The sequence below is a fragment of the Streptomyces sp. NPDC047042 genome, from assembly GCF_040644035.1.
GTDB lineage: Bacteria > Actinomycetota > Actinomycetes > Streptomycetales > Streptomycetaceae > Streptomyces.
Window position 1 is genome coordinate 1 of record NZ_JBEYVP010000049.1, and the last position, 53,141, is coordinate 53,141.

Below are 53,141 nucleotides of genomic sequence, written 5' to 3' on the forward strand. Positions count from 1 at the left end.
CATCACGAGCGCACTACCGGGAACCGACGAGCGGCCCGCGGGAACATTCCGTGAGCGGATCACACCCCGACGGGAACATTCCGTGAGCGCTGACACTACTGAGCTGTTCCGCGGTCGAGGCCAGGTGGGAGCACCGCAGCACGAGCCGAGACTGTCGACAACGAAGGCCCAGGTCCGAGAATTTTCTCTGTGACCTGGGCCTTCACCGATCTACCCTGTGCCCTCGGCAGGATTCGAACCTGCGACACCGGCTTTAGGAGAGAGCGTAAGACGATCATGAGCCTGAGTGAGGTTCAGTGAACGTCCGTGAGTCTCCAACTACGAGGGCGTGACCTGCGCTTTGCGGTTTCAGTGAGTCTCGATGCGTCTCAGTGAGGGGGTGTTGTGGCATCCATGTGGCATCTGCGTGGCATCCGGCCTCACACCGCCTTCAGGATTCGAACACCCTCCGCCTCAGGCGCCATCCGGGCACGGACCTGCGCGGCCACATCCTCGGGGGAGTGCTGATAGATCCACGTGACCTTGGACCCTCGCTCATGGCCCATGATCGTCTGCGTGTCCTTCTCATCGATCCCCAGATCCTTCAGCCACGTCGCGAACACATGGCGAAGATCGTGCACCCGAGGCCACCACTCCTTCCGACCCGTCTCCTTGTTCTTCACCTCCCTCGCCAAGCCCGCGGCCTGAATGGCCGGCACCCACACCCTCCTGAAGTTGTGCCGCGACAGGGCGCCGCCCTGCGGCCCGCGGAACACCAGCTCGTCCACGACGAGGTCGTACGGGTCATCACCGATAGGCGTCGCACCCTCCGGGGGACGCCACCGAGCAACCTGCTTCCGCACCGCCTCAGCAGCCTGCGGAGTCACCGGCACCGTACGGAACCCCGCGACGGACTTCGGCGCGTCCTTCCGGAACAGGCGCCCATGGTCCTCACTGAGCACCTCTTTCACCTTGAGGTGGTTAGCGTCCAGGTCCACGTTTTCCCACCGCAGACCAGTCGCCTCACCCCACCGCATCCCGGTGTGCTCCAAGAACACGACCAACGGCTTGTAGTACATGGGCAGGTGCTCAACGATGAGCGCGACCTGCTCCCGCGTCGGCGGCCGGACGTCGTCCGGATGCTTGGCCGGGGCCTCACCGATGTCGAGGTCCGCAGCCGGGTTGAAAGGGATCCGCCGGCCGTCCTTCACCGCAGCCCGGAGCATCGTGTTGAGGACCTCGTGCACCTTCTTCCGCGAGTGGTAGCCCTTCACCTCCTTCGTGATCCACGCCTGGAGTTCGATGTACTCCAGGTCGCAGATCCGCCAATCACCCCACTTGGGTTTGATGTGGACTTTCCAGCACGACTCTTTCCGGTTCTTCGTTGCGATCGCCCGCTCCGGCTGCGCCGCCCACCACTTGTCCCACCACTGGTCAAGGGTGATCTGGCCGCGCTTGGGGTCGGAGTACGTGCGGCTGCGGACGCGGTCGCGCATCGCATCGAGGTGTGCCTCGGCTGCCTTGAACCCGCCGTCCTCGATCGGAAAGCACTTCTGCTGCTGCTTTCCCTGCGGGTCGCGCCACCGGGCCTGCCACGATCCGGTGCAGTCGCGGCGCCGGTTGCGCTCGCCGTGTTCCTCGGGTGGGTACTTCTCCATGCACTTCGGGCAGCCGCACGACTTGGCTCGTAGTTGCCGTGGGTTGTTCGAGGCCCTACGCCCCATGCTTCACCACCTGCTCGCTCCTTCGCTGTTGGGGGATGCGGGGTGTCATGTCGACGGGTTCCCCGCACCAACAGCGTGCACCCAACTGGGGCTGTGGGACGACGAGTTCGCGAAGGATGGCGCGGACGAGGGTTACCCTCTGTGCCGGTTCGAGGTGCCCAGGGACGTTGATCGTGCGGGCTTCAGCATCGAAGGCTGGAGCGACTTCTCGTGGAGTGAATTGGATACGGACACACATGGATACCCCCGGAGCCGCAGGTGAACGGGACCTGTCGCCGAAGGGGGAGGGCATCGGCCGTGCCGTCGACCGTACCCCCAACCGGTGGAATTTGCGACCACTGTTGAACGTGTTGTTGATCGAAGCTCACCGCTAGTGAGCGGGCCGAGGGGCTGGGACTCGTGAGCCAGATGGAGGGTTGCGCTACTGGCCGGTTCGGTTCAGCTCGTCGACCGCACGCATCTGTGCTTCGAAGCTCTTCTGCTGCTCAGCGGTCAGTCGTTCGTAAATCTCGACGACCCGTTTCGTTGAGTCAGCGGAGAGGGGACCGGGCGAGACACGGTTAGCCGCGCGGAAGATTTCTTCCTCGGTGAACTTCGGGAAGGCTCCGGCGAGGGCGCGGATGCTACTGGGTCGTACGCCCCGTTTTCCGCCGCGAGTTCTGTTGGTCCAGCTGTTCACGGTGGCGGGGGCAACGCCGATCCTGCGCGCGATCTCGGACTCGTTGACGCCGTAGGTGGCCTTGAGTCGGGCGAGAAGCTGCGCGAAATCCTCGGAGCGCTCCTGGTCTTCCACGCGCTAAGGGTGCCCTTTGATCTTCTACTTTTGCAAGCCAAAGTAGAAGCATGGCGCGATGTGTGCGCGCCGCGCGACCTCCCCGTCACGCGCCGTTGGCGCTGGCATGTGCCCCCAGCATAGAACGCACATTCGAATAGCGCCACGCTCACCGAAACTCATTGCAACTCACTTGACCTCACTGACACTGACACAGTAGAAATGTGTCAACGGCGCCGCAAGGCGTCACGCAGTCCCCAACAGGCACGAGGCACTCATGACCGACCTCATCCGCAAGGGCAAAGGCCAGCCGCTCAGAGCCGCAATGCAGCGCTCAGGGCTGACCCAAACCCAGCTCGCCGCCCGCACCCGGGAGGTGGACGTACGTGGAAGGGGAGTCAGTGTCGCGACCGTCATCAAGGTGACCGGACGCGGCAAGACGGCCGCCGAGAAGTGCCGGCTGCGGACGGCGTGGCTCATCGCCACGGCGCTCGATGAACCCCTCCAGCAGCACTTCGACATGCCCTCAGTTTCTACTGACACAGTGGAAAGGTGTAACCCCCATGGCGACTCAGACCCTCGCTGAGCGCATCGAGACGCTCCGCCCCACCGGACTCTCCCCCCTGCTCACCACCGCCCAGCTCATGGCTCGCTACGGCGTGAGCAACTGGACGGTCAACGAGTGGGTCAAGCGCGGATGCCCGGTGGAGCCGACCGCTTTCCGTGGCCGGCGCTTTGACCCGGACGTGGTCCGCAAGTGGATGGCCGTTGAGGCGCAGGTGGAGTCCGCGGACCGTGCGTCGGCCCCGCCCGCCCCGGAGTTCGTCGCCCCGCGACAGCGCTCCGCTTGATCCACCACCCCTGAACGCGCCGAAGGGCCGCCCGCTTGCAGGCCCGGCGACCCCACGACTCGGCGCCTCCACCACAGAGAAAGAAGAGGTCACCGTGACCGCACAGATTACCGAACCCGTCGTACAGGAAGGTGAGCCCGGACCGTCGGCTCAGCTCCGCAGCTACATGGCCGCCGTGTCCGCGCTGGAGCACATGCTCAGCACGTCGCCCGCGATGCCGGACACCGTAGACGTCAGGGTCTACTCCTTCGCCCCGGCCTCGCCGAGTCTGCACCTGCACTGCGACTCCGTCGCCGATGTCGAGGCCTTCGGCCAGCACTTCGGCGCGAACGTCACCTCACGCCCGCACCGCAACGACCCCGACAGCCGGATCTACACGTCGGCTGTGGGCGAGTTCCTCGGTGTCCCCTTCACGGCGTGGATCCTGACGGCCCCGGCGGTGGCGGCGTGAACACGAAGTTGGTGAACAGCGTTGCGGGCGTGATCAACGCGGCGTTGACGCAGAACCGTACCGCGGCCGGGATCGCCATGGCGCTGGAGTCGGCGCGCCTGCTCCAGTCGCCGGAGGCCGCCCGTCGGCTGGCTGAGCTGGAGGACCTCGAGCAGCGGCTGTTGGCGATGCTGCCGACCGGGCCGCGCCAGGAGTACGGCCTGCCGAACGACCTCGCAGCGTCCGCCGCTGAGTGGGGGGCATGGCAGCAGGTCGCCGAGGCGCTTGGCGCGGGGCTGCCGTACGAGGGTCAGACCGCCCGGGGTCTGCGGGCGCAGACCCTGCACGAGCACGTGATCGCGCGGGACGCCGAGATCGAGCGGCTCAAGGGCCTGATCGAGGCGGCGCGGGCCCTGCACGTGAAGTGCGACGACTCCGAGCACTGCGAACACGACTACGAGCGGTGGCCGTGCCCGACGCTGACCGCGCTCGGGGATCCCGGTGGTGCGTCGTGATCGCCCTCCTCTTCTTCGCCGCCTTCATGGCCCTCTACGTCCTCGGCTCCATCGCCGTGGTGAAGGGAGCCGAACGATGAGCGCCCGCCGCCTGATCATCAGCGCCCTCTCCGAGAACCGTCTCGGCGGGATCGCCACCCTGCACGACGTCACCACCGCCGGGCAGTTGGTCGACGCGCACCGCCGCGAGGTGCTCGCCGCTGACGGGCAGGCGTACGACGGCGAGTTGGCGATGCTCCGCAGCCTGGTCCGCACGCTCCGCACAGTCGTCCGCGAGAACGACACCTTGGCCGAGGTGCGGCGACTGCTGTGGGAGCACGCCTCCGACGAGACCGCCGCACACAAGGAGACACGGGAGAACGGCAGGTCCAAGGCCGACGCCACCCCCGACACCTCCCGTGAGGCCCGCCTCGCGCAGCTCCTCGACACCATCCGCACCCGCCCCGGGAAGTGGACGACCGGCCTCGTGCAGGGGGTCCGCCGGACCACCGGCGGCCCGGTGCAGCGAGGGACCGCACGCCGCGACTTGGACGAGTTGCACCGTCGCGGGCACCTCGCGAAGCACGGCGCGGGGGACGGCCGTTACTACACGCTCCGCAGGAAGGACAGCCGCTCATGACCGGACCCGAGCACTACCTCAGGGCACAGCACCTCCTCACCACGGTCACCTCGGAGAGCGGGCGTGTCCGGGGCGAGAGCGGTGACGACGTTGTGATCGCGGTCGCGCAGGTCCACGCGACGCTCGCCCTCGCTGCCGCGTCCGCCGAGCAGGCCAGCGTGACCGCCTTTGCCCACGACATCAACAGCACCGCCATCGATGAGTGGGCCGAGGCTCTCGGATCGACAGGCGGCCGTTGATGACGACCACCGTGCAGGCCGGGGCCGAAGCCCCGGCCGCCGGCCCGGCCCCTGGCTGGCCGCCGGACTGGGACCGCGTCCTCGACACCGCGATCCGCACGTGGGGCGGCAAGTGGGACACCGCCCGCGTCCAGCAGCTGTACCTCGTCCGCTATGGCCGCCGCCTGTACCGCGACGACGCCCGCGCCTTCCTCTCCCGCCGCGCCCGCCAGGGCGTGATGCGCCTGCACGACAAGCCCAACGCCCGCTACTACACGCTCCGCACCACCAAGGGGAACCCGTCGTGACCGAACTGACCAGCAGGCTCACCGACCAGCAACTGAAGGTGCTGTACTCCGGGCTGCACAACGACCGGGTCGGCTTCAACCAGAAGGGGTTCGCCCACGTCCAGCAGTGGGATGTACGCCGCTTCCTGATCCGTGTCTTCGGGTTCGGCGGCTACGACACCGAGCTGGTGTCGATCGACCTGATCCGCGAGATCGAGCACCCGGCGAGCAACCAGGGCGGAAAGCCCCGTTGGACCGTCGCCTACCGCGTGCACCAGCGGCTGACCGTGAAGGACGTCGCGGGCCGACCGATCGCCACCTTCGACGGGGTGGCTACGGGCGATGCGCAGAATCAGCCGAGCCTCGGCGACGCCCACGACGGCGCCGTGAAGGAAGCCGACTCGCAGTCACTTAAGCGGGCTGCCGTCAACCTCGGCGACGCGTTCGGGCTGTCCCTTTACAACGGTGGCAAGACGAACCCCGTCGTCCTGTGGTCGGCAGCGCATCCGCACCTCACGATCAGGGGTCCGGTCGTGGGGCAGAACGAGGCCGCCCCGGAGGACCCGCCTGTCGAGCCGGAGCCGGACGCGAAGCCAAGCACTCCGGACCCGGAGCCGAGCCCGCCCGCCCCTGCGCCTGCCCCGGCCGCGCCGTCGGCGCCCACCGCCGTGCCGGACCCGCCGCAGCAGCGCCCCGGCGCCATGCCGGCCGCCGTCGCCGACGCCGAGCGGCAGTCCGCCCTCGAATCGATGTGGGCCGCCGCCCGCGCCGTCGCCTTCGAGGCCGGACTCGCCGAGCAGTTCGTCACCGCGTTCGGCCACCCCATCGACCAGGGCACCGCCGCCGAGTTCCGGCAGGCCCGCGACCTCATGACCGGGAGCGCCGCCGCATGAGCAACCTCCGTGAACTGGCTCGCGAAGAGGCCACGCTGAAGGCCCTGGCCGATGCCGTCACCGAGCGGCTGAAGGCCGTCCGCGCTGAGACACAGGGCGCCCTCGACTCGGCCGAGCAGGAGACCGGTACCCGCCAGGTAGCCGCCACCCTGCCCGACGGCACCCCGATCGCCACGATCTCCCTGACCGACCCGAAGCCCGAAGCCAAGGTGACCGACACCGACGCCTTCCAGGCGTGGGTCATGGCCGCCTTTCCCGGCGAGATCGAGCGACGCTTCGTCGCCGAGGTGCGGCCCGCGTTCCTGGACAAGGTGCTCGGCGAGATGACCGCCGCCGGTGTCGCACGCGTCGTCGACAAGGAGACGGGCGAGCTGCACGACGTGCCGGGCGTGGAGGTGAAGGCGACTCGATCGAGGAACCACTCGCTGCGTTTCAAGCCGACGGGCCGCGACGACGTGGCGAAGGCTTGGCAGGCGGGCGTGCTGTCTGTGCCTGGATTGATCGGCCCGGCCGCCATCGAGTCGGAGTCGGGGGCGGAGTCGTGAGCCCGCTCGCCTACCTGCGGCGCATGGTCGCGCAGGGCAACGGCCACCACCGCATCACCAAGCCCACCCTGGACGCGCCGACCAAGTCGGCCGACCCGACCGACGACCTGCTGCGGCCCACCGAAGCCATGGTGAGCGACTGGGCCTGGTGCCCGGTCGAGGCCACGGACCGGCTGCACGCCTTCCTCACAACGGGCGGTCGGGTCTGCTGGACCTGCCGCACCGTCACCACCGATCCGACTCCGCCGGGTGGTGCCGCGTGAGGACGCCGACCCTGTTCGACCCCGAGGTTCCGGCCACCCCCGTGGTGGCCGGGCCCCGGCCCTACGTCATCACCCTGCCCGCCGGGCTGCACCTGCTGAACGCCAACCGGCAACTCCACTACAAGCGCCGCATGGAGTACACGGCCAAGCTGCGCGCCGCCGCAATGTCGGCCGTCAGCGAGTGCCCTGCGCTCATGGACGCGCTGGCCGCTGCCGGGCCAGGCCCGCTGTTCCAGCGCGCGCACATCCTCGGCGTCCTCCACCCGCACGACAAGGGCCGCCGCGACCCCGCGAACTGGTACCCGTCGTTCAAGGCGGCCGTGGACGGGCTCGTCGATGCGGGTCTGTTCGAGGACGACGACCACACGCGCGTCGTCGGTCCAGACATGCGCCTCGGCCGCGTCGTGAAGCGCGGGCAACTCGTCCTCGTGGTGCGCGGGTTGGAGCCCGACGAGGACCCGCTCGGCTACCAGGCGGTGGGCTCATGAGAGGCACGTTCCAACACGACTGGGACTTGGACTTCACGGACCTCTTCTGCGGCCTCGGCGGTTCCACCCGCGGCCTGGTCGAAGCGGGCATGCGGGCGCGCCTGGTGATGAACCACAACCGCATTCAGGTCGACGCGCACCAGGCCAACCACCCGGACGTGGAGCACCTGTGCGAGGACATCCACGCCTACGACAAGCGGAGCCTGCCCAAGACACGCGTTCTGTGGGCGTCCCCGATCTGCACCGAGATCTCCCCGGCCGGCGGTCGGAAGAGGACGTACGGCCAGACCTACCTCTTGGGAGCGGACGGCAAGGAAGTCCGTGTCGACGAGTACGGCAACCCAATCCAGCCCGGATTCGAGCGGACCCGGGCGACCGCGCTCGACATCATCGCTGCCACGGAGGTCCACAGGTACGACGCGGTCCTCTGCGAGAACGTCATCGAGTTCTTCACCGACTGGGAACTCTTCGACTGGTGGCTCGGGGGCTTCAAGATCCTCGGCTACAACCACCAGATCGTGTGCGCGTCCAGCGCGCACCTCGGCGATGACGACAACGAGACCGCACCTCAGCACCGCAACCGGGGCTACGTCGTCTTCACCCGCGAGGGCATCCCGCTGCCTGACCTGGAGGTGCGGCCCCGGGCCTTCTGCCCGGAGTGTGGTCCGGTCGAGGCGCGGCAGGTGTGGCGCAACCCGCGCCGCCGGAAGGTCGGCAGCTGGGGTGTGCAGTACGACTATCGCTGTCCCAACCGGCAGTGCGGTCACCTCATCCTCGATCCGACCGTGCGGCCCATCGGCGACGTCATCGACTGGTCTATGCCGGGCACGCGGATCGGGGATGGGCGCCCGGACCGGAAGAAGTTCACGCCGTACGCCGCTTCTACCCGGGAGCGCGTCGCTGCTGGCTTGGCGAAGTACGGGCATGAGCCGCACGTCGCGATGCTCCGGCAGAACAGCACCGCGGTCGCCACGACTGGCCCCATCCCGACTGTCTCGGCGAAGGGCCGGCATCACGCGCTGATCGTGCCCAACGGCCGCAAGGGCGCCGTTCGTACGACCGCCGAGCCGCTCACCACGGTGGCGTGCAAGCCGCACCACAGCTTGGTGCGCCCGGCTCCAGAGGTCGATGAGTGCACGCTGCGGATGCTCAGCCCGCGAGAACTGGCGCAGGCACAGCGGTTCCCGGCGGACTACATCCTCCCCGACGCCAGCCAGGAGCAGCAGATCCTCGGCATCGGCAACGCGGTGTCGGTGAACGCGGCCCGCTGGCTCGGCGAGCGCGTGAAGGCGGTGCTGTCGTGACCGGCCGCAAGCGGCGCCGCGCTCCGCCTGCCGAGCCGGACTACGTGCCCGGGACGCTCCTCAACTGGAACGACTCCCGCCACTGGGACTACACGGGCCCGCAGCCCTGCCGGTACTGCACCGTCCCCACCCAGCTCCGGGACTCCCACGGCAGTCACGCGCACAAGGTCTGCGCCGAGCAAGCCCTCGCTGAACAGGTCGCTGATGCGGCCGCCGCCTACCACCAGAACGGACAGACCACATGACGCCGCCGCCCCTCTACACCGACCATGACCTTCGGACCGAGGCCGCCATCTGCCTGCTTGCCCTGAGCAAGTCGCCCAGCGTGGCCGACATCCGCCGTTGGCTGCCCGGCGCTTACATCGACTCGCACCGGGAGGACGACGGCAGCGGCCACACGTGGGGCGACCTGCTGAACGAGACCGGGCTCGGCAAGGTGGCCGCCAAGGTCCACGCGCTGATCGAGAACGCCGCACACGTCACGCGGTGGGCCGTCGACATCGGCGCCGAGGAGCTGGAGCCCCTCGACTCCGTCCTCTCCATGCAGACCGACACCGGGCCGCTCGTCCGCGTCCACTTCGCCGTGCGCCCCGACATGCCCGAGCCGATGCGCAACGCCCTCGTCGAAGGCATCGCCATGGAGATCGCGAAGCACCTCCCGAGCGACTGACCACCTGGCCGACGGCCGGACCCCCGGCGCCCCAACGCTGCGGCCGTCACCCCGGGGCCCGCCCACACCCCCCAAAGCGGGCCCCGGGACCCCCAACCCACGCACCACCCACACGAAAGGAACCCAGCACATGCCCAAGCTCACCCCCGCCGACGTCCCCGAGATCAAACTCGACTCGGCCGCCGTCGCCATCGAGGCCTCCATGTCCCGCGAGCAGCGACGCGGCCTCTTCGAGAAGCCCGGCACCGTCGTCTACGCCATCGTCGAACTCTCCTCGAAGAGCTACACGGGGCACGCAGAGGGCGAGGACAAGGCACCCAACGTGAAGCTCCGCGTCACCGGCTGCGAGGTCGCCCGCAGCGACGAGGACGCCAAGGCGTTGATCGAGGCCCGCCGCGCCATGTACCGGGGCCGCCAGATCGACGGCACGTTCGACGAGGTCGGCAAGGGCCCGATCCACCCGGACGCGCAGCTCGGCGACCTCACCGCGTCGAAGCCGTCCGAGGCCGAGCTGAAGGCGCACAAGGCCCGTCTGGAGCAGGCGCGCCGCGACGAGTTCGCCCGCTGACCCGGCCGCCCGGGGCCCACCACCGGCGCCCCGGGCGGATCTTGCAGCAACGGTTCCGCAACACCACGAGAAAGACACCGAGTTGAGCATCGACGAGCAGGGCCCCGCGAGCGGGAGCGTCCCCCACGCATACGGGAACGCCCTCGCCTGGAAGTGGGTGCCCGGTATGCCGGCCGCGCTGAAGCGCGCGCACGTGCACACGCTGCTCTACGCGCTCCGCTCGATGGCCAACGCGTCCGGTGAACTGCGCTTCCACGGCGACCACAAGCCCATGCGGATCAAGGACTTGGCGCGTGCTGCGGGATGCGACGAGAAGGACGCACGGGACCGTCTGGACGCTGCAATCCGGGCCGGTGTCGTGGTGGTCAAGGGCGAGCGTCGCAGGGGCATCCGTGCCCTGTACGCGATCGTCTTGGCGCCCCGCCCTGACTGGTCTGCTGCGGTCGCTCATCTCGAGACGGTGAAGGCGATGCGGGAGGAAGCGAAGCAGGGCCGGATGGTCCGGAAGGCGGCTCCGTGGGCGGGGGACGGAGCCGGAGAGAACGGGGGGCGGCCCCCTGAACTTGACGGTCCAGAGAACGGGGGACCGCCCCCCGAACTTACCGACGGTACGGCTGAGAAAGAACGGGGGACCGCCCCCCGACCGAGAACGGGGGACCGCCCCCCGAATGGAACGGGGGACCGCCCCCCGAACAACCCAGGGGTTTTCCCATGGGGTTCCCAAGACGGGGCAGAGGTCGGTTTCCAACCTCAGGTAGTTGGGCGCTCCGGTGATCAAGCCGAATCCCACGAACCAGACCCCAACGACCACACCACGTGGCCGATCTGCCCCGCCTGCCAGCGCCGCGTCATGCCCGACCCCCGACGGCCCGGCCGCACCGTGCACGCCCGCTGCGAGCAGCTCGTCGACCACACCACCACCGACCACGAAAGGCACAGCGCATGACCACCACCGAACCCCGCAAGCTCACACAGGCCGAGTTGGTAGCCGAGGCCACCGAGCGCTTCGGAGCCGACCCGATCAAGTGGGCGTTCCGTTGCCCCACCTGCGGTGACATCGCCAACGGTGAGGACTTCCGCGAGGCCCTCGCCGCCAACCCGCGCAAGCGCCGCTCCGGCGAGGACGTCATCGCCTCGGACGTGGTCGGCCAGGAGTGCATCGGCCGCACCCTCGGCGCCCTCGCCAAGGGGCAGGGCAAGTACACCGGCCGAGGCTGCGACTGGGCCGCCTACGGCCTCTTCGGCGGCCCCTGGACCATCACCCTCCCCGACGGCCGCAGCATGCACGCCTTCCCGCTCGCACCAGCCGCCTGACCTGCACCGCAGACCAACCGCCCCACGACCAACGCCCCAGGGGGTACCCATGACCAGCCTCGCCACCCTCACCGCCACCACCCCCCACCTGCCCTGCCGCACCGTCGACCCCGAGATCTTCTTCAGCAAGAGCAGCACCGAACGGAAGTACGCCAAGGGCCTGTGCGCCCAGTGCCCGATCCGTACGGCGTGCGCTCAGCACGCCCTCGACCACCCGGAGTTGCGGGGAGTGTGGGGCGGAACCACGGCCGCAGACCGGCGCGGGTTCCGAACCGGCGAGCCGTGCCGTCTGGACGAACAGGGCCGCCTGCGGCGCCTGTGCGGCAGCGAGCAGGCGTACCGGGCCCACTTCAAGTACCGGGAGACGCCGGGCGCGGACTGCGTGGACGGGGACTGTGTGGCCGCGCACGAGGCGCACATCACGGCGGAGCGGTTGGGGCGGCTGGAGCAGGAGCACGCGGCTGGCGGTTCGTCGGTCGGGTTCTGGTTGCACCGTCGTCTCGGTCAGCCGGCGTGCGGTGAGTGCCATGGGGCGTATCTGGCGCAGCAGGCGAGCAGCCGTCAAGCGCGGGCTCGGCGGGGGCGTACGCGACCGCGTGCGGCTTCCGTGGCCTCCGATGTCGCCGATGCGCTGCGGGGCGCTCCAGCGGGCACACAGCCCCTCCCCATCGCGAGCTGACCCATGGAGGACCCCATGAAAGATCCCAACTGCCCCACCTGCGACCAGACCCGCGACCGCAGGCACCGCCTCTGCCCCGCCTGCTGGCGCTCCCTCCCCGCATCCACCCGAGGACGCCTCGCCCTCCGCGACCGCCGCGCCCCCCTCCGCCAGCAGCAACTCCGCGCCCAACTCCGCGACCACACGCCCGTCCAACTGATCAGGGTCAGCCGATGAGACGCACCACCCACGTCATCGACGTCCTGTACGCGCTCCTTGCCCTCGGTCTGCTCCGCTGCGCCCTCGCCACCTACCAGGCCGGAGCGTGGGGCTACAGCCTCTTCTACGGCGCCGCCGCCATGGGCGCAGCCCTCGCCATCGTCCACACCTCCTGGCTCCTGGACGAGTACCGCAACGTCCTCGCCCGCCTTGACCAGCCCGCCACGCCCACCCGCATCACCACCCGGCAGGACGCCACCGTCGCGCAGGCCCTCGCCGCCGCCTGCTGCGAGGTGTGGTGGTCGACCGCCGGCACCCAGCACGACCCGCAGCACTGCACCCGAAAGGACCAGACCACGTGAGCAGCACTCCGAGCCCGGATGTGAAGGCCGTCGTCCGCGCCCTCACCACCCTGACGACGCAGGTTGGACGCATCGCCGACGCCCTGACGACGCCCGTCGTCGAACGCGCCGACGCCACCGACGACGCGGCCACGACAGTGGACGACGACGCCCTACGCCGCATGCTCACCGACGCCCTCACCGCCGAGCACTACCGCCGCGCCCGCGAACGCATCGTCGCCAGCCCCGAGGAGCACAGCGCGGGCATGGCCGACGTAGCGATGGGCGTCGTCAGCATCTGCCGGGCGGCCGAGGCCACGACGCCCGCGACGACGTGCAGCGCGCAGTACACCGGACCCGACAACCCACGGACCGAGTGCATCCGCGCCGCCCACCACGAGCACCCCTTCCACACCGACGGGGGCTCGTGGAACTGGCGGGACGACGTGGCCGTGTACCCCCTGGCCGACAGCACGGCGAGGATCGCCCACTGGCACCCTGCCAGCAAGCAGCTCGCCGAGGAGCGGCGGGAGTTGGCCGGGATGGTGGACGAGTTCATCGACGCGCAGGTGCAGCACGGCCGCGCGGCCGACGAGGAGCAGACGCTGCGCCTGCTCCGCCGCGAGTCCCTCCTCGTGCTCCTCTCCCGCCTCCAGCGCGGGCGCCCGGTCACCGAGGCCGAGGCGGCCACCCTGCGGACGCATGTGGAGACGGAGATCCGGGAGGCCGACACCGCGCGGTCGGTCGCGGCCGGGAACAAGCGGCACGTGCAGACCCTCGTGCCCGCATTGGAGCGCGCCGAGGCCGACGCCAACCACAACGCCAACCTGGTCGCCGACGCAGTCCAACGCGCCGAGGCTGCCGAGCGTGACCTCCGCACCCTCCGCACCGGCCTACGCGCCTCCGGCGGCGACCCCACCCAGATCCAGAACCTGTGGGCGCAGCTCCGCCTCCGCAACCGGCAGTGGGCGGAGGCGAAGCGGGAAGCGCGCGCCTTCCGCAGCATGCTCGAGGAGGAGGGCGGCGACACCACGTTGGTGGACGAGATGCTCGAGACGGTGGCGAAAGCCGAGGCGCGGGCGCGTGAGGCCGGGCATGAGCGGGACGTGATCGCTGCCGATCTGGAGACAGCCGACCGCATCCGGGCTGAGGTGCAGCGTGACCGCGACCAACACGCCGCCGTACTCCGGGAGGTGCTCGACAGGTTCACGATCGAGGCCGACCTCGACGGGCTCCACGTCTGCACGCCGTACGTCCCCGTCGAAGTCCTGAAGCGGTGGCGCAGCATGGTCGCGCCGACCGTGGAGCGGCCGTGGTGGGAGCAGGTGGCCGAGGTCCACGCCGAGTGGGAGCAGGCGCATGCCGCCATCGAGCGGGTGCGCGCAGCGTGCATGACGAAGCTGGACTACGCGAACGCCAGCCTGATCTACGCCGCCCTCGATGGCGCCGAGCAGCCCACCGAGAAGCCCGACGACGAGGCCCTGCGCGCCAAGCTGGACCACGCCACCGCCACCCTGCGCCGCGTGCGCACCGTGACCAAGAACTGGGAGCACCAGGTGCTCCCGCACTCCGAGGCGCACCGCCTGTTCGTCGAAGTGCGCGACGCCCTCGCCGGGCCCCGGCCCGACCCGCAGCCCACCACGGAGGCATGACCATGCACTACCCGATCACCCTCGGCTTGCTCGCTGCCCTGTTCCTCGCCATGCCATGGCTCGCGATCGCCTTCAACCGGTACTGCGACATCGTCAACCGGGCCATCGCCCGACGCCGGGACAAGCGCTACAAGCGCTGACGACGCACGTCAACGCCCCGTCGTCTGCCATCCTGGCCACTCGCCACCGAAGGGGGAGACCATGAACCACCGGCCCTACCCGAACCGAGGCCGCGCCCTCCGCCAGCTGCACCGCCACGACCCCCGACGCGGCCTCATCCTCGTCCCGCCCGCGTTCGCGCCCCTCGTCGAAGGGATGGCGCAGCTCCGGCAGAACACCCGAAGGGCGCTCACGGCACAGACGCAGTGGACAGGCGACAAGGTGATGTCCACGCACTGACGCAGTTCAGACGCCCCGTCACCCCGTCACGACGACGGCAGGAGACGGGGCGTCGTCGTCAGCTCATGCCCTTCCAGATCCGCCACGCCCGCGACCGGTCCGTACCGATCGCCACACCGATCTCCGGGAAGTCCATCCCGCCCTCGTGCAGGGTGTTGACCGCCTGCTGACGGATCTCCTTCGCCAAGCCGCGCTCACCCGGCCACTCGCGCAGCACCAGGCCAGCAGCCCGCGCACGCACCGTCGCATCCGGGATCGCCTCGAGCCCGCGCAGCGCGGCACGCACCCCAGCGAGCACCGCATCAGCAGCAGCCCGCGCTTCGTCCGTCTCCTCGGCCATACCCCGTCACCTCCCCGCCGGAGCGTAGGTCTGCACACGCGCCCCCGTGTCGGGTAGCCTTCACGGTGTCGGGTAACCGACACGAGCGTCCGGACGGGCCGACGACGACCCCGACGACGCCCCACAACTGAACGAGCCCCGCAGGTGCGCTAACACCGAACGGGGCTCTGACCACCGGAGAGTGACCTCCATGGGCTGGAAGAAGCCTCGCACATCCCCCACCCCCACGGGACCCTGGTACGCCAGACTCGCCACCTCGGCCGGCCGCCCCGCCGTCCTCGCTGCCACCCTCATCATGTCGATGCCCGGCGAATACCACGTCGCCAAGTTCGCCGGATGGTCCGACCCATGGGCGTACGGCATGCCGTTCTCCCTCAGCGCGTACGCCGGTATCGCCGCCGTCGTCGCGGCCACCCGGCCGAAGGGCGCACGCGGCCGGTTCTCCGCCACGGTGGGCGCAGCGTTCGCCATCGTCCTCGCGCTCGCCGCGCAGGTCGTCGCCCACCTCGTCAACACCGGGCACATGAACCAGGACCAGGCGTGGCTGATCGCGGTCACGTCGATGGTGCCGCCCGCCGTGCTGGCCCACCTGCTGCACCTCGCGGCCACGCCGACCACCACGACAGCCGAGGCTGCTCCTGGGGCTCCGGTCGTCGTCGAACGTGTCGTGCCGCCCGTCGAGGCGCCGCCCGTACCGCCGAAGCCCGCGCAGGCCCCGCAGCTCCCGGCCGCCACGCCCGCCGAAGCACAGCCGCCCGCGCTCCCCGCCGAGCAGCAGCCGGCCATCCGGTACGCAGATCCGCGCTGCGCCATCATCCGCCCGCTGTACGAGGACGGGTTCCGGCCCACCACCGGCGAGATGAAGGCGGCCCTGGAGGCCGCGAACCTCACCGCCCCTGGCGCGTCCACCCTGCGCGGCACCCTCCGCAAGGAGATCGAGGAGCACGAGCCCGCGCTCGCTGCGCTGCCGCAACGGCCGTCGCCCCTGCACCGCGCGGGCTGAGCCGTGCTGCTCGCCGTGTTCTTCGTACTCGCCGCCGGGTTCGGGCTCGTCTGCCTGGCCCTCGTCGACATCCGCACCGTCCCGCCCGTGAGCGGCACGTGCGCCCTGATCCTCACCATCGCCGCGCTCGGCGTGGCCATGTACCGCTGAAGGACCCCCATGACGTACGTGACGTTCGGCGGTGTCACCGTCGGCATCTGCATCCTCCTAGCCACCCTCGTGAAGTGGTGGCCCGGACTCAAGCCCCTCCAGAAACGCCCGCAACAGCACCTCGGCCGCCTGCTGCCCTTCCTCACCGCGTGGGCGTACGGCGTCCTCGCAGTCCTCACCGTCGGCGGAATCATCGGCTGGATCGCCGACACCGCCCTATGGATCACCAGTTGGCTCGGCGACGTGGCGTTGGTGTGGGGCGTCGGCGGCCAGTCCGGCGTGCGCGGCGCCAGGGCCGCTTACCTTCCCCTGTCACAGGCCGGGGGCGGAGTCGTCCTGATCCTGACCGTGACCATGACCGCCGCCATCAAGAGGGGCGACAAGTACCGCGGTGACCTCCTCGTGGGCACCTGGTGCGGCATCACCCTGGGCACGTCCGCCGGCGTTGCTGGGTTCGCGGCCGTCCCACTGGCTCAGGCCGCGAACTGGCTCGGCGACAGCGTGTACGGGGTGTTCCGGTGACCGCCGCCAAGGAGCCGGACGAGGAGCGCTCCCCGCTCGCCGGGGCGTGCGTTCTGGTCGTCCTCGGCGGGGTGGTGGTGGCGGTCGCATTCGCCATCGACGAGGCGGCGGGCGTGCTCTTCGTCATCGTGTCGGGGACGGCCGCGCTGTGGCGCTCGGCCCGCCGCCGCGTGTCCGATTCGTCCGCCACTCCCCCACCGCAAAAGGGGCGTCCTTCCTGCCGCGAATGTGCTGGTCACGAGCTTGTCAGCGTGACCCCTCTCGAAGGCCAGAAGGGGATGTTGATCTACAAGACAGCGCCCCCCGACCGCCCCGCCCACACCCACATCCACCTCGCACCCGGGGAGGTGAACACCCCATGATCCGACGCCTCCTCGGCGCCCTCGGCTACGAGTATTGCGCCACCTGCGGATGGTGGACCCGGCCCCACTGCGGGCACTGAACCCGCCCACTGTCAGACCCAGAGAGGAACCTGATTCCATGCCAACCCTGCCGCACGACCTGTACCTCAGCCAGGTGACCGACGCGCTCGCCGCCGCCGGGCTGGAACCCACCGAGTCTTGGACCGACGATGGTGAGCTGGACCGCTACCGAGACGACGACCTGTCCGGCGCAGCCTGCATGCTGAACGCCGTTCTCAACTGGGACGACGACCACCCCGCCCTGGACGCCAGCAAGTACCGGCACGGCATCACTTTGATGTGGGACCACCCCGCCGAACAGTGGCAGTGGGCCCCACGGAAGGAGAACGGCCACCTCCAGCACGACCCGACGTTCCTGACCTCGCTGCCGCGATGGGTCGACCCGGCTGTGGTCGTGATCGTCGTACGGGATCTCCTCGCCGGGCGCCCCGCGCCGACGTCCGTGAGCCCGCTGTGGACCGGAGCCGAGGCGGCGCAGCACGCCGTGGACGCGTGGACGGGCGCCGAGGAAGCCAAGGCGTAACCTGCTGTCAGACCCTCGCCCTACAGTGGGCACCGTCATAGAGGCCCGCGCCACCTCCCCCGGGACGCGGGCCTCACCCATGCCCGATGTCATACCCCTGTGCCACGATGCCCCCTTCAGACCACATCGTCCGGGGGGACCCATGAGCACCCGCGCCACCATCACCGTGACCGCCGCACTCCTGCTCGTACTCACCGCCTGCTCGTCCAGCGACGACGGCACCGACACCGCGAGCACGCCGACCACAACGGCCGAGACGCCGACCACCACTCCGACGCCGGCCGACGCCGCCGAGCTGACGGCCGCCGTGGAGGCCTACACCGACGCCTACTTCGCGGGCGACGCCACCACGGCGTACGGGGCCCTGTCGAAGCGCTGCGCGGGGAAGGTCGGTGAGGCGACGTACGCGGCCGTGGTGAAGCAGGCCGCCGCCGACTACGGGCAGGGACACGCGGCCACGGAGGTGAAGGCCGAGGTGTCCGGCGCGCTGGCCCGCGTCTCCTACAAGGTGGCCGGGCTACCGAAGTTCAACCAGACGCAGCAGCCGTGGTCGCGCGAGGCCGGCGCCTGGAAGTACGACGCCTGCTGAGCGACACTCGAAGCTCGCGCCGGGTAGCGCCCGGCACAGGCCCCTGCCGACTTCCGGGCGGCAGGGGCCTAGTCATGCCCGCGCATTGCAGCCCCCAAGATCCGGCCGCGCCCGAAATCCGTACCGTCACCAGCGGGAGGTGACGGCATGGCGACTAAGAAGAACGAAGCGATCGCACGGCAGCGCGAAGACGAAGTCGTACTGCTGTACACCCGCGACCGCCTCACCTTCCGCCAGATCGCCGACCGCATCGACGCCGACGTCAAGAACACGTACGCGGCCTGGAAGCGCGGCCGAGCCCGCCTCCACCAGGAAGCGTCCGAGTCGTTCGGCGCGATGGTCGGCGAGCAGCTCGCCACCTGCAAGGCCGTGGTCGACGGGCTCATGCCCATCCTCCGTGCGGGCGGCATGAACGGGACCATGGCTGCCACGGCGATCGTGCGCGCCATGGACCACGAGGCGAAACTGTTGGGCCTGTACGCGCCCGTCAAGCAGAACGTGCAGATCACCGACGAGATGACCGCCCGGGTCAAAGCGCTCGCCGACGAACTGGCCGCGCTGGACGACGCATGAGCAGCGTCATCGACCTGGACGCGCGTCTCGCCGGGATGAGCCCCGCCGAGATCGAGCTGCTGGAGAAGGAACTCGCGGACCGCCTGTGGCACAAGCGGTGGGGGAAGTGGAAGCCGTACCCGTGGCAGGTCCCGCCCCCGGAGATCGAGACGCTCGGCTGGTGGTTGCAGCTCGGCGGGCGCGGCACCGGCAAGACGGACGGCTGCGCCCGCTACATGGTCGCCCACGTCAACGGCCCACCGTGCGACCCCCGGTTGAAGGGCGGGCACCGCATGGCGATCATCGCGCCCACGCAGGGCGACGCTGTCGAGGCCTGCGTCAACGGGCCGTCCGGGCTGAAGGCACACGACCCGCGCGTGGTCCTCCGCACCACGGCCGGCGGCACCTTCGCCCGGTGGCCCAGCGGCGCCGAGGCCAAGCTGTTCGGGAGCCACACCCCCGACGACGTCGAACGCCTCCGCGCCGGCGGTAACCGGTGCCTCGTCTGGATGGAGGAGGTCGCCGCGCAGCGCCGCCTGAAGGACGCCATCACGCACTCGGAGATGGGCCTGCGCATCGGCCCGAACCCGCACTACATCGGCAGCACGACGCCGAAGCCACGCACCGAGATCATCGAGCTGACCGAGCGCGCCGACGTCATCATGACCCGCGGCCGGACCCGCGACGCGATCCACCTGCCGCAGGAGCAGCGCGACAAGCTGATCCGCCGCCACGCGGGCACCGCCACCGAGAAGCAGGAGCTGGACGGCGAGCTGCTCAAGGACATCGAGGGCACCCTGTGGAAGCGCCTCGTCCTCGACCGCACACGCGTCGGAGCGGCCCCGCCCCTCGTCCGCATCGTCGTCGCCATCGACCCCGCAGCGAAGGACGGCGACGAGTCCGACGAGATGGGCATCATCGTGGCCGGCCTCGGCCAGGCCTACATCCCCGACAAGAACGGGTTCGTCCGCCAGCACGGCTACGTCCTCGATGACCTGTCCGGCCGCATGTCTCCCGAGGAGTGCATGCGGAAGGCGGCCGAGGCGTACCACGCGTGGAAGGCCGACGTCGTCATCGCCGAGACGAACAACGGCGGCGACTGGATCGGCACGACGCTGCGGCAGATCGACGCCTCGGTGAACTACGACACCGTCACCGCCACCCGAGGTAAGGCCACCCGCGCGGAACCGGTGGCCGCCGTGTTCTCGCAGAACGCCGCGCACATCATCAACAGCCTGCCGGAGCTGGAGACCCAACTCACCACCTGGATCCCCGGCAAGGACAGCCCGGACCGCCTTGACGCCATGGTGTGGGCCCTCACTGCTCTCATGCTCGCGCCCGCGGGCAACTCTGCCGCGGTCGCCTAGGAGGAACGACGTGAGCCACAACCGGAACCGCGCGCTGCGTCGAGCAGCCGAGACACGGTCCGCCCTCGGTCTCGACACGCTGCGGGACCGCATGCCCATCACGGTCGCCGCGATCGGCGGGCAGCAGTCCCTCACGCTGTCCCTGGACGCCGAGGCCCGCGGGTTTGCCAACAGCGCCGTGGCGTACCGGTGCGTTGACGCCATCGCCAGCAACGCCTCCAGCGTCCCCCTTGAAGTGGCGCGCCCCGATGGTTCGTTCATCGAGGGGCATCCCGTCGCCCACCTGTTCAACAAGAAGCCGAACACGTTCATGTCGGCCCGCGCCCTGAAGTACCTGGCGTTCATGCAGGCCGAGTTGGCCGGCCAGTCGTTCGTGTGGCAGGACCGCGGCGAGACCGGCCTCAGCGACCCGACAGAGATTCACCTCGTCTTCGATCAGGTCGACGTCGTGGTGGACAAGCCGATCGCGCAGCGCCCCACGACCGCGAACATCGTGGGGTTCATGATCCGGCGGGCGGACGGCACGCAGGTCCCCGTGCTGCCTGAGGAAATGATCTGGCTCCGCTATCCGCATCCGTTCGATCCGCTGGGCTGTCTCGCCCCCTGGCGCGCCGCCCGGCACGCGGTCGACATGGACGCGTACGCCCGCGAGTGGCAGCGCCAGTCCTACAAGAACGGCGCCCGTCCGACCGGCGTCGTCTACCTCGGCGACATGGGCGAGACCGACTTCACCGCGGTCAAGGCATCGTGGCGCAACAGCATGCAGGGCCCGGAGAACGCGGGGAAGACGCTTCTGGTCCGATCGTCGCCGGGCGGTGGGCAGAACGGCCAGAGCAAGGGCATCGGCTTCGAGCGGCTCACCTTCACCCCGCAGGAGATGGAGTACCTGGAGTCGCGCGTCGCCAACGCGGACGAGGTCATGCTCGCGTTCGGCGTGCCCCGGGACTACCTCCTCGGCGGGACGACGTACGAGAACCGCACCGCGGCGAAGGCCACCCTGTGGTCGGACACGATCCGGCCGAAGCTGGAGATGGTGTCCAGTGAGATCGACCTGCGGATGCTGCCTTTGGACGCCGAGGAGGCGGTATTCGACCTGTCCGGGGTGGACGCGCTTCAGGACTCGCAGGACTCGGTGGCGAACCGGGCGCGGGCGTCGATGTACGCGGACATCACCATGGTCGACGAGGCGCGCGCGGCTCTCGGCCTGGACCCGCTGCCGGGGGGCATCGGCCAGAACACCCTCACTCCGTACCGGGCGCAGTTCGCCCCAGTGCAGGGATCGGCCGGCACCGACGAGGCGCGGTCGTGGGACGCCGACTTCTCCCGTCTGATGCCCGACGTCGGGCCCGTCGTCGAGCGCGCTGTCGAGGCTGCGCTCGCACGTCTCCTCGGCGGGCCGTCGCCGCAGGTCGGCGACCGTCCGACGCCCCGTCTCGAGCGCGCGGACGACGCCCCGTCGTCTCCATCCCTGACGGACATCAACGCGGCATACGACGAGTTGGAGCGTGCCGGGCGCCGGGCCGTGCAAGCCCTCGCGAAGGAGCAGCAGGAGCGCGTGCTGCGGGACTTCGACCGGCTGATGAAGAAGCCGGAGCGCTCGGCGGCGTGGCTGACCGAGGTACGTACCGAGGCGTGCGCCCTCGCCCGCGAGCAGCAACTCGTCCTCGCCCCGCCCGACCCCGAGCAGGTGCCGGCCGCCCGCCTCACCGACATGGACATTGCGTCCGGCCCGGAGGGGTGGGAGGAGCGGATCAAGGCGCGGGACTTCTTCGACCCGCGGTACTGGCGGCGGAAGACCGCCGAGTCCCTGCGGCCGTTCGTGGAGCGGGCGTGGAAGCGGGGCGGCGCGTCGATCACCGGCAGCTTCGACCTGGACGAGCCGGACGTGTCGGGCGCCTTGGACGACCGGATCGAGGAGTTGGCCGGGCAGGTGACGGCGACGACGGAGCAGGTCCTGCGGTCGCAGATCCTCGCGCACGGGATCGCTCAAGGCGAGTCGGTGCCGGAGCTCCGGGCCCGGATCCAGCGCGTGTTCACGAACCTGTCGGACTACCGGGCAACGTTGATCGCGCGCACGGAGTCTGTCGGCGGCTACTCGGCGGCCTCGTTCCTGGCCGCGCTCGATGCCGGGGCAACGAAGAAGACGTGGCTGGCTACGGGGGATCAGCGGACGCGGGAGACGCACCGGCAGGAGAACGGCAAGGCCGTGGCGATGAACAAGCGGTTCACCCTCACCAAGTCTCGGTGGCCGGCGGATCCGACCGCACCAGCCGCGCAGTCCATCCAGTGCCGGTGTGCGCTGACCTACTTGTTCGAGGAGTCCTGAGGTGCCGCACCTTCCGCCGTACCCGCCGCCGCCCAAGCGGAGCCCGATCCACCCGCCGCCCCCACCCCCGAAGGAGTCCTGACCATGGAGCCATCCGACCTCGCCACGATCCGTGCTGCGCTGGAGCGACTGCCTTCACGCTGCCGTTACCACGGGGACGACACAGCCCCGCCGCCCGGTCTGATCCGGCGAGAGGCGTGCTGCGACACGGGGATCCCAACGCAGCGGCGGAAGAACGCGCTGGCCGCGCTCGAGCGTGTCGAGAAGGGAGCGACGGTCTGATGGCGACGTTGCTGCGCGGTGAGGTCCGCGCCATCCTCCAGCCCGCAGGCACAGCCCAGTACAAGGGCGCCTACTGCCCGAAGGGCGTGCCGTTCGCCGAGGTCCGGCGGGGCCCGTTCGACGGCAAGACCGACATCGGCGTACGCCCCGACGCCGACGGGGAGTTGCCCCGTCACATGACGTTCGGCGGCGGCCGAGTCGTCTACGAGTACGACGGACGCGACAAGCAGGGCCGCGCCGTGTACCGGTACTCGCCGCTGCTGTCGCCGTCCCACCGGGCGGTTATCGACGGCGTGGCCGAGGTCTACGCCGAGCACGCACTCAAGCAGGCCAAGGGAGGCCAGTGATGGACATCGAGTTCCGTTCCCTCGAGGACGTGGAATGGCGAGTCGACGACGCCGGAGACGGCACGTTCGGCGGGTACGCATGCCGCTACGGGAAGAAGGACAGTTACGGCACCACCTTCCACCCCGGCGTCTTCAAGAAGGGGGTCGACAAGTCCGACTATGCCCTGCTGTTCATGCACTCCCCGTACCAGCCCGTCGGCACGTTCCGGGCCGAGGAGAAGTCCGATCACCTGTGGATCGAGGGGAAGTACGACGACACGGCGGCCGGGCGGGACGCGCGCGTGATGGCCCGGTCCGGGAGCGCGCGGGAGCTGTCCGTGGGGTTTGTTCGTACGGACCTGCCGGACTGGAAGAAGCTGTACGAGATGGAGGACGAGGCGCGCAAGGAACTGCTGGAGAACATCCGCAGCGCGCGGCTCGTTGAGGTCTCGCAGATCACCGCCCGCATGGCGGCCGTCCCCGGCTCCAAGCTGAAGACCGTACGGTCCGCGCTCGGCGCCCTCTACACCGAGACGGGCGAGCCCACGCTGGCCGAGCGGCTGGCCGACTACGACCGCCAGCACGGCCGGGACTCGGCGGTCGCGCACGAGCAGGAGCAGCAGCGGAAGGTGGTCGAACGTGCTCGCCGGGCGGCCGTCCTGCGGCTGACCAGCATCGGCGGCGCGTGATCGGTGGGGGCGGACGACGCAGGTAGACGCCCGTCACCGCGTGCATTGCAGCCCCCACCAACACGCACACCCGCATTCGATCTACCCTCCACCCATCCGGGCCGCTCGCACCGGACGTGAAAGCCGCGAGCACCGCCGGGCGCGATCCACCGGCCGTGAAAGACGGACCGCAGACACCCATGACCCATGGGTGGGCTGCTGGCCCGCCCCACGGACCGAGGAGGGCAGATGCCCCCGAAGGCACCAACCCTGCTGGAGCAGCGCGACGAGATCATCGCGCACCTCCAGGACCCCAACTACGACGGCGACTTCGACGAGCTGATCCAGCGCGCCGACGAAATCAAGGCGAAGATCGACCTCGCCGAGCAGCGCGCGTCTCGGCTCCGGGCGCTCCAGGGCGCGGTGCCCCCGGGCGACCCGCAGCCTCAGCCTGGCCAGCAGCGTCAGCAGCCCGGCGCGGGACCGGACGAGAACGGCAACCAGGACCCGGTCACTGTCGCCGAAGCGTTCGTCCGCTCCGCAGCCCTCCAGGCGTTCCGTGAGCGCGGCTTCCGGGGCGAGTCCGGAGCCATCGAGTTCCGCGCGGCTCCGGCCGGCACCGTCACCACGGGCACGACGCTGCCGCAGAATACGAGGGTTCCGGGGATCATCCCCCAGAACCCCGATTTTCCCCTGCTCATCGCGAACCTCCTCGACCGGCAGACGTCGGACGGGACGACGCTCGAGTACATGCGGGACACGTCCGGCCCGCAGTCGACGTGGAACGCGGCGGCGGTCGTCGCCGAGGGCGCGGACAAGCCGAAGTCCGGGCCGTTCACCTTCGACCTGATCAGCACCAGCCTCAAGACGGTCGCCCACTGGGTGCCCGTCACGAGGCAGGCCGCCGACGACAACAGCCAGCTGATGGGCTACATCAACGGCAGGTTGACGTACGGGCTGGAGTACAAGCTCGACCGGCAGATCCTCACCGGTAACGGCACGACGGAGATGCAGGGCATCCTCACGACGTCCGGCATCGGCACCTACCAGCCGCCGTCGGGTAACACGGACGCCAAGCTCATCACCGTCCGCAAGGCGAAGACGCAGGGCGAGCTGGCGCTGTACCCGCCGGACGCGATCGTGATGAACCCGCTCGACTGGCAGGACATCGAGCTGGACACGGACGCCAACGGCCAGTTCCGGGTCATCACCACGGTGACCGACTCGGGCGCGCCCATGCGGATCTGGGGTCTGACGGTCGTCACCTCGGTGGCGATGGCGGCCGGCACCGCGCTCCTCGGCGGGTACCGGATGGGCGCCACACTGTGGGAGCGGCAGGGGATCACGATCCTCATGACCGACTCGCACGCCGAGCTGTTCACGGCGAACACCCTTGTGGTGCTGGCGGAGCGCAGGGCGAACGTCGCGGTGCACACGCCCGCAGCCTTCGTCAAGATCACGTTCGCGGCGCTGCCGTAGTGGGCGGCGTCGTCAAGCAGGTGACGCTGACCAAGTCGGCGGTCGCCCGCACGGAGAACCAGGACACCGAGGTGCTGCGCGTCATCGGCAGCGCCCCGGCCCTGATGAACGGGACGACGCTTCCCGTCATCAACAACGTCACCGTGCCGTTCGCCGACCTCACTGCGGCGGCGACCGCGCACAACGCCCTGTTGGCCGCGCTCCGTACGCGTGGCGTCATCGGAGGTACCTGATCATGGCAACACGTAAGCCCGCAGAGGACGCCGCAGAGCAGCCGAACGCGGCCGTCGTGTCCACCCGCGAGTACTCGGGGGGCGCAGGCTGGGACGTCGGGCAGTCCGCACCGGAGGATGCGTTCCGCGCGCTGGACTCGGCCGGCACCGGCGAGCAGGTCGGTCCGGTCGTCCACGTCCACCCCGGCGGCTACGCCCGGCAGATCGTCGCCAAGGGCGGGCTGATCACGGAGGGCGTGAAGAAGGAGCTGGAGGCTGGCGACAAGTCGGCCGAGGGCGAGCAGGGCTGACGACGTGGCGTACTGCTCGATCCAGGCCGCAAGGGACGCGGGGTGTACCGGCACTGACGCCGAGGTCGCCGCGTGGATCCAGGCTGGCCGCGAACGGATCGAGCGGTACACCCAGCAGGTATTCGAGCCAACTGACCTGGCGGTGGTAGCGGACGTCGGCGCGGGGGGACTGGTCATCCTCCCGCGCCGCGTCCGAACCGTCACCAGCGTCACACCCAGCCCGGCCGCCGACGACGCCCCGTCTCTCCCGTCGTCTGCGTACCGGGTCACCTCGTCTGACGTGCTCGGACAGGTAGACGCCGTGCATCTGGCGTGGGGTGGCTACAACGATCTGGTGGTGGGGGCCGAGTCGTACAACGGTGGGTGGCTTGGTCTGTGGGAGCGGTGGGGCGCGCAGCAGGTGAAGGTGGCCGGGAGCTTCGGTTACGCCTCGGCGCCGCTGCTGGTGGGGCAGGCGAACGCGCTGCTCGCCGCGCACTTGCAGGCTGAGGCCGCGCCGTCGGACGCGGACGCCGCCGAAGACCCGAGCCTTCAGGTGGATGACGAGGGCAACAACGTGGCCATCGAGGACGGCGACGACGACGCGTCGTCGGAGCCGGTCTCTCCGGCGGCGTCTACCGGGTCGACGCAGGTGGACGCCCTGTTGGTGGGCTACCTGAACCGTCCGTCGCTGATCGGCGGTGTGTGATGGCGCGCTTCCGGTCCCGCGTCAGGCTGCGGATGGGCGCGCAGGTGTCGGCTCAGATCAACACCCGCGCCTATGAGCGCGGCCTGCGCCGGTTCTTCGGCGGCATGTCGGACGACGTGAAGCGGGCCGTGGACCGTACGCGCATGGACGTGCAGAACGAGGCGCGCCGCCGGGCCCCGGTCGACACCGGTCGTCTGCGGTCCTCGGTTGTGTCCCGGGCTGAGACGTCGGGTCGGTCGATCGGCTACGTGGTCGGCTCGAACGTGAACTACGCGGCGGCTGTCGAGTTCGGCACCGCACCGCACGTCATCAAGCCGAAGTACAAGCAGGCCCTGTACTGGCCGGGCGCTGCGCGTCCGGTGGCGCAGGTGAACCACCCGGGCACCCGCGCGCAGCCGTTCCTCCGCCCGGCGATCGAGATGACCGAGATCTTCTGGCGGGCGCACGCCTCACAGATCGGGAGGCGTTGATGGGCCACGACCGGAACCTGCCGCCCTCCGAGTGGGAGAGCCTTGCCGAGGCAGGCATCACCAAGGTCACGGACGACATCTACTACGGCTGGATCGACAACACGGCTGACCCCACGTTCTGGCACTGGTGCCCGACGCAAGGCCGCTGGGTCGCCGCAGGCACGTGGAAGCACGAACTCGTCTCCAGCGAGCCCCTGCACCTCGAACCGTCCCTGTTGTGGGAATGCTGCGGGCTGCACGGCTGGGTCCGCAACGGCCAGTGGACGGGGGCGTGATGGCCGCGTCCACGTCGGGCGCCATCAAGGCCCGCCTCGAATCCCTCGCCTTCGGCGTGCCCGTGTTCCGCGACGGCCCCCGCGAAGGACAGGCGCCGCCGTTCGTCGTCGTGCAGGAAGGCATGCCGGCCGGACTCGACACCACGGCCAACGGGGACTTCGGCGACCCGAACGCCGAGGTCAACATCATCGAGACCGTGACCGTCGACCTCGTCCAGCTGGCCCGCGTCAAGACCGGAGCGCGCACCACGAAGAACACCGAGCGGTACGGACTTGCCGAGGCCATCGCCCACGCCCTGCACGGCTGCACCCTCCCAGCCCACCCCGCACCCGTCCACGCCGTACGCGTGCAGGACATCGACCGCATCCCCATCGCCGACAACCGCGTCCGGCACTCGATCACCGTCCAGGTGCACCGGGAGCTGCTGCGCCAGGAGGTAGTACCCCAGTGACCATCACGTTCACGGTGATGCCCCGCGCGGACGCCGTCAGCTACCTCAGCAGCAGGTGGCCGGCGCAGCCCGGCGCGACCGTTGAGCACGTCGCGTTTCTCTCCGGACTCGCCCACGGTGCCCTGTCCGTCCAGAGCGGCAGCCAGCCGGGGACGACGTGGTGGGTGGTCGACGGGCTGATCGTGCCGCAGGACGCGGGTCCACTGCCTGAGTTGGACGGCGACGTGCTGGAGACCCTCCCACCGGACGATCCCGAATCACCCCCGAACAGCCTCCTCCCCACTCAGTAGGGCCGGACCCCGGCACCAGGAAGGAACACCATGCCTATCTCCCGAGTGACCAAGGTCTACGCCATCCAGGACGCGAAGATCGCGCCCCTGACCGCCGACCCTGCCGGCGGCACCGCCACGTACGGAACTCTCATCGACGTGCCGGGCATCAAGAGCTTTGAGATCTCCGGCGACGTAGAGGTGAAGCAGCTCCGGGGCGACAACACCAAGCTGGCCACCAACTCCAGCATCACGAACATTCAGGTCGCGATCACCCACGCCAAGCTCAGTCTGGACGTCCTCGTCGCGATCCTCGGCGGCGCGGTCACCGACTCCGGCACAGGCTCAACCGAGGTGTCCACCTGGGACCTGACCAGCGCCAACGCCACGATGCCCCCGTTCAAGCTCGAAGGGGTCACACCGCCCAACGGCGTCGACATCGTCGGCGGTGACATGCACGTCGTGCTGCACAAGCTGACCATCTCGGCGTTCCCGGACCTCGGGTTCGCCGAGGAGGACTACCGCATCGCGAGCTTCACCGCCGACGCGGACCCGCTGCTGGCCAACAACAAGTGGGTGTCGATCGTCCTCAACGAGACCGCCGCAGCGATCGCGTAAGCCCCGGGTCGGGCGCGTTCTCGCTCAGCGCGCCCGCCCGGCCACCCCTCACCCGCAGGCCGAACCCCGGCACTCACGTAGGGACACCACCACCATGACCGCAGGACTCGACCTCCTCGCAAGCAGCGCATCGATCAACCTCACCGACGGCACCGCGGTGAGCCTCCGCTACCCGATGCGTGCCATCGCGCTCCTCGAAGCACGCTACGGATCCGTCGTCGCCGTACAGGGCGCGATCGACACCACCGGCAAGGGCGCCGCCTACGGGCCCATCGTCCAGCTCATCGGCGCGGGATGCCTCGGCCCGGGCGGGTTCGAGCCGCATTTCCGCGAGCACCAGGACGCGAAGGGCGAGCGGCGGATCGCTGGAGACATCACCTACCGGCGTCGTACGGACGGAGCCGACCTCGCCGACCTGCTGCACCCGGGCCACCTCGGCGACTACGTCGATGCCTGGCAGACGGCGTTCGCCAAGGCGCTGGAGTCCCTGGGAAACGGCGACGCCCCGGAGCAGAACGGGGCCCCCGAGACGACACCTTCCCCTGGTCTCAGCTCTACTACCTCGCCGTCGGTGCCCTCCGCATTCAGCCCGACGCCTTCTGGGACATGACGCTCTGCCAGCTGATGACGCTGGCCGACGAACACCAGGCCGCCCACCAGACCGGCGGCAACCGCCCTGCCCAATCCACCAGCGGACCCGGCCTGCTCGCCATGGCCGCCATGCAGTAACCGAGGAGGTGTGACCCGTGGCTGACGACATCAACCTGCCGAACCTGGTGTCGCACCTAGCGGTCAACCTGGACGGCCTGAACGGCACGGTCGCCGACGCGTCCCGGCAGGGCTCCAGCGTGGGGGCCGCGCTCGGCGGCGGCGTGCAGCGGGAACTGCACGGCCTCCTCGCGAACCTGCCCGAGATTCCGATCGACGCGAACTCCGACCAGGTCGACCGCGACCTCGCCCGCGTCCGCGAGCAGTTGCAGGCCCTGTCCGATGAGCGGATCGGTATCGACATTCCTGTCGACCAGGCGATCCGCCGGATCAACGAGTTGACGCCGCATCTTCAGCGGCTGTCGGACTCGCATCCGAACATCAACGTGCAGGCGTCCACGCGCGCGGCGGCCCGGCAGTTGGACGAACTCCTCGCCGCCGCGCACCGCGTGGACGATGTCGAGCCGGAAGTCGATGTGCACGTCGACATCGACGAGGACCGGCCCAACCGGCTCGCCGGGATCCTCGGCCGCCTCGGTCGGTCCGGGGCGCAGGCGGGCCTGTCGATCACGGCCGGGTTCGCGAAGAGCGCCGCGATGATCGGCAGCGCAGTGCCTGCCGCGGGCGCGGTGGTCACGACGCTGGCCAACATTGCGCCGGCCGCCGGTGTCGCGGTGACCGGGCTGGTGGCCGTGAAGCTGGCTTCGGGCACGGTGAAGCTTGCGGCGATGGGGATGGAGGATGCGCTGGGGGCGGCGCTGGACCCGTCGAAGAGTGAGGAGTTCAACGAGGCGCTGAAGAAGCTGTCCCCGGCTGCGGCGAACGTGGCTCGTACGGTGCGGGACATGGCGCCTGCGCTGCGCGAGGTGCAGCAGTCCGTACAGGACGAGGTGTTCCGCGGGCTGTCCGACAACCTGGAGCGCACCTCGAAGAGCGTGCTGCCGGTGCTGCGGAGCAACCTCCTCGGCACGGCCACGGCGCTCGGCGACATGTCGGCCGGCGTGCTCGGTGCGGCGCGGGATCTCGGCGAGTCCGGCACCCTCGGCCATGCGCTGCACTCGGCGAGCTCCGGTCTGCAAAACCTGTCGGGTCTGCCGGGCATCGTCGTCACGGCGCTCGGCCAGATCGCGGCGGCGGCTGGCCCATCGTTCGAGGGGCTGACTGCGGCTGCCGCGCACATCGGCGCCGACATCGGTGACCGGCTGGGTAAGGCCTTCGAGTCGGGCCGGATGCAGGACGCGATCCAGAACGCGATCGACCTGATCGGTGATCTGGTCGACGTCGCGATGAACGTCGGACGGATCCTCGGCTCCGTTTTCTCGGCGGCGCAAACGTCCGGGGGTGGCCTGGTCGGGACCCTGCATGAGATCACCGGATCGTTGGCGGATGCGTTCGCGTCGCCTGAGGTGCAGGCCGGGCTGAAGGCGCTGTTCACCACAATGTCGACGGTCGCGAAGACTGTGGCTCCGCTGCTGGGCCAGGCCCTCGGGTTGATCGCACCGATCCTCGTCAAGCTGGGTCCGCCGATCCAGAGCCTCATCAAGAACCTCGGCGCCGGGCTCTCCCCGATCATCGACGCGCTCGGCCCTGTGCTGGAGGCGGCGGCGGGCGCGGTCGGAGCCCTCGTCCTGGCGGCGGCACCCTTGCTGCCCGTCATCGGTGACCTCGTCGCGGCCCTGCTGCCCGCACTCACGCCCCTGCTGGAGGCGTGCCAGGTCGTCTTCGAGGCGCTCGCCCCCGTCGTCGCGGACGTGGCCGAGATCCTCACGGACACCCTGTCGCCGATCCTGGCCGCCCTGCCCGGCATCATCGAACCCCTCGCCAAGCTGCTCGCCGAACGCCTCGTGTTCTTCCTGGAACTCCTCGGGGAAATCCTCGTCGAACTCGGTCCGATCCTGGTCACGGTGGGCGAGTCGGTAGGGGAACTCCTCGTCGCCGTTGCCCCGCTGATCGAAGCCGTCGCCGATCTGGTCGTGCAACTCCTCGATGGCCTCATGCCGTTGCTCACCCCCCTGATCGGCCTGGTGGGCGATCTGGCCACAGTGCTGTCCGACCAGCTGGCTGGCTTCATCTCGAACGTCGTGGTGCCTGCGGTGCAGATCCTCGCGGACCTGTTCCGCGGCGACTTCACGGAAGCGGCCGACACGGCGAAGAAGGCCGCCGTTCACCTCGCTGCCGAGACGGTGACCGCCTTTGCGAAACTGCCTGGCCAGATCAGTGCAGCGGTGGCGTCGCTGGCCGTCGTCTTGCAGCAGCGGATGCTGGAGGCTTCGGCTCGGCTGCTGGACGGGGCGCGCGCCGGCATCGCGAACGCAGTCACCGAGATCGGTCGCCTGCCCTCCCGTGCGACGTCGGCGCTCGGCAACCTCAACAGCACGCTGTTCGTCGCCGGGGCCACCCTGATCGCCGGTTTCGTCGCGGGCATCGTCAGCAAGATCCCCACCGTGCAAAGCGTGCTGGCTGACATCACACGGCGACTGCCGGACTGGAAGGGCCCGAAGCAGAAGGACGCCAAGATCCTTACCCCCGCCGGGCGCCTGCTGATCGAGGGGTTCATCAAGGGCATCACCGGGTCGACGGCCCGGCTGAAGCAGAGGCTGGAGTCCATCACCAAGGCCCTGCCCACGCACGTGCGGAACGGCCTCGAGTGGGCGCTTTCCCGTGCCACGGCCACGCTGGAGAAGCAGGTCACGAAGCGCGACGCCGTGCTGAAGAAGCTGGCGGCCGCGCAGAAGAAGCTGGACGACCTGGTCCGGGCCCGGTCGAAGGCCGTCTCCGACATCCGGACGGGCATCCTCGCCGAGGCCAACATCACCACGGGGAACGCGCAGGTCAACTCGGTCACCGCGATCACGGTCGGGCTTCAGCAGTCCCTCAAGGCGGCCAAGGCGTTCCAGGCCAACATCGCGAAGCTGCGGAAGGCCGGGCTGCGCACCGACCTGCTGCAGCAGATCGCGGACGCTGGTGTCGAGGGCGGCTCGGCGACGGCCGCAGCTCTGGCGAAGGCGACGCCCGCCGAGCTGAAGAAGATCAACGACCTTCAGGCGCAGCTCGCGAAGTCGGCCGCGTCGACCGGGAAAACGGTGGGCGACGCCCTGTACGGGGCGGGCATCCAGGCGGCCCGCGGCCTGGTCAGCGGCCTGAAGTCGCAGCAGAAGGCGATCGAGAACGTCATGCGTGAGATCGCCGAGAACATGCTCAAGATGGTCAAGGCCGTGCACAAGACGAAGTCACCGTCGCGTGCGTTCCGCGACATCGGGGTCATGGACGGTGAAGGCCTGCGCGGCGGACTGCTGGCGATGAGCGGCAAGGTCCGAGCAGCGGCCCGCACCATGGCGAGCGCGGCACTCGATGTCGGTACCGGGGTGAGCGCCGCGCTGACGAGCACGCCCTCGGCCGCGCAGCTCGCGACCGTGTACGCGGGCGGTGGCGGCGGCGACCAGCACAACACGTTCAACCTGTACGGCTCGGAGGCGAGCCCGGACGGCATCCTGCGCGCGCTGTCGTGGCGCGGCCTGGTCGGGGGGCGGTGACGGTGGCACAGCAGCAGCTCGGCCGTATCCAGTGGGGGGACCTGACGTTCGGTCCCGGATCCCAGTACGCGGTCACCGCACTCGAAGGCCTCGATGATCTGCCGGACATTCGCGCCGAGGACGTCGCCCGGCCCGGCCAGCACGGCGACTACAGCGGCCCGGACTACACCGGACCCCGCGTCATCCAGCTCGGTCTGGGCCTGCGGGGCGAAACCCCCGACGACCTGCGCGCCCTCACCATCGCCCTGCGCAACCACACCCAGCCCCAACGGCAGCCGTCGGCGTTGCAGTTCCTTGACCAGGACATCCTGGTGTGGGCGAAGGTCCGTAAGCGGTCGCTGCCGTACGACGCCGAGCACCTCTGGTCGATCGGGGACGCGGCGCTCGAGCTGTACTGCGCCGACCCCTACCTGTACGGGCTCACCGAGCAGTCGACATCGACGACGGCCTACAGCCCGTCCGCCGGCCGCACCTACCCGCTGACGCACGACCGGACGTACGGCCCGGCGGGCGAGTCGGGCCGCGTCCTCGCCGTGAACAACGGCGCCTCGGACGCGTATCCGGTGCTGCGCGTGGACGGGCCGGTGGCTGACCCGTCGATTGAGCAGGTCACCACGGGCCAAACCCTGATCATCGACGCGACGCTGAACGATGGCGAGTACCTCCTCATCGACACCCGCACGAGGGCCGTCCTCTTCCAGGGCAGCAGCCCGCGCCGCTCCTGGGTGCGGGCGGGGTCGACGTGGCCCCTGCTCGTGCCGGGCGCCAACGAGATCGCCTACCGGGGCAGCGCGCTGCCGTCCGGGTCGGGCGTGCCGTCCCTTCTGACCGTCACATGGCGCGACACCAGCCTGTAAGAGAGGAGATCCATCGTGGCTGTGATCAACCCCCCGGCGTGGCAGCAGGCCGGTTCGTACCCGGCCCGCAACGACCGGCTCGCGCTGACGTCGCTGCTGTCCTACCCGGGGTTCTTGGTGGACGAGTCCACGCCGATGCGAATTCGGCAGGGCGTCAAGCCGAGCTACACCCAGCAGCAGCTGAAGGTGCGCCCGGCACTGACCCCGAACATGACGGTCATCGTGTCGGCCGGGTTCGCCTACGTCGACCAGCACGACACGGGCGGCTCCGGCACCTACATCTGCGTCAACGACGCCGACGTCACGCTGACCGTCCAGCCCGCGGGCGGCGCCGGCCAGTTCCGCAAGGACACGGTCGTCGCCTCGGTGTACGACGCCGAGTACGCGGGGGCCCTCTCCGAGTGGCGGCTCGAGATCATCCAGGGCCCATACGCCGCGTCGGCCGGGGCGACGGTGCGCGGCACTCTGCCGGCCAACGCGCAGATCCTCGCGGACCTGGCGATCGCTCCCTCGCAGACGAGCGTGGCCGCCGGGAACATCTCCGACGTCCGGCAGTACTCGGTTGCTGCGGGCGGCATCCTGCCGGTGGCGTCGTCGGTGGCGCCGGACCGGCTGCACCCCGGGCAGATGCTGTACCTGACCGATCTGGAGCGGTGGCGGTACGGGACGGCGGCCGGGGCGACGGCGGACACGTACCCGGTGACGGCGTCAGGGTGGAAGGCGCTTACCACGATCGGGTCGTATCTGTCCGGTGCCTCGGCCGCGTCCTCGCCGAACGTGCCTGAGGTGCAGGACGTGGTGATCGGCGGCTTGCGGATCCGGTACTTCCGGGGCGTCATCAACCTCACCGGCGTCGGCACGTCCGCGTTCAGCATCTTCAACTTCAACGCGTCGTGGCGGCCCGTCGCCGAGATCAACTGGGGTGGCGCCGCAGCCCCCTCGGCCGCACCGCTGCGCGCCTTCCTGTCCACGAGCGGCAACCTGGGGATCACCGGCCAGTCCGGCACCGTCACCTCGATCGCCCTCCGGCAGTTCTCCATCGTCGACCCGCCCGGGGTGGTGTCGTGACGACCGCGATGATGGCCCTCGCCGAGGCGGTCGCGCAGCAGCCGCAGCACACGTACACCTACCTGTTCTGCGACCTGCGCACCGATCAGCTGCTGGCCGAGCTGCCGCTTGCCGACGTCTCGTACTCGTACGAACTGAACGGTGTCGGCACCCTGTCCGGGACGATCCCGTACAGCGACGAGACGATCCCTCTGGACCCGGAGACCGCGTCGACTCCGGGCCGTACGGCGGTGTACGTCGACCGCGATGGGGTCCTGGTGTGGGGCGGCATCGTGTGGACGCGGCAGAGCGTGACCGGCGGCAAGGCCATCCAGGCCGCCGAGTTCCTCTCGTACTACCAGCACCGCTACGTCAAGAAGACCCTGTCCACGGACACAAGCCTGATCATCGACACCGCGTACGTGGACGCGGGCGGGCAGCGATTGTTCACCGACCAGAAGTTCATCGTGTGGTCGCTGCTGAAGTACGCGACGGACCAGCCGGGCGGGAACATCGGCGTCGACATCAACCCCCTGACCGCCCCCGGCCACGGCATCCTCCGCACCATCACCTACTTCGCGTACGAGCGGCCGGAGATCTACAAGTCGATCGCCGAACTGGCCGCCGCAGATGACGGGTTCGACTTCGCCATCGAGGTGGGCTGGACGTCCTCGGCGAACAACGTGGCACCGAGCAGGTTCCGGAAGGCGCGGGCCTGGTATCCGCGCCGCGGGCGCCCTGCCTCGGAGTCGGGTCTCGTGTTCTCGAAGGGCGGCGGGAACGGGTCGATCCTGTCGTACGACTGGCCGGAGGACGGCACCGCTTTGGTGACGGAGATGTCCGGGCTCGGCGAGGGAACGGGCGAGGCGAGGATCGTGAAGACGGCCGCTGCGACGGATCTCCTGAACTCGGGGTGGCCGCTCCTCGAGGGAGTGGCCACGTACGAGGGTGTCATCGACGAGGCGCAGGTGCAGGGCCTGACGAACGCGGACCTTCAGACCCGGTCGCAGGCCACCGTGCAGCCCACGTTCGAGGTGTCCGCGGACACGGACCCGGAGTTCGGCTCGTACTCCGTGGGCGACGAGGCCCTGTTCGTCATCGACCCCGAGCCGCAGTCACCGGCCGGCCGCGAGGGCACGCTCCGCATCGTCAACATCGAGAACACCGCAGTGAACGGGCCCGAACGTATCCGTCTGACCTGCGTGGCGGTGTGACATGCCGAAGGTGCTGAAGTCTCCGAACTTCCTCCAGCAGCTGGCCGTGCTGCGTGAGGAGGTGGCCGCGCTGCGGCGTGCTGGGTGGGAGCGGGACGAGCTGCCGTTCTACCCGACGTCCCTGCATGGCCTCGTGTACGAGGACACCACCTCGTTCGCGACCTTGTGGGAGACGATCCTCAGCCCGCGTACGGCCAGCCTGTCGCTCGGCCTGGTGCTGATCGGCGACGTCGTCTCGTCGACGAACACGGGCGGGGAGTGGCAAGTCCTCCTGGACAGCACGGTCGTCGCGAACGGTTCCGTGCCGGCCACGTTCTCGTACGTCTTCCCGGCCCTGACTCTCGACCTGACCCCGTACCGGGCGGCGACGCAGCTGAAGGTGCAGGTGCAGGTGCGCCGTACGGCGGGCGCGTCGACCGGCGGCAAGTTCGGCGGCGGCGGCTCGATCGGCGTCTCACCTCGCTACGCCCGACTCCTCTGAAAGGCACACCATCATGGCCACACCACTCACTGCGGACAGACTGGTCGCCGCTCTCAAAGCGGAGGGCGTGCGCGTCGTCGAGTACAAGAGCTGGCGCACCCACAACCGCAACGCGAAGGGCCCGTGGGGGCCGGTCAACGGGGTGATGCTGCACCACACCGTGACCAAGGGCACCGCGTCCACCGTGTCGCTCTGCTACACCGGGCACTCCGATCTGCCCGGCCCGCTGTGCCACGGCGTCATAGCCAAGGACGGCACCCTCTACCTCGTCGGCAACGGCCGCGCCAACCACGCCGGGTTGGGTGATGACGACGTCCTCAACGCGGTCGTCGCCGAGAAGGCGCTGCCCGTCGACAACGAGGCGAACACCGACGGCAACCGGCACTTCTACGGCTTCGAGTGCGAGAACCTCGGCGACGGCAAAGACCCGTGGCCGGAGGCGCAGGCCGACGCCATGGTGCGGGCCTCGGCGGCGATCTGCCGGGCGTACGGCTGGAAGGGCGAGTCCGTCATCGGCCACCTTGAGTGGCAGCCCGGGAAGGTCGACCCGCGCACATCCCCCGGGGGCGCGGACGTGTCGATGCCGCGCACCCGGGTGCGGATCGACGAACGCCTGGCGCATCCCGCGTCGTGGTCCCCGGCCAAGCCGCCGGCGCCGAAGCCGCCCGCGCCACCGAAGCCCGCGCCGGTGCCGACCACCGAACAGCGGCTCTCCGCCCTGGAGAAGACCGTCACGCAGCAGGGCGCGCGCATCGCCGCCCTGGAGAAGGAGTGATCCCCATGTCCAACCTGCACCTGCCCGACACCGACACCGTGGTGGAGACGGCGAAGACGTACGCGAGAGACCTCGCCGAGCGGACCCTCGCCACGGCGGTGGTTGCTGCCGGCGGCGTTGCCATCGCGGCCGGGCCCGCCGACATGTTCCACGCCAGCTTCTGGGAGACGATGGCCGCGGCGGGTATCGCTGCCGGCGGAACTCTGCTGAAGGGGATGCTGGCGCGGGCGTTCGGCGGCGTGAAGAACAGCGCGTCCCTGGCGCGGGGGGTCTGATGCGTGCGGCGGCCCGGCGGCTGGGCAAGCGGTTGGGCCGCCGCGGTACAGCGCTCGTCCTGCTCGGCACGGGCAAAGTGTGCTTCGGCCTCGGCTACATCCTCACCGACGCGCCCGACCCGCGCGGACTGGAACTCCTCACGCGGGTCGCGGACATCCGCTGCTGGGCTTCGCTCTGGGTGGTGTGCGGTGCGGTCACCTTCGGTTCGGCGTGGCTGCGAATCGGCCGGGATCGGTGGGGGTTCATCGCCGCTCTGGTCCCGCCGTTCGTGTGGGGAGCCGCGTTCCTGTGGGGGGCTGCGTCGGGAGACTTCCCTCGCGGATTGGCGATCTTCGGCTGGTACGCGACCAGCCACCTCGGAATGATCCTGTGGGCTGCGTCCGTGCCGGAGTACGAGATGCCCCACCCTGCACCACCTGAGGAGAGACCGTGAGCGGAGCGTGGGGGGTTGCTGCGGGGGTCATAGGTTCGGTCCTCGGCGCGCTCGCGTTGCTGGGCAGTGGGCTGTTCGCCGCCCGGGCGACGCGGGCCGCTGCGCGTACGACGGCTGAGGCGCAGCGGGCGGCAGCCGAGGCTGCGGCTGAGCCCGCTCAGCGTCAGGCGGATCTGACCGCGTTCCGGGAGATCCGCGACGAGATGAAGGCAAAGATCGAGCGGCAGGACCGGCGCATCGACGGACTGTCTGGGCTGGTGCTGGCCTACTCCTGGACGGTGGACCGGCTGATGAACCGTATGAGGGATCGGGGCGTGACTCCGGAGCCCGAAGACATCCACGACCGCGTGCGCGAGCACATGCACACAGGAGCCTGAGATGCCGTTCCCGCCCGGGGTACAGACCGTCACCCTCACCGGACACCAGACCCTGGCCGACGGCAACGGCCGCCCGCTACCCGTACGGATCCGGCCGGTGCCGGGCCGCGTCGTCGGTGCTGAGTGGGGCGTCGTCGTCGAGAACGATCCCGTCGTCGTCGACCCAAACGACGCAGGCCAGTGGTCCAAGGTGCTGGTTGCCACGGACGCGGCGGGGTTCACGCCGACGGGGTGGACGTACCGCGTAGAGACGGGTGGCGACGCCCTGTTCGTGTCGCTGCCGCACAGCCTCGGCGAGGTCGACCTGTCCGAGCTGATCCCGGGCGCAGCCGACGACGGCGAGTACGTCCTCGTACCCGGACCACCCGGCCCGGCTGGACCCGCCGGGCCAACCGGCGCCACGGGCCCGGCCGGAGCCACCGGAGCGACAGGACCGGCCGGCGCACCGGGAGAACAAGGCGACGCCGGACCACAGGGGCCCAAGGGTGACACCGGGGATACGGGTCCGGCTGGCGCGCAGGGACCTGCCGGAGCGAAAGGAGACACCGGCGATACCGGACCGCAGGGCCCGGCAGGCGACGCGGGCACTCAGGTGCGAGTCGCCTTCGCCCGGATCGCCGACGACCCAGGAGCACCCCAAGATCTGCCGAACTCAGCCACGTGGGTACAGGCCGCCTCGTCAGCGTCGACACCCCTGCAATGCTCCATCGCGGCATCAGCCGGTGACCGCATCCGCGTGTGCGGCAACTTCATGTACTCCGGCGCGCACTACCTGGACTGGGCACTTGAGAACAGTGCGGGCGCGCCCGCCGTCTACGCGGCTTCCGGAACGTCCACCCCGCTGGCCGAGGGCAACCCGACCCTGTACCCCAGCACCGCCTTCTCCAAGGCGACCGGCGACGAGATGTTCACCGTGGGGGCCGGCCAGATCGACGGGTCAGGCAACGTGACTGTCGGGCTGTACCACCAGGGCACGAGCCCCGGGAAGGTGTACACGCATCCGCTGTACCCGTGGAAATTGCGGCTGGAGAACATCGGGCCCGAGCCTGCCTGATCAGTGCCGGGCGGGGGCCTGTCCGTACACGGCCACCCACCGGTCGCCGCGCATCACGATGTCGGCCGTCTCTACGGGGCGGCCGGTGGCCTGGTCGTAGTAGGTCCGCTCGACCGCGAGGACCGGGCCAGGCGACCAGGCCGAGGGCCTGCGCCTCCTGCCGCGACGACATCCGCGCCCGCACCCGTTCGACGGGCTCACCTACCTCGATGGACAGGACCCGCATCCGCGCGGCCACGCCTACGCCCGCGTACGGGCCGACCTCGGGGAGCGCGATCAGGGACTGGCCGGTAAGGACGAGGGGCTCCCACGACTCGGCCAGCTGCACCGGCTTGTCGTCGGCGAGGTACACGTACGAGGTGTGCATGACCGGGTCCCCGAGCTCGAGACCGAGGCGCGCGGCCACGGCCGCGGTCGCCGCCTCCGTGGTGGACTCGTGCCGCCACGTGCCCACGGCGCCCTGCTTGGCGGCACCTTCCGCGAACGGCGAGTCCTCGCTACGGCGGCGGTGCTGACGGACGAGGAGCGCCGGCGTGTCTTGGCTGCGGACGTAGTGGCCGGCGCCGTGACGGGAGACGACGAGGCCTTCCTCGACGAGGAGCCGGTATGCGGCGGTGGCGACGCTGCTGCTGCCGCCCCACTCGGCGGAGATCTCGGCGACGGAGGGAAGCCGACTGCCTGGTACGAGGTCTCCGGATTCGATCCTGGCGCGGATCTGGTCGGCGACCTGCAAGTACCGCGGCGTATCGGTCGTCACGCTATGCCCCTTTCCGTGTGACTTACGTGACAGAGTAGCGAGCCCCGGTCTACTCTTGCGCAAGAGTCAGCCTCTCACGCAAGGGCAGGGATCGGGCATGCCTATCAGCCTGCGAGCAGCAGCTTTACGCACCGCTCTGGAACGGGCGCTGGACGAGCCCGTGCACGCACTGGCCATCCCCTCCGGCATACGCCTCCAGGCCCCCGCCCCGGCTGGCAGTGACACCAAGAGATGGAACGCCCTGCTGGAGGTGCTACGCGCTGCGGACCTTTGGGGCAGCAGCGACACCACGGACACCCCCGAGATTTGGGCCGTCGTACAGGACGAGGTGGATCCATGAAGCAGGACTCCAGCACCCCGCAGCCCGCGCCCAGTTCGTTCGCCTGGTGCAGCTGGCACAACGGAAACAGCGATGACGCCCGCCTGGTCGCGATGATCGAGCAGGGCTCCGGTGTCGGCGCCGGATCGAACCTGTTCGCCTGCGGACCCTGCCGCGACGCTAACGGCCTCGTGCCGGTGGCGGACCAGTGAACCGAGCACTCATCAACGCGACGGACCTGCTGCCCGTCGCGAAAAGGTTCACCCCCACCACGGAGCAGGCGGCCGGCCACTGCTGCGTCTGGTGCGGCGGCATCGCGAGCGTCGACCTCGGCCCGCGGCTGCGCATCGCCGACGGAGGCCTGCAACGGTGGCGCCCCCGCGCATGCCGGACGTGCGTCGTCGGTGTGGCGGAGAAGCGGCACGGTACTCACCGGGAAACGTGCGCGCGCTGCACTCCGTGGGAGCACTGCCGCGACAGCCATGCCCTGTATGCCCTCGCGCACGGCCATCCTGACGGGCTGATACGCGACATCTGACCGGTCACCCCCGACGTCCCCCATGCGGGGGTGGCCTCGGCCCGTCGCAGTCTGTCCGTGCAGGCTGCGGCGGGTCATTCGAAGAACTCGCGCGGCTGGATGCCGAGAGCGTCCGCGAGGAGCAGCAGATCGTCAAGGGTCGGCACGCGGTAGCCGTGCTCCCAGCGGTGGATCGTGCGGTGGTCCCGGCCGACGCGGTTGCCGAGTTCCATCTGCGTGAGGTTGGCGTGATCGCGGGCGGCCCTGAGGCGCGCCCCGACCTCCCGTCGGCGGGGGATCAGCCAGTCGGGGAGGGGGTCAAGGGGCACCCGCCCACCGTGGATTGATCATGTCCTGGTGTCTTTGCCTGGCCAGGCAAATTTAATGATCTTGATTGGGGGCATGTGAAGGGACACCGCTTGCTGTGCCGGTGACGTGGGGCAGCGGCGGTACCAGAGCGGCCGGACTTGCGTACGCGTCTCCGCGAGATTCGGCCGTTAGACGCTACGACTCGGTCAAGGCGTCCCGCCCCGGGAGTGTCAACTCCCGGGGCGGTCTACGTTGGTACGTGTAGAGGCCCTCACCGATATACCCGGTGAGGGCCTCCTCCTGTAGGTCCGGCCTCCCCGCCGGAACCCGCAGGCACACGAGAGGCGCGTCTCAGGCGCGCGTGGGGAGACGCACCTGCCCCCCTCGTGCGCGCCACTCTACGTGCCTATTGAACGTTGTCCAGTCACCCGTACGGGTGACGCTAGATCCATGATCACGTGGGGATGTGGCATCCATGTGGCAGTGGATCATGACCGAGGCCCCCTGTTCGAATAAAACAGGGGGCCTCTAACTCTCTGACCTGCTGCGCAGGTTGTGCCCTCGGCAGGATTCGAACCTGCGACACCGGCTTTAGGAGAGCCGTGCTCTATCCCCTGAGCTACGAAGGCGGGGCTTGTGCGAAACCTTGGACGGAACTGGTGAACAGATCGTGCCCTGGTCTCCCGGTCAAGCGCTGAGCGTCTGGATCATGATGCTGCGGTGATGAGGTGCGCGGTAGACCGCGTGACACGCCGCAGCGCCCGCCGAGAGCGCTCGATCAACAGGGTACCGGATCGGGGCTCGGGCGGGCGCTGGCGTTCGGAGGCGGGGTGCCGATCGCGCCCGCTGGTGCTCGTAGGGGCGGGCGAGTGCGCCGCCCATGGCGGTGTGCCGCTTCGACGCGGGCGCTCCGCTCGTGAAGGGGTTGGCAGGCCGGGGCAGAGGTCCGGGCGGGGCGGTGGCCCACGCCTTCGACGGCCCGTACCAGGCGGACGACGAGGGGGACGAGGGTGTTGGACGACGGCCCCGCCGCACATCCGGCGGAGTGCTCAGGCCGACGCGACGGGCGCCCACCAGACCAACGCCGTGCCACCGCCCTCGGCACTGCCCAGTTCCAGTTCGCCGCCGAGCTGTTGTGCCCGCTCCGCCATGTTGCGCAGCCCGCTGCGACGACCGTCGGCCGGGACGCCGACGCCGTTGTCGGTGACCGTGAGCCGCACCCGGCCGGAGCCGACCGTGAGGGCGACGTCGGCGCGGTCGGCATGGGCGTGGCGGGCGATGTTGGTGAGGGCTTCGGAGAGGACGGCGACGACGTGGTCGGCGGTCCCGCGCGGCACGTCGGTGTCGATCAGGCCCTCCATCCGCACGCTGGGCGCGAAGCCCAGCACCGGGGCCGCCTCGCCGGCGATACGCACCACACGGGCCCGCAGTCCGGTCCCGTCGACGCCGTCGCGCGAGCGGAGGCCGAAGATCGTCGACCTGATGATCTTGATGGTCTCGTCCAGGTCGTCCACCGCGCGCACCACCCGCTCGGCGGCCTCGGGGTGCTCGATGAAGCGGCCCGCGCTCTGGAGGGTCATACCGGTGGCGAACAGCCTCTGGATGGCGAGGTCGTGCAGATCGCGGGCGATACGGTCGCGGTCCTTGAGCAGCGCGACCTCCTCGGCCTCCGCCCGACGCTGGGCCAGCTCCATCACGATCGCCGCCTGCGCGGCGAAGACCTTGACCGGTTCGATCTCACTGCCGGAGAACGCCGTGGCGCCGGCCTCCCGGACCAGCAGCACGACACCCCGGACCGCGCCGGGGGCCGAGCCGATCGGGACGGCGACGGCCGGACCGAGACCGTCGCGAGGGGTGCTGGAGGAGAACCGCTCGTCGTGGGACACGTCGGCGCTGGTGACGGGGGCGGCGGAGGCCAGGGCCTCGCCGATCAGGCTGCCCTCCCCGGGTACCACCACCCCCCGGTGCGTGTCCGCGTCCAGGCCGACGGCGAGTTCCACGGTGAGCGCGTCGGTGTCGTCCATCGGAATCGCGACGACGGCCAGGGCCGCGGCGGTGATCTCCCGGGCCCGGTCGGCGATCAGCGCGAGAACCGCGCCCTGCTCCCCGCCGGACAACAGGGTGTGGGTGATCTCGGCGTTCGCCCGCAGCCAGCGCTCACGCAACCGGGACTCCTCGTAGAGGCGGGCGTTGTCGATGGCGACCCCGGCCGCCACGGCCAGCGTCGACGTCACCGAGACGTCCTCCTCGTCGAACTGCGCCCCGCCCCGCTTCTCGGTCAGGTACAGGTTGCCGAAGACCTGCTCGCGCACCCGGATCGGAACGCCGAGGAAGGTGTTCATCGGCGGGTGATTGGGCGGGAAGCCGTACGACGCCGGGTGCTCGGAGATCTTCGCGAGTCGCAGCGGCTCGGGGTGGTCGATCAGCTCGCCGAGGATGCCGTGGCCCTCCGGGTAGGGGCCGATCCGGGCGATCTGCTGCTCCGTGACGCCGACGGTGTGGAAGGCGGACAGCCGCCTGCCGTCCGGTCCGATCACGCCGAGGGCGGCGTACTCGGCGTCGACCAGCACCGCCGCCGCCTCCACGATGCTCCGCAGGGCCTGCTGCAGGTCCAGTTCCCGGCCGACGGACAGCACCGCCTCCAGGAGGCTGTGCACCCGGTCGCGGGTGCCGCGGGCGGCGTCCAGGCGGGCCTGGAGCTCCTCCAGGAGCTCGTCCAGCCTCAGCTGCGGCAGCCGTACCCTGGCCTGCTCGGTCCGCCGAGGCTCTTCGGGGCTTCCCACCTGCGTCTCCTCCGGTCCCCGGGGCGGCCCGGCACTGGCCGCTCCGGTCAAGGACCACGCTACCGGCGCGGGGCACGGCAGTACGGAATCAGAGCCTGTTCCTGGCCGAAGCCGTCGTGGCCCGCACGCACGGCCCCTCAAGGCCTGAGGGGACTGAGGGGACTGAGGTCCAGACCGTAGGGAGTGACCCCGCCCGTGAGTTCCCGCCCGGTCACCAACTCGGGCTCGATACGGACGAAAACCTCCTCGGGCCAGGGCCCCCAGGAACGTGGTCCGTTCCGCAACAGCCGTTCGTGGACGGCCTGTTCGGTGACCAGCTTCGCCCTACCGGTGACGATGACACTCCAGCCGGAGTGAGCCGCCGCGTCGACCTCGTCCGCCTCGAAGGAGACCACCGCGCCGTCGATCGCGCGGACGAGCTCGGAGGCGGCCGAGGTACGCACCACCACCGCCTCGCCGTCCAGGGCGAAGTTCACCGGAAGCACGGCCGGCAGGGCCTGGCGTGTGTGGACGACGCGGCCGACGGGCGCCCGTGCCAGCAGGCGCAGGCACTCGCTCCGGTCGAGTTCGCGGAACCCGTCGTTGGCGTACATCGCTCTGCTTCCTCGTCAGCCAAATGGAACGGTCGGAACGGATGGAACGGATGGAACGGACGGGCAGGGGCGTCGGGGTGCGGCCGGGTCCGGTACGTCCTCCCAGGCGAACTGTCCGGCACCGTGGAACACGAAGGCTTTCATGACGCTCCTCACCCAATTCGTCGCGTTGCGGGGCCCGGGGCCCGGGGCCCGGGGCGCCTACACGCCGGAATCGGCCCGCATGTCCAGCGTGGCTCTTGTGCGCGGGTGCGGCTTGGGCCGGCCGGGCCCTTCTCTCCGGCCGGACGGCAGCGGCGCGGTCTGTCGAGCAGGGGCTGCTCCGGGGCCCACTGGACCTGGCGGGAGGGGGACCGTTCCGCCCTTCCGGACCGTCCGTCGGCGCGGCGCCGAAGATGGCCGGGCGGACATGGCGCGGCGCGCGCGGGCTCGTAGGCGAGTCCCTGTGCCCCGTCGCCGTGGTGCCCTCATAGCCGCACGCCACTCACCTTCCTACCGTCGGCGCAGTTCGGCGGCCACCCGCCCCGCCCACTCCTCGATGACGGTGAAGTCCCGGAAGTCCCCGCCCTTCCCGGAGCGCAGGATCATCCCGGCCACCCATCCCTTCGCGCCCTCCTCCAGACAGCCGCCGAAGGTGACGTGCTCGCGGGCGCCCAGTCGTGTCATGGCCTTCCTCACCCCGGGCACGGGCGGGATGTCCCGCCCGACGGCCTCGGCGCCGAGCGGGCCGCTGCTGAAGAGCCACAGCGGGCGTCCGGCGAGGGCCCGGCGGTGCCGGCGGACGAAGCGGCGGGCGTCCTTGTGCCAGCGTCCCGCGTACAGGGCGCCGCCGACCACGACGGCCTCGTACGACGCCGCACTCGCCACGGATCCGGCGGGCAGTACATCGACCGTCAGCCCGTCCTTGCGCAGGACCTTGGCAACGGCTTCGGCGATCTCCGCGGTCGATCCGTTCGTTGTTCCGTAGGCAACCAGCACGCTGCTCGGCATGGCGGTCCGCCTCCTCTCCTCAGGGTCTCGTGCTCACAGCCGGCGCGGCCAGTCGTCGGTCACGCCGTGTACGGCCGGCTCGTCGGGACGCAGCCGGTCGGCGGCGAGGACGGCGTCGTCCTCCGTCTCGGCCCGGGCCCACGGGAGCTGGGGGATGCCGTAGCGGGCGAGCGGGGCGGCGCAGGTGCGCGGGTCGAGCCGGCCGCCGTCGGAGTGCGCCGCCGGGTACACCTCGACCAGTGCGCGGGCCCGCCCGGTCTCGACGCCGTCGAGGTCGGGGACGGTACGGCATACGGTCATGGCGGTTGACTCCTCTCACAGGAAGGGCAGTTCAGCTGTTCCAGGTCCAGTCGGCGACCTCGGGCAGGTCGGTTCCGTACTCGCGGATCCAGGCCGCGTGGCGGGTGCGGGCGTCGGCCATCCGCTGGCGTACGGCGGCGGCGCGGACGGCGAGGCCGGGGACGCGGTCGATGACGTCCATGACGAGGCGGTAGCGGTCGAGGTCGTTGCGGACGACCATGTCGAACGGGGTGGTCGTGGAGCCGGACTCCTTGTAGCCGCGTACGTGCAGGTTCCGGTGGCCGGTGCGGCGGTAGGCCAGGCGGTGGATCAGCCAGGGGTAGCCGTGGTAGGCGAAGATCACCGGTTTGTCGGTGGTGAAGAGGCCGTCGTACTCGAAGTCGCTCATGCCGTGCGGGTGTTCCTCGCGGGGCAGCAGCCGGGTCATGTCGACGACGTTGACCACGCGGACGGCCAGGTCGGGGAGGTGGCGGCGCAGCAACTGTGCGGCGGCCAGGACCTCCTGGGTGGGGACGTCCCCGGCGCAGGCGAGGACGACGTCCGGCTCGCGGGCGCCGTCCTCCGTCCCGGCCCACTCCCAGATGCCCGCGCCACGCGCACAGTGGACCCGCGCCTGTTCCATGGAGAGCCAGTCGAAGCAGGGCTGCTTGCCCGCCACGATGACGTTGACGTGGTCGCGGCTGCGCAGGGCGTGGTCGGCCACGGACAGCAGGGTGTTGGCGTCCGGCGGCAGATAGACGCGTACGACTTCGGGGCTCTTGTTGAGGACGTGGTCGACGAAGCCGGGGTCCTGGTGGGAGAAACCGTTGTGGTCCTGGCGCCAGACGTGCGAGGTGAGCAGGTAGTTGAGGGAGGCGATCGGGGCCCGCCACGCCAGCTCCCTCGATGTCTTCAGCCATTTGATGTGCTGGTTGACCATCGAGTCGACGATGTGCACGAACGCCTCGTAGCAGGAGAACAGTCCGTGCCGGCCGGTGAGGAGGTAGCCCTCCAGCCAGCCCTGGCAGGTGTGTTCGGAGAGGATCTCCAGTACTCGGCCGTGCCGGTCCAGGTGTTCGTCGACCGGGAGGTGTTCGGCCTGCCAGGCCTTGCCACTGGCGGCGAAGACGGCCTGGAGCCGGTTGGAGGCGGTCTCGTCCGGGCCCACGACCCGGAAGTCCCGGCGCAGGCGGGTGTCGTGCATGACCCGCTCGAGCAGGTCACCGAGAACGCGGGTCGGCTCGTGCAGAGTCGTGCCCGGCTTCTCCACCGGTACGGCGAAGTCGTCCAGGGACCGGATGGGCAGGTCCCGGACGAGGAGGCCGCCGTTGGCGTGCGCGGTGGCGCCCAGGCGCCGGGGGCCGCCGGGGACACAGGCCAGGACATCGGCGCGGGGGCGGCCGTCGGCGTCGAAGAGTTCCTCGGGCCGGTACGAGCGCAGCCAGGTCTCCAACTGCCTCAGGTGCTCGGGGTTTTCGCGTACGGCGGACAGTGGCACCTGGTGGGCCCGCCAGGTGCCCTCGACGGGGACGCCGTCGACCTCGGCGGGGCCGGTCCAGCCCTTCGGGGTGCGCAGCACGATCACCGGCCAGCGCGCCCGCTCGGCGACGCCGTGTTCGCGGGCCGAGCGCTGCGTCTCGGCGATGCGGTTCAGCGCGTCGTCGAGGGCGGTGGCCAGGTCGCGGTGCACCTGGGCCGGGTTGTCGCCGGTGACGTGGATCGGTTCGTGGCCGTATCCGCGCAGCAGGGCGTCCAGTTCGGCTTCCGGCAGGCGGGAGAGCACGGCCGGATTGGCGATCTTGTAGCCGTTGAGGTGCAGGATCGGCAGGACGGCACCGTCGTGCACCGGGTCGAGGAATTTGTTGGAGTGCCAGGAGGCGGCCAGCGGTCCGGTCTCCGCCTCGCCGTCGCCGATCACGCAGGCGACCAGCAGGTCCGGGTTGTCGAAGGCGGCTCCATAGGCGTGCGACAGCGAGTAACCCAGCTCACCGCCCTCGTGGATCGAGCCGGGCGTCTCGGGGGCGACGTGGCTGGGCACCCCGCCGGGGAAGGAGAACTGCCGGAACAGCCGCTCCATGCCCCGGCCGTCGCGCGGCACGTCCGGGTACGTCTCGCTGTAGCTGCCTTCCAGCCAGGAGTTGGCCAGCACGGACGGCCCGCCGTGGCCCGGTCCCCAAACACACAGCGCGTCGAGCCCTCGTCGACTGATCACCCGGTTGAGGTGGGTGTACACGAGGTTGAGGCCGGGCGAGGTGCCCCAGTGGCCGAGCAGCCGCGGCTTGATGTGCTCGGGCCTGAGCGGCTCGGTCAGCAGCGGGTTGGCGAGCAGGTAGATCTGCCCGGCGGCGAGGTAGTTGGCGGCCCGCCAGTGGGCGTCCAGGGTGCGCAGTTCGTCGTCGGTAAGTACGGTGGCGTCCTGGTGTTCGACGCGTTCGGCCTCGGACATGGGATGGCTCCGTGGGTTGGGTCATCGGACGGTGGAGGCGGCATGGCCGGCAAGAAGGCGGCGAGGGTGCCGCGTGAGACGTACGAGAAGGAACTGCTGCGTCTGCAGACGGAGTTGGTGAAGCTCCAGGAGTGGGTGCGGGCGTCGGGCTCCCGGCTGGTCGTGGTCTTCGAGGGGCGGGACGCGGCGGGCAAGGGCGGCACGATCAAGCGGGTCGCGGAGCACCTCAACCCCCGGGTCGCCCGGATCGCGGCGCTCCCGAAGCCGACCGAGCGCGAGCGGAGCCAGTGGTACTTCCAGCGCTACGTCGAACATCTGCCCGCCGCCGGGGAGATCGTGCTGTTCGACCGCTCCTGGTACAACAGGGCCGGCGTCGAGCACGTGATGGGCTTCTGCACCAGGGAGGAGTACCAGCTCTTCCTCCGGCAGTGTCCGATCTTCGAGCGGATGCTGATCGAGGCCGGGATCGTGCTGCGCAAGTACTGGTTCTCGGTGAGCGACACCGAGCAGCAGGAGCGGTTCCGCCGCCGCCTCGAGGATCCGCTGCGGCGCTGGAAACTCTCCCCGATGGACCTGGAGTCGATCACCCGCTGGGAGGCGTACTCCCGTGCCAAGGACGAGATGCTGGTGCACACCGACATCTCGGAGGCGCCCTGGTTCGTCGTGGAGAGCGACGACAAGCGGCGGGCCCGACTGAACATGATCGCGCACCTGCTGGGCTCGGTTCCCTACGACGACGTCCCGCCGCCCGTGCTGGAACTGCCCGCGCGCCCGCCGTCGACCGGCTACCAGCGCCCGCCGCGTGATCTGCAGACCTACGTCCCCGACCACGCGGCGAGCCTCTGAACAGCCGGTCATCCCGGTCACACCCGCTCGGGCACGATGACGACCGGGCAGGCGGAGTGGTGCAGCACGCCGTGGGCGACCCGGCCCAGCTGGAGCCCGAAGTGCCGCTGCCGGCGGCGGGCCCCGAGGACCAGCAGGTCGGCGTCGAGCGAGGCCTCCACCAGGACGGTCCGGGCGTGGCCCTCGACCGTACGGTGGCGCACCGGGACCCCGGCTGGGACGTCCTGAAGCGCCTTCTCCAGAGCCTCCACCGCCTGCTGCTCGTGCAGGTGGGCGGGTTCCCCGGCGAGCAGGGGATGGTCGGTGGTCTCGTGCGCGGGGCACCGCCAGGCCCGTACGGCCTCCAGCCCGGTCCCGCGCCGCCGCGCCTCCTCGGCGGCGAAACGCACCGCCGCCGAGGCCACCGGCGGCTCGCCCACGCCGACGACCACTCGGCCATGGGCCGTGGGCAGCGCCTGGTCGTCGTGACTGCCGCGCACGACGACCACGGGGCAGTGGGCGTGACCGGCCACGGTCAGGCTCACCGAGCCGAGCAGCGCCTCGGCGAGGCCGGTACGGCCTCGGGTGCCGGTCACCAGGAGGGAGGCGCTGCGGCTCTCCCTCAGCAGCGCGTACTCGGGTTCCTCGGCCTGTACGTCGGTGGCGACCTTCACCTCGGGCCGTCGGCTCGTGGCGCGCCGGGCGGCGGTCGCCACGATGTCCTCGGCCAGCACCTGCTCGGACGGCTTGCCCAGATCCTCGGCGAGGTGGGCACCCTCGTACCGCTCCCACAGCGAGGCGTACACCAGCCGCAGGGGCAGCCCGCGAACGGCGGCCTCGTCCGCCGCCCAGTCCACGGCCCGCAGAGCGGGCTCGGAGCCGTCGACGCCGACGACGATCGGCAGGTCCGTCGTCATCGCCGTCACCGCCCCGTGTCCAGGTCGAAGACGATCCGGGCCTTGACCTCACCGCGCAGTACCTCGTCGATCGACTCGTTGACGGAGGCCAGCGGACGGGTCTCGCAGATGACCTCCGTACGGCCGGCCGCGTGCAGCTGGAAGACCTCGGCGAGGTCCTGCCGGGTGCCGACGATCGAGCCGATCACGCTGGTGCCGTTGAGGACGGTGCCGAAGATGGGCACGCGGACCGTGCCGTGCGCGGGCAGGGCCACCATGACCAGCTTTCCGCCGCGCCGCAGCCCGGCGTTGACGGCCTCGAAGGCGGCGTCGTCGACGGCGAGCGCGATCGCGGCGTGTGCGCCGCCGTGCTGCTTCAGGACCGCGCCGACGTCGTCCTTGCGGGCGTCGATGAGGATGTCGGCGCCCAGTTGGGCGGCGAGTTCGAGCTTCTCGTCGGTGACGTCGATCGCCGCGACGGTGGCCCCGGCGATCTTCGCGTACTGGACGGCCAGGTGCCCGAGCCCGCCGACGCCGGAGATGGCCACGAGCTGCGCGGGCTTCACCTCGGCGACCTTCAGCGCCTTGTACGTCGTCACGCCCGCGCAGGTCAGGGGGGCCGCGTCGACGGCGCTGACGCCGTCCGGCACGGGCTGGGCGAAGTCGGCCCAGGCGAGCATCTTCTCGGCGTACCCGCCGTCGCAGCCGTAGCCGGTGTTGACCTGTTGCTCGCAGAGGGTCTCCCAGCCGGACAGGCAGTGCTCGCACCGCCCGCACGCCTTGCCGAGCCAGGGCACGGCGACCCGCTGCCCGACGCCGAGGTGGGTGACGCCGTCGCCGAGCTTCTCGACGAGGCCGACGCCCTCGTGGCCGGGGACGAAGGGCGGGCTGGGCTTGACGGGCCAGTCGCCGTGGGCGGCGTGGATGTCGGTGTGGCACAGCCCGCAGGCCTCGACGCGGATACGGACCTGGCCGGGGCCGGGCTCGGGGTCGGGGCGTTCCTCGATGACCAGGGGCTCGCCGAAGGCTCGTACGACCGCTGCCTTCATGGGATTCAACTCCTCGGGCTTCAGGGAGACTTCGGGGTGGGACGTCAGTCGTGGGGGACGACGGCGACGGGGGCGGCGGAGTGGTGCAGCACGGCGTGGGTCACCGGGCCGATGTGGGCACCGAACGGGTTGCGGCGGATCCGGCGGCCCACGACGACCAGGGAGGCCTCGCGGGAGGCGTCGGCCAGGTGGCTGCCGGGGGTGCCGTAGTGGCATTCCTCGGTGACCTCGACGTCCGGGTGCTTCTCGCGCCACGGACGCAGGAACTCGGTCAGGGCGACGGTCTCGCGGTGGGCGAGGGCGCCGTGGAGTTCGAGGTCGGTGGCGAGGCCGTAGGCGTAGTACGGGGGCGGATTCCAGCCGTGCACGACCCGCAGGGAGGTACCACGGCGGGCCGCCGCCGCGAAGGCGAACTCGATCAGGGTCTCGTCCGGGCTCCCGATGTCGAGGCCGAGGACGACGGGCCGGAACGGGGTCGCGGCGGACGGGATGCCGGCCGGGTCCATCTCGTGCTCGTCGGCTGCCTGCTCCCAGGCCCGGACCAGGACCACCGGCCGCTCGGCGTGCGCCACGGCCGACAGGCCGACCGAGCCGACCAGGAAGCCGCCGATGCCGCTCATTCCACGCGAGCCCAGCACCAGCAGCTCGGCGTCCTTCGCCGCGTCCGCCAGGACGTCGCCGGGGTGGCCGGTCAACTGCTCGGTGGTCACGTCGAGGCCGGGGTGACGCAGCCGGATGCCCTCGGCCGCCTCGCGCGGGATCCGCTCGGTCCAGTGAGCCTGCGTCTCGACGCCGAGCAGCGGCGCCTGCGCCATGGGAGCCGGGACAGGCTCCCACACATGCACCAGCTTCAGCGGCAGGCCCAGCAGCCCGGCCTCACGGGCCGCCCACTCGGCGGCGGCCAGGCTCTCGCTCGAACCGTCGAGGCCGACGGCGATGGTGCGGGTCATGATCTCCACCTCTTGATTCGGGGGCTCCGATACGAGCCTCGTCTCCGGACGAGGCCCCCGGCAGGGGCCGCAGGTCCCTGCCGGGGGGCCGACCGGCCCCATTGGCCGGGCGCTTCGGGGCGGCGGAGCCGTCGGCCCGGTTCGCCGCCCCTCCCGCCGATCAGCGCAGCCAGGGGCTGCGGCGGACGAGCGGGAGCTTCGCCCACAGCCGGCCGAGGCCGAGGGTGTCCCCGGAGGCGGTGGCGGCGAGGACGATCAGGACGACCGCGTAGACGACGTGGTACTCGACGAAGGGGTTCGTCGACATGCTCGGCGAGCCGTCGGAGAGGTGCTGCGCGGGCGGCCACTCGGCGACCCACATCAGCGCCATCATCAAGGTGCCCGCGAGTGCCGCGAACCGCAGCGCCACACCGGCGATCAGCGCGACGCCGACCCCGAGCAGACCGAGCATGAACAGCCAGTCCGCCCAGGCGGCCCCGGCCCAGTCGTGGAAGGTGGACTCCACCGGCCCGGCGGCGACACCGCTGAGGAAGCCCTTGGTGGGCGAGCCGCCGTCGATCCAGCCCTTGCCGGAGGAGGTGGCGTAGCCGAGGCCGAAGGTCTTGTCGAGGAAGGCCCACAGGAAGACGAACCCGGTGAGCAGGCGCAGGGACGCGAGGACGTAGGACCGCGCGGTGTGCGTGTAGCCGAGTGCCGACACGGCGGACTCGGAGACGGAGGCGTTCCGGTTCCTGCGGAAGGACGGCGGGTGGTAGCCAGAGCTCCGGTGAGGGTGCTCGTGCACGGCCATGGCGGTGATCCCTTCAGGGAGGAGCGGTCCGGTTCGGTTTCTGACGCCCCTCACTCTGGTCTCGCGGGACGACGACCGCCGGGTGCCGATGGACCATGGCTGTTGGGCTGAACGGCCCTGTTTCCAGGGACCGTTGGGGTACACGCGCGGCCTCCGCCCCACAGGGCTCGCGGTCGCGGCCGGGCCGGTGGATCCTGAGGCCCGACACGGGAAGGTGGTTCATGAGGCAGGACACAGGAGCCCACACACGGGTGTGGCGCCGCCTGGCACCCGGAGCCGTGGTTCTCCTCGGTTACCGGCGTACCTGGCTGAAGGGCGATCTGCTGGCCG

The 53,141-nt window shown here is 70.3% G+C and carries 72 protein-coding genes, 2 tRNA genes and 2 pseudogenes (1 of these 76 running past the window's edge); 60 read left to right on the forward strand and 16 right to left on the reverse strand.

Features of this window, described 5'->3' with window-relative positions; translation table 11 throughout:
• Positions 1–218 precede the first annotated feature (218 nt).
• The 3 genes from ABZ855_RS40530 to ABZ855_RS40540 form a co-directional block, all read right to left on the reverse strand.
• Positions 219–328, reverse strand: a tRNA-OTHER gene (locus ABZ855_RS40530).
• 91 nt (positions 329–419) lie between these two features.
• Positions 420–1,703, reverse strand: coding sequence for a site-specific integrase (locus ABZ855_RS40535; protein WP_360816336.1), 1,284 nt, complete (start codon positions 1,701–1,703; stop codon positions 420–422).
• A 421-nt stretch (positions 1,704–2,124) separates the two neighbouring features.
• Positions 2,125–2,496, reverse strand: a complete 372-nt coding sequence (locus ABZ855_RS40540) for an XRE family transcriptional regulator (protein ID WP_360816339.1) — start codon at positions 2,494–2,496, stop codon at positions 2,125–2,127.
• A gap of 256 nt (positions 2,497–2,752) precedes the next feature.
• On the opposite strand from ABZ855_RS40540, the gene ABZ855_RS40545 reads away from it, so the two are divergent.
• The 22 genes from ABZ855_RS40545 (at position 2,753) to ABZ855_RS40650 (ending at position 14,709) form a co-directional block, all read left to right on the forward strand.
• Positions 2,753–3,061, forward strand: coding sequence for a helix-turn-helix transcriptional regulator (locus tag ABZ855_RS40545; protein WP_360816342.1), 309 nt, complete (start codon positions 2,753–2,755; stop codon positions 3,059–3,061).
• Positions 3,039–3,326 (forward strand): hypothetical protein, encoded by a 288-nt coding sequence (locus ABZ855_RS40550; RefSeq protein WP_360816345.1) that lies wholly within the window; start codon positions 3,039–3,041, stop codon positions 3,324–3,326. Before ABZ855_RS40545 ends, ABZ855_RS40550 begins: the two co-directional genes overlap by 23 nt.
• A 94-nt stretch (positions 3,327–3,420) precedes the next feature.
• Positions 3,421–3,777, forward strand: coding sequence for a hypothetical protein (locus tag ABZ855_RS40555; RefSeq protein WP_360816348.1), 357 nt, complete (start codon positions 3,421–3,423; stop codon positions 3,775–3,777).
• Complete coding sequence (locus ABZ855_RS40560; RefSeq protein ID WP_360816351.1) at positions 3,774–4,271, forward strand: hypothetical protein; 498 nt, start codon at positions 3,774–3,776, stop codon at positions 4,269–4,271. The genes ABZ855_RS40555 and ABZ855_RS40560 overlap by 4 nt, the downstream gene beginning before the upstream one ends.
• 76 nt (positions 4,272–4,347) lie before the next feature.
• The gene (locus ABZ855_RS40565) at positions 4,348–4,890 is read left to right on the forward strand and encodes a hypothetical protein (protein WP_360816354.1); all 543 of its coding nucleotides are present in this window, start codon (positions 4,348–4,350) and stop codon (positions 4,888–4,890) included.
• The gene (locus tag ABZ855_RS40570; RefSeq protein ID WP_360816357.1) at positions 4,887–5,129 is read left to right on the forward strand and encodes a hypothetical protein; all 243 of its coding nucleotides are present in this window, start codon (positions 4,887–4,889) and stop codon (positions 5,127–5,129) included. The genes ABZ855_RS40565 and ABZ855_RS40570 overlap by 4 nt, the downstream gene beginning before the upstream one ends.
• A complete protein-coding gene (locus ABZ855_RS40575) occupies positions 5,129–5,416 on the forward strand; it encodes a hypothetical protein (protein WP_360816360.1) in 288 nt (95 codons plus the stop codon). Before ABZ855_RS40570 ends, ABZ855_RS40575 begins: the two co-directional genes overlap by 1 nt.
• Entirely contained in the window at positions 5,413–6,288 is an 876-nt protein-coding gene (locus ABZ855_RS40580; protein ID WP_360816363.1) for a Rad52/Rad22 family DNA repair protein, read from the forward strand. The genes ABZ855_RS40575 and ABZ855_RS40580 overlap by 4 nt, the downstream gene beginning before the upstream one ends.
• A complete protein-coding gene (locus tag ABZ855_RS40585) occupies positions 6,285–6,833 on the forward strand; it encodes a hypothetical protein (RefSeq protein WP_360816366.1) in 549 nt (182 codons plus the stop codon). Before ABZ855_RS40580 ends, ABZ855_RS40585 begins: the two co-directional genes overlap by 4 nt.
• Entirely contained in the window at positions 6,830–7,096 is a 267-nt protein-coding gene (locus tag ABZ855_RS40590) for a hypothetical protein (protein WP_360816369.1), read from the forward strand. The genes ABZ855_RS40585 and ABZ855_RS40590 overlap by 4 nt, the downstream gene beginning before the upstream one ends.
• The gene (locus ABZ855_RS40595; protein WP_360816372.1) at positions 7,093–7,584 is read left to right on the forward strand and encodes a hypothetical protein; all 492 of its coding nucleotides are present in this window, start codon (positions 7,093–7,095) and stop codon (positions 7,582–7,584) included. Before ABZ855_RS40590 ends, ABZ855_RS40595 begins: the two co-directional genes overlap by 4 nt.
• Complete coding sequence (locus ABZ855_RS40600) at positions 7,581–8,888, forward strand: DNA cytosine methyltransferase (protein ID WP_360816375.1); 1,308 nt, start codon at positions 7,581–7,583, stop codon at positions 8,886–8,888. The genes ABZ855_RS40595 and ABZ855_RS40600 overlap by 4 nt, the downstream gene beginning before the upstream one ends.
• Positions 8,885–9,133 (forward strand): hypothetical protein, encoded by a 249-nt coding sequence (locus ABZ855_RS40605; protein WP_360816378.1) that lies wholly within the window; start codon positions 8,885–8,887, stop codon positions 9,131–9,133. The genes ABZ855_RS40600 and ABZ855_RS40605 overlap by 4 nt, the downstream gene beginning before the upstream one ends.
• Positions 9,130–9,558: a hypothetical protein gene (locus tag ABZ855_RS40610; protein WP_360816381.1), complete on the forward strand. Its 429-nt coding sequence runs from the start codon at positions 9,130–9,132 to the stop codon at positions 9,556–9,558. Before ABZ855_RS40605 ends, ABZ855_RS40610 begins: the two co-directional genes overlap by 4 nt.
• Before the next feature lie 130 nt (positions 9,559–9,688).
• Complete coding sequence (locus ABZ855_RS40615; protein WP_360816384.1) at positions 9,689–10,126, forward strand: hypothetical protein; 438 nt, start codon at positions 9,689–9,691, stop codon at positions 10,124–10,126.
• Between the two features lie 942 nt (positions 10,127–11,068).
• Positions 11,069–11,440, forward strand: a complete 372-nt coding sequence (locus ABZ855_RS40620; RefSeq protein WP_360816387.1) for a VVA0879 family protein — start codon at positions 11,069–11,071, stop codon at positions 11,438–11,440.
• Positions 11,441–11,489: 49 nt separating this feature from the next.
• A complete protein-coding gene (locus ABZ855_RS40625; protein ID WP_360816390.1) occupies positions 11,490–12,119 on the forward strand; it encodes a WhiB family transcriptional regulator in 630 nt (209 codons plus the stop codon).
• Positions 12,120–12,134: 15 nt separating this feature from the next.
• Entirely contained in the window at positions 12,135–12,335 is a 201-nt protein-coding gene (locus ABZ855_RS40630; RefSeq protein WP_360816393.1) for a hypothetical protein, read from the forward strand.
• On the forward strand, positions 12,332–12,679 hold the full coding sequence (locus tag ABZ855_RS40635) for a hypothetical protein (protein WP_360816396.1): 348 nt from the start codon (positions 12,332–12,334) through the stop codon (positions 12,677–12,679). The genes ABZ855_RS40630 and ABZ855_RS40635 overlap by 4 nt, the downstream gene beginning before the upstream one ends.
• A complete protein-coding gene (locus tag ABZ855_RS40640; protein ID WP_360816399.1) occupies positions 12,676–14,310 on the forward strand; it encodes a hypothetical protein in 1,635 nt (544 codons plus the stop codon). Before ABZ855_RS40635 ends, ABZ855_RS40640 begins: the two co-directional genes overlap by 4 nt.
• Entirely contained in the window at positions 14,307–14,450 is a 144-nt protein-coding gene (locus ABZ855_RS40645) for a hypothetical protein (RefSeq protein ID WP_360816402.1), read from the forward strand. The genes ABZ855_RS40640 and ABZ855_RS40645 overlap by 4 nt, the downstream gene beginning before the upstream one ends.
• 61 nt (positions 14,451–14,511) lie before the next feature.
• Entirely contained in the window at positions 14,512–14,709 is a 198-nt protein-coding gene (locus tag ABZ855_RS40650; RefSeq protein ID WP_360816406.1) for a hypothetical protein, read from the forward strand.
• Positions 14,710–14,767: 58 nt separating this feature from the next.
• Here the strand turns inward: ABZ855_RS40650 and ABZ855_RS40655 are convergent, their stop codons facing one another.
• On the reverse strand, positions 14,768–15,049 hold the full coding sequence (locus ABZ855_RS40655) for a hypothetical protein (protein ID WP_360816409.1): 282 nt from the start codon (positions 15,047–15,049) through the stop codon (positions 14,768–14,770).
• A 190-nt stretch (positions 15,050–15,239) separates the two neighbouring features.
• Here ABZ855_RS40655 and ABZ855_RS40660 point away from each other — a divergent pair, with 190 nt between their 5' ends.
• The 33 genes from ABZ855_RS40660 (at position 15,240) to ABZ855_RS40820 (ending at position 39,308) form a co-directional block, all read left to right on the forward strand.
• On the forward strand, positions 15,240–16,052 hold the full coding sequence (locus tag ABZ855_RS40660; protein ID WP_360816412.1) for a hypothetical protein: 813 nt from the start codon (positions 15,240–15,242) through the stop codon (positions 16,050–16,052).
• Between the two features lie 3 nt (positions 16,053–16,055).
• Positions 16,056–16,202 (forward strand): hypothetical protein, encoded by a 147-nt coding sequence (locus ABZ855_RS40665; RefSeq protein ID WP_360816415.1) that lies wholly within the window; start codon positions 16,056–16,058, stop codon positions 16,200–16,202.
• 9 nt (positions 16,203–16,211) lie between these two features.
• Positions 16,212–16,724, forward strand: a complete 513-nt coding sequence (locus tag ABZ855_RS40670) for a hypothetical protein (protein WP_360816418.1) — start codon at positions 16,212–16,214, stop codon at positions 16,722–16,724.
• The gene (locus tag ABZ855_RS40675; RefSeq protein WP_360816421.1) at positions 16,721–17,086 is read left to right on the forward strand and encodes a hypothetical protein; all 366 of its coding nucleotides are present in this window, start codon (positions 16,721–16,723) and stop codon (positions 17,084–17,086) included. The genes ABZ855_RS40670 and ABZ855_RS40675 overlap by 4 nt, the downstream gene beginning before the upstream one ends.
• Positions 17,087–17,204: 118 nt before the next feature.
• Complete coding sequence (locus ABZ855_RS40680) at positions 17,205–17,669, forward strand: hypothetical protein (RefSeq protein ID WP_360816424.1); 465 nt, start codon at positions 17,205–17,207, stop codon at positions 17,667–17,669.
• Between the two features lie 142 nt (positions 17,670–17,811).
• Positions 17,812–18,258: a hypothetical protein gene (locus ABZ855_RS40685; RefSeq protein WP_360816427.1), complete on the forward strand. Its 447-nt coding sequence runs from the start codon at positions 17,812–17,814 to the stop codon at positions 18,256–18,258.
• Positions 18,259–18,405: 147 nt separating this feature from the next.
• On the forward strand, positions 18,406–18,831 hold the full coding sequence (locus ABZ855_RS40690) for a hypothetical protein (protein ID WP_360816430.1): 426 nt from the start codon (positions 18,406–18,408) through the stop codon (positions 18,829–18,831).
• Positions 18,828–20,177, forward strand: coding sequence for a terminase family protein (locus ABZ855_RS40695; protein ID WP_360816433.1), 1,350 nt, complete (start codon positions 18,828–18,830; stop codon positions 20,175–20,177). Before ABZ855_RS40690 ends, ABZ855_RS40695 begins: the two co-directional genes overlap by 4 nt.
• Before the next feature lie 10 nt (positions 20,178–20,187).
• Positions 20,188–22,503, forward strand: coding sequence for a phage portal protein (locus tag ABZ855_RS40700; RefSeq protein ID WP_360816436.1), 2,316 nt, complete (start codon positions 20,188–20,190; stop codon positions 22,501–22,503).
• An 84-nt stretch (positions 22,504–22,587) separates the two neighbouring features.
• Positions 22,588–22,785: a hypothetical protein gene (locus ABZ855_RS40705; protein ID WP_360816438.1), complete on the forward strand. Its 198-nt coding sequence runs from the start codon at positions 22,588–22,590 to the stop codon at positions 22,783–22,785.
• Positions 22,785–23,132, forward strand: coding sequence for a hypothetical protein (locus ABZ855_RS40710; RefSeq protein WP_360816441.1), 348 nt, complete (start codon positions 22,785–22,787; stop codon positions 23,130–23,132). The genes ABZ855_RS40705 and ABZ855_RS40710 overlap by 1 nt, the downstream gene beginning before the upstream one ends.
• Positions 23,132–23,800 carry an HK97 family phage prohead protease gene (locus ABZ855_RS40715; protein ID WP_360816444.1) on the forward strand — a complete coding sequence of 223 codons (669 nt, stop codon included), beginning with the start codon at positions 23,132–23,134 and terminating at the stop codon, positions 23,798–23,800. Before ABZ855_RS40710 ends, ABZ855_RS40715 begins: the two co-directional genes overlap by 1 nt.
• A 228-nt stretch (positions 23,801–24,028) precedes the next feature.
• Positions 24,029–25,258 (forward strand): phage major capsid protein, encoded by a 1,230-nt coding sequence (locus ABZ855_RS40720; protein ID WP_360816447.1) that lies wholly within the window; start codon positions 24,029–24,031, stop codon positions 25,256–25,258.
• A complete protein-coding gene (locus ABZ855_RS40725) occupies positions 25,258–25,491 on the forward strand; it encodes a hypothetical protein (RefSeq protein ID WP_360816450.1) in 234 nt (77 codons plus the stop codon). Before ABZ855_RS40720 ends, ABZ855_RS40725 begins: the two co-directional genes overlap by 1 nt.
• A 2-nt stretch (positions 25,492–25,493) precedes the next feature.
• A complete protein-coding gene (locus ABZ855_RS40730) occupies positions 25,494–25,781 on the forward strand; it encodes a hypothetical protein (RefSeq protein WP_360816453.1) in 288 nt (95 codons plus the stop codon).
• A gap of 4 nt (positions 25,782–25,785) precedes the next feature.
• Entirely contained in the window at positions 25,786–26,469 is a 684-nt protein-coding gene (locus ABZ855_RS40735) for a hypothetical protein (protein WP_360816456.1), read from the forward strand.
• Positions 26,469–26,939 carry an HK97-gp10 family putative phage morphogenesis protein gene (locus ABZ855_RS40740; protein WP_360816459.1) on the forward strand — a complete coding sequence of 157 codons (471 nt, stop codon included), beginning with the start codon at positions 26,469–26,471 and terminating at the stop codon, positions 26,937–26,939. The genes ABZ855_RS40735 and ABZ855_RS40740 overlap by 1 nt, the downstream gene beginning before the upstream one ends.
• Positions 26,939–27,214, forward strand: coding sequence for a hypothetical protein (locus ABZ855_RS40745; RefSeq protein WP_360816461.1), 276 nt, complete (start codon positions 26,939–26,941; stop codon positions 27,212–27,214). The genes ABZ855_RS40740 and ABZ855_RS40745 overlap by 1 nt, the downstream gene beginning before the upstream one ends.
• Positions 27,214–27,666, forward strand: coding sequence for a hypothetical protein (locus ABZ855_RS40750; RefSeq protein ID WP_360816464.1), 453 nt, complete (start codon positions 27,214–27,216; stop codon positions 27,664–27,666). The genes ABZ855_RS40745 and ABZ855_RS40750 overlap by 1 nt, the downstream gene beginning before the upstream one ends.
• Positions 27,663–27,956 (forward strand): hypothetical protein, encoded by a 294-nt coding sequence (locus tag ABZ855_RS40755; RefSeq protein ID WP_360816467.1) that lies wholly within the window; start codon positions 27,663–27,665, stop codon positions 27,954–27,956. Before ABZ855_RS40750 ends, ABZ855_RS40755 begins: the two co-directional genes overlap by 4 nt.
• A 30-nt stretch (positions 27,957–27,986) precedes the next feature.
• On the forward strand, positions 27,987–28,553 hold the full coding sequence (locus ABZ855_RS40760) for a phage tail protein (protein WP_360816470.1): 567 nt from the start codon (positions 27,987–27,989) through the stop codon (positions 28,551–28,553).
• A 94-nt stretch (positions 28,554–28,647) separates the two neighbouring features.
• A complete protein-coding gene (locus ABZ855_RS40765) occupies positions 28,648–29,163 on the forward strand; it encodes a hypothetical protein (RefSeq protein WP_360816472.1) in 516 nt (171 codons plus the stop codon).
• On the forward strand, positions 29,136–29,282 hold the full coding sequence (locus ABZ855_RS40770) for a hypothetical protein (protein ID WP_360816612.1): 147 nt from the start codon (positions 29,136–29,138) through the stop codon (positions 29,280–29,282). The genes ABZ855_RS40765 and ABZ855_RS40770 overlap by 28 nt, the downstream gene beginning before the upstream one ends.
• Before the next feature lie 17 nt (positions 29,283–29,299).
• The gene (locus ABZ855_RS40775) at positions 29,300–32,794 is read left to right on the forward strand and encodes a hypothetical protein (protein WP_360816475.1); all 3,495 of its coding nucleotides are present in this window, start codon (positions 29,300–29,302) and stop codon (positions 32,792–32,794) included.
• Positions 32,795–32,796: 2 nt separating this feature from the next.
• Positions 32,797–33,651: a phage tail domain-containing protein gene (locus ABZ855_RS40780; protein WP_360816478.1), complete on the forward strand. Its 855-nt coding sequence runs from the start codon at positions 32,797–32,799 to the stop codon at positions 33,649–33,651.
• 15 nt (positions 33,652–33,666) lie between these two features.
• Entirely contained in the window at positions 33,667–34,719 is a 1,053-nt protein-coding gene (locus tag ABZ855_RS40785; protein WP_360816481.1) for a hypothetical protein, read from the forward strand.
• A complete protein-coding gene (locus ABZ855_RS40790) occupies positions 34,716–35,912 on the forward strand; it encodes a hypothetical protein (RefSeq protein WP_360816484.1) in 1,197 nt (398 codons plus the stop codon). Before ABZ855_RS40785 ends, ABZ855_RS40790 begins: the two co-directional genes overlap by 4 nt.
• Before the next feature lies 1 nt (position 35,913).
• A complete protein-coding gene (locus ABZ855_RS40795; protein ID WP_360816486.1) occupies positions 35,914–36,393 on the forward strand; it encodes a hypothetical protein in 480 nt (159 codons plus the stop codon).
• Positions 36,394–36,406: 13 nt separating this feature from the next.
• Positions 36,407–37,168, forward strand: a complete 762-nt coding sequence (locus tag ABZ855_RS40800; RefSeq protein ID WP_360816489.1) for an N-acetylmuramoyl-L-alanine amidase — start codon at positions 36,407–36,409, stop codon at positions 37,166–37,168.
• A 5-nt stretch (positions 37,169–37,173) separates the two neighbouring features.
• On the forward strand, positions 37,174–37,443 hold the full coding sequence (locus tag ABZ855_RS40805) for a hypothetical protein (RefSeq protein ID WP_360816492.1): 270 nt from the start codon (positions 37,174–37,176) through the stop codon (positions 37,441–37,443).
• A complete protein-coding gene (locus ABZ855_RS40810) occupies positions 37,443–37,877 on the forward strand; it encodes a hypothetical protein (RefSeq protein ID WP_360816495.1) in 435 nt (144 codons plus the stop codon). Before ABZ855_RS40805 ends, ABZ855_RS40810 begins: the two co-directional genes overlap by 1 nt.
• Positions 37,874–38,254 carry a hypothetical protein gene (locus tag ABZ855_RS40815; RefSeq protein ID WP_360816498.1) on the forward strand — a complete coding sequence of 127 codons (381 nt, stop codon included), beginning with the start codon at positions 37,874–37,876 and terminating at the stop codon, positions 38,252–38,254. The genes ABZ855_RS40810 and ABZ855_RS40815 overlap by 4 nt, the downstream gene beginning before the upstream one ends.
• A gap of 1 nt (position 38,255) precedes the next feature.
• Positions 38,256–39,308, forward strand: a complete 1,053-nt coding sequence (locus tag ABZ855_RS40820; protein WP_360816501.1) for a hypothetical protein — start codon at positions 38,256–38,258, stop codon at positions 39,306–39,308.
• Positions 39,309–39,504: 196 nt separating this feature from the next.
• On the opposite strand, the pseudogene ABZ855_RS40825 reads toward ABZ855_RS40820, so the two are convergent.
• Positions 39,505–40,065, reverse strand: a pseudogene (locus tag ABZ855_RS40825) (GntR family transcriptional regulator); the annotation flags it as partial.
• A 97-nt stretch (positions 40,066–40,162) separates the two neighbouring features.
• On the opposite strand from ABZ855_RS40825, the gene ABZ855_RS40830 reads away from it, so the two are divergent.
• Genes ABZ855_RS40830 through ABZ855_RS40840 form a run of 3 tightly spaced genes read left to right on the forward strand, consistent with a single transcriptional unit; the run spans position 40,163 to position 40,922 of the window.
• Positions 40,163–40,405, forward strand: a complete 243-nt coding sequence (locus ABZ855_RS40830) for a hypothetical protein (RefSeq protein ID WP_360816504.1) — start codon at positions 40,163–40,165, stop codon at positions 40,403–40,405.
• The gene (locus ABZ855_RS40835) at positions 40,402–40,596 is read left to right on the forward strand and encodes a hypothetical protein (protein WP_360816507.1); all 195 of its coding nucleotides are present in this window, start codon (positions 40,402–40,404) and stop codon (positions 40,594–40,596) included. The genes ABZ855_RS40830 and ABZ855_RS40835 overlap by 4 nt, the downstream gene beginning before the upstream one ends.
• Positions 40,593–40,922, forward strand: a complete 330-nt coding sequence (locus tag ABZ855_RS40840) for a hypothetical protein (RefSeq protein ID WP_360816510.1) — start codon at positions 40,593–40,595, stop codon at positions 40,920–40,922. Before ABZ855_RS40835 ends, ABZ855_RS40840 begins: the two co-directional genes overlap by 4 nt.
• 74 nt (positions 40,923–40,996) lie before the next feature.
• Here the strand turns inward: ABZ855_RS40840 and ABZ855_RS40845 are convergent, their stop codons facing one another.
• From ABZ855_RS40845 to ABZ855_RS40875, 7 genes and pseudogenes are all read right to left on the reverse strand, one after another.
• A complete protein-coding gene (locus tag ABZ855_RS40845; RefSeq protein ID WP_360816513.1) occupies positions 40,997–41,230 on the reverse strand; it encodes a helix-turn-helix transcriptional regulator in 234 nt (77 codons plus the stop codon).
• Between the two features lie 536 nt (positions 41,231–41,766).
• Positions 41,767–41,839, reverse strand: a tRNA-Arg gene (locus ABZ855_RS40850).
• 420 nt (positions 41,840–42,259) lie between these two features.
• Positions 42,260–43,993, reverse strand: coding sequence for a GAF domain-containing sensor histidine kinase (locus ABZ855_RS40855; protein ID WP_360816516.1), 1,734 nt, complete (start codon positions 43,991–43,993; stop codon positions 42,260–42,262).
• A 137-nt stretch (positions 43,994–44,130) separates the two neighbouring features.
• Positions 44,131–44,586: a pyridoxamine 5'-phosphate oxidase family protein gene (locus tag ABZ855_RS40860; protein WP_360816519.1), complete on the reverse strand. Its 456-nt coding sequence runs from the start codon at positions 44,584–44,586 to the stop codon at positions 44,131–44,133.
• A gap of 492 nt (positions 44,587–45,078) precedes the next feature.
• Entirely contained in the window at positions 45,079–45,576 is a 498-nt protein-coding gene (locus ABZ855_RS40865) for a flavodoxin domain-containing protein (protein WP_360816522.1), read from the reverse strand.
• 87 nt (positions 45,577–45,663) lie between these two features.
• Positions 45,664–45,861: pseudogene (locus ABZ855_RS40870) on the reverse strand (hypothetical protein); the annotation flags it as partial.
• 46 nt (positions 45,862–45,907) lie between these two features.
• The gene (locus tag ABZ855_RS40875) at positions 45,908–48,301 is read right to left on the reverse strand and encodes a phosphoketolase family protein (protein ID WP_360816525.1); all 2,394 of its coding nucleotides are present in this window, start codon (positions 48,299–48,301) and stop codon (positions 45,908–45,910) included.
• Positions 48,302–48,343: 42 nt separating this feature from the next.
• Between ABZ855_RS40875 and ppk2 the strand changes: the two genes are divergently transcribed.
• Complete coding sequence (gene ppk2 / locus ABZ855_RS40880) at positions 48,344–49,147, forward strand: polyphosphate kinase 2 (protein ID WP_360816528.1); 804 nt, start codon at positions 48,344–48,346, stop codon at positions 49,145–49,147.
• 17 nt (positions 49,148–49,164) lie between these two features.
• On the opposite strand, the gene ABZ855_RS40885 is transcribed toward ppk2, so the two are convergent.
• From ABZ855_RS40885 to ABZ855_RS40900, 4 genes are all read right to left on the reverse strand, one after another.
• Entirely contained in the window at positions 49,165–50,043 is an 879-nt protein-coding gene (locus ABZ855_RS40885; RefSeq protein WP_360816531.1) for a universal stress protein, read from the reverse strand.
• A 5-nt stretch (positions 50,044–50,048) separates the two neighbouring features.
• Positions 50,049–51,071: an alcohol dehydrogenase AdhP gene (gene adhP / locus ABZ855_RS40890; protein ID WP_360816534.1), complete on the reverse strand. Its 1,023-nt coding sequence runs from the start codon at positions 51,069–51,071 to the stop codon at positions 50,049–50,051.
• 44 nt (positions 51,072–51,115) lie between these two features.
• On the reverse strand, positions 51,116–52,021 hold the full coding sequence (locus ABZ855_RS40895; protein ID WP_360816537.1) for a universal stress protein: 906 nt from the start codon (positions 52,019–52,021) through the stop codon (positions 51,116–51,118).
• Positions 52,022–52,181: 160 nt separating this feature from the next.
• The gene (locus tag ABZ855_RS40900) at positions 52,182–52,811 is read right to left on the reverse strand and encodes a DoxX family protein (protein WP_360816540.1); all 630 of its coding nucleotides are present in this window, start codon (positions 52,809–52,811) and stop codon (positions 52,182–52,184) included.
• Positions 52,812–53,032: 221 nt separating this feature from the next.
• Between ABZ855_RS40900 and sulP the strand changes: the two genes are divergently transcribed.
• On the forward strand, positions 53,033–53,141 hold the beginning of the coding sequence (gene sulP / locus ABZ855_RS40905) for a sulfate permease (RefSeq protein ID WP_360816543.1). It continues 1,634 nt past the right edge of the window; only the first 109 of its 1,743 coding nucleotides appear in the window; the start codon lies at positions 53,033–53,035; its stop codon lies beyond the right edge, outside the window.

Excerpts from the sequence above, each read along its gene's own strand:
- ABZ855_RS40535 (WP_360816336.1), bottom strand. The coding sequence starts at position 1,703 with ATGGGGCGTAGGGCCTCGAACAACCCACGGCAACTACGAGCCAAGTCG.
- ABZ855_RS40545 (WP_360816342.1), top strand. The coding sequence starts at position 2,753 with ATGACCGACCTCATCCGCAAGGGCAAAGGCCAGCCGCTCAGAGCCGCA.
- ABZ855_RS40550 (WP_360816345.1), top strand. The coding sequence starts at position 3,039 with ATGGCGACTCAGACCCTCGCTGAGCGCATCGAGACGCTCCGCCCCACC.
- ABZ855_RS40565 (WP_360816354.1), top strand. The coding sequence starts at position 4,348 with ATGAGCGCCCGCCGCCTGATCATCAGCGCCCTCTCCGAGAACCGTCTC.
- ABZ855_RS40570 (WP_360816357.1), top strand. The coding sequence starts at position 4,887 with ATGACCGGACCCGAGCACTACCTCAGGGCACAGCACCTCCTCACCACG.
- ABZ855_RS40575 (WP_360816360.1), top strand. The coding sequence starts at position 5,129 with ATGACGACCACCGTGCAGGCCGGGGCCGAAGCCCCGGCCGCCGGCCCG.
- ABZ855_RS40585 (WP_360816366.1), top strand. The coding sequence starts at position 6,285 with ATGAGCAACCTCCGTGAACTGGCTCGCGAAGAGGCCACGCTGAAGGCC.
- ABZ855_RS40600 (WP_360816375.1), top strand. The coding sequence starts at position 7,581 with ATGAGAGGCACGTTCCAACACGACTGGGACTTGGACTTCACGGACCTC.
- ABZ855_RS40610 (WP_360816381.1), top strand. The coding sequence starts at position 9,130 with ATGACGCCGCCGCCCCTCTACACCGACCATGACCTTCGGACCGAGGCC.
- ABZ855_RS40615 (WP_360816384.1), top strand. The coding sequence starts at position 9,689 with ATGCCCAAGCTCACCCCCGCCGACGTCCCCGAGATCAAACTCGACTCG.
- ABZ855_RS40620 (WP_360816387.1), top strand. The coding sequence starts at position 11,069 with ATGACCACCACCGAACCCCGCAAGCTCACACAGGCCGAGTTGGTAGCC.
- ABZ855_RS40625 (WP_360816390.1), top strand. The coding sequence starts at position 11,490 with ATGACCAGCCTCGCCACCCTCACCGCCACCACCCCCCACCTGCCCTGC.
- ABZ855_RS40630 (WP_360816393.1), top strand. The coding sequence starts at position 12,135 with ATGAAAGATCCCAACTGCCCCACCTGCGACCAGACCCGCGACCGCAGG.
- ABZ855_RS40635 (WP_360816396.1), top strand. The coding sequence starts at position 12,332 with ATGAGACGCACCACCCACGTCATCGACGTCCTGTACGCGCTCCTTGCC.
- ABZ855_RS40645 (WP_360816402.1), top strand. The coding sequence starts at position 14,307 with ATGACCATGCACTACCCGATCACCCTCGGCTTGCTCGCTGCCCTGTTC.
- ABZ855_RS40650 (WP_360816406.1), top strand. The coding sequence starts at position 14,512 with ATGAACCACCGGCCCTACCCGAACCGAGGCCGCGCCCTCCGCCAGCTG.
- ABZ855_RS40655 (WP_360816409.1), bottom strand. The coding sequence starts at position 15,049 with ATGGCCGAGGAGACGGACGAAGCGCGGGCTGCTGCTGATGCGGTGCTC.
- ABZ855_RS40660 (WP_360816412.1), top strand. The coding sequence starts at position 15,240 with ATGGGCTGGAAGAAGCCTCGCACATCCCCCACCCCCACGGGACCCTGG.
- ABZ855_RS40670 (WP_360816418.1), top strand. The coding sequence starts at position 16,212 with ATGACGTACGTGACGTTCGGCGGTGTCACCGTCGGCATCTGCATCCTC.
- ABZ855_RS40680 (WP_360816424.1), top strand. The coding sequence starts at position 17,205 with ATGCCAACCCTGCCGCACGACCTGTACCTCAGCCAGGTGACCGACGCG.
- ABZ855_RS40685 (WP_360816427.1), top strand. The coding sequence starts at position 17,812 with ATGAGCACCCGCGCCACCATCACCGTGACCGCCGCACTCCTGCTCGTA.
- ABZ855_RS40690 (WP_360816430.1), top strand. The coding sequence starts at position 18,406 with ATGGCGACTAAGAAGAACGAAGCGATCGCACGGCAGCGCGAAGACGAA.
- ABZ855_RS40695 (WP_360816433.1), top strand. The coding sequence starts at position 18,828 with ATGAGCAGCGTCATCGACCTGGACGCGCGTCTCGCCGGGATGAGCCCC.
- ABZ855_RS40705 (WP_360816438.1), top strand. The coding sequence starts at position 22,588 with ATGGAGCCATCCGACCTCGCCACGATCCGTGCTGCGCTGGAGCGACTG.
- ABZ855_RS40710 (WP_360816441.1), top strand. The coding sequence starts at position 22,785 with ATGGCGACGTTGCTGCGCGGTGAGGTCCGCGCCATCCTCCAGCCCGCA.
- ABZ855_RS40715 (WP_360816444.1), top strand. The coding sequence starts at position 23,132 with ATGGACATCGAGTTCCGTTCCCTCGAGGACGTGGAATGGCGAGTCGAC.
- ABZ855_RS40720 (WP_360816447.1), top strand. The coding sequence starts at position 24,029 with ATGCCCCCGAAGGCACCAACCCTGCTGGAGCAGCGCGACGAGATCATC.
- ABZ855_RS40730 (WP_360816453.1), top strand. The coding sequence starts at position 25,494 with ATGGCAACACGTAAGCCCGCAGAGGACGCCGCAGAGCAGCCGAACGCG.
- ABZ855_RS40740 (WP_360816459.1), top strand. The coding sequence starts at position 26,469 with ATGGCGCGCTTCCGGTCCCGCGTCAGGCTGCGGATGGGCGCGCAGGTG.
- ABZ855_RS40745 (WP_360816461.1), top strand. The coding sequence starts at position 26,939 with ATGGGCCACGACCGGAACCTGCCGCCCTCCGAGTGGGAGAGCCTTGCC.
- ABZ855_RS40750 (WP_360816464.1), top strand. The coding sequence starts at position 27,214 with ATGGCCGCGTCCACGTCGGGCGCCATCAAGGCCCGCCTCGAATCCCTC.
- ABZ855_RS40760 (WP_360816470.1), top strand. The coding sequence starts at position 27,987 with ATGCCTATCTCCCGAGTGACCAAGGTCTACGCCATCCAGGACGCGAAG.
- ABZ855_RS40765 (WP_360816472.1), top strand. The coding sequence starts at position 28,648 with ATGACCGCAGGACTCGACCTCCTCGCAAGCAGCGCATCGATCAACCTC.
- ABZ855_RS40795 (WP_360816486.1), top strand. The coding sequence starts at position 35,914 with ATGCCGAAGGTGCTGAAGTCTCCGAACTTCCTCCAGCAGCTGGCCGTG.
- ABZ855_RS40800 (WP_360816489.1), top strand. The coding sequence starts at position 36,407 with ATGGCCACACCACTCACTGCGGACAGACTGGTCGCCGCTCTCAAAGCG.
- ABZ855_RS40805 (WP_360816492.1), top strand. The coding sequence starts at position 37,174 with ATGTCCAACCTGCACCTGCCCGACACCGACACCGTGGTGGAGACGGCG.
- ABZ855_RS40810 (WP_360816495.1), top strand. The coding sequence starts at position 37,443 with ATGCGTGCGGCGGCCCGGCGGCTGGGCAAGCGGTTGGGCCGCCGCGGT.
- ABZ855_RS40820 (WP_360816501.1), top strand. The coding sequence starts at position 38,256 with ATGCCGTTCCCGCCCGGGGTACAGACCGTCACCCTCACCGGACACCAG.
- ABZ855_RS40830 (WP_360816504.1), top strand. The coding sequence starts at position 40,163 with ATGCCTATCAGCCTGCGAGCAGCAGCTTTACGCACCGCTCTGGAACGG.
- ABZ855_RS40835 (WP_360816507.1), top strand. The coding sequence starts at position 40,402 with ATGAAGCAGGACTCCAGCACCCCGCAGCCCGCGCCCAGTTCGTTCGCC.
- ABZ855_RS40860 (WP_360816519.1), bottom strand. The coding sequence starts at position 44,586 with ATGTACGCCAACGACGGGTTCCGCGAACTCGACCGGAGCGAGTGCCTG.
- ABZ855_RS40865 (WP_360816522.1), bottom strand. The coding sequence starts at position 45,576 with ATGCCGAGCAGCGTGCTGGTTGCCTACGGAACAACGAACGGATCGACC.
- ABZ855_RS40875 (WP_360816525.1), bottom strand. The coding sequence starts at position 48,301 with ATGTCCGAGGCCGAACGCGTCGAACACCAGGACGCCACCGTACTTACC.
- ppk2 (WP_360816528.1), top strand. The coding sequence starts at position 48,344 with ATGGCCGGCAAGAAGGCGGCGAGGGTGCCGCGTGAGACGTACGAGAAG.
- ABZ855_RS40885 (WP_360816531.1), bottom strand. The coding sequence starts at position 50,043 with ATGACGACGGACCTGCCGATCGTCGTCGGCGTCGACGGCTCCGAGCCC.
- adhP (WP_360816534.1), bottom strand. The coding sequence starts at position 51,071 with ATGAAGGCAGCGGTCGTACGAGCCTTCGGCGAGCCCCTGGTCATCGAG.
- ABZ855_RS40895 (WP_360816537.1), bottom strand. The coding sequence starts at position 52,021 with ATGACCCGCACCATCGCCGTCGGCCTCGACGGTTCGAGCGAGAGCCTG.
- ABZ855_RS40900 (WP_360816540.1), bottom strand. The coding sequence starts at position 52,811 with ATGGCCGTGCACGAGCACCCTCACCGGAGCTCTGGCTACCACCCGCCG.